Here is a 53,787-nt window from a genome sequence, read left to right on the forward strand (position 1 = left end):
ACGCGCATGCGGCCACCCTAGGGAGCGGCGGGCCGGTGGAGCGAACAGTTTTGCGGGCAGGGGTGCCGGCACACGCGGAACCGGGGGCGCGGTTCCCCGCGCCCCCGGTTCCGCCTGCTCACACGGTCAGACCCCGGGCGATGAGGTCGATCAGGGCGAAGGCGAAGAGGGAGATGCCCACGAAGCCGTTGGTGGAGAAGAAGGCCCGGTTGAGGCGGGACAGGTCGTTCGGCTTGACGATGGTGTGCTCGTAGACGAAGGCGCCGGCGACGACGGCGAGGCCGCACCAGAAGAAGGCGCCCGCGTCGGTGAGGACGGCGTACCAGACGAGCAGGGCGGTGGTGAGGGCGTGGCAGACCCGGGCGCCGGTGATCGCGGCGGGGACGCCGAAGCGCGCGGGGACGGAGCGGACGCCCATGCCGCGGTCGGCGGCGACGTCCTGGCAGGCGTAGATCAGGTCGAAGCCGCCGATCCAGATGCCGACGGCGAGGCCGAGGACGACCGCGTCCCAGGACCAGGTGCCGGTGACGGCGAGCCAGGCGCCGATCGGGCCGATCGCCTGGGCGAGGCCGAGGATGGCCTGCGGGAAGTCGGTGAAGCGCTTGCCGTACGGGTAGACCACCATCGGGATCACGGCGACCGGGGCCAGCACCAGGCAGAGGGTGTTGAGCAGCGCGGCGGAGCCGAGGAAGACCACCAGGGCGATGGCGGAGCCGATGTACGCGGTGCGCAGCGAGACGGCGCCGGTGACGAGTTCGCGGCCCGCGGTGCGCGGGTTCCGGGCGTCGATCTCGCGGTCGATGATCCGGTTGGCGGCCATCGCGAAGGTGCGCAGGCCGACCATGCAGACGGTGACCAGCAGCAGCTGGCCCCAGTGCACGGACTTGTCGGCGAGGAACATCGCGGTGAGGGCGGCGATGTAGGCGAACGGCAGGGCGAAGATCGAGTGCTCGATCATGACCAGGCGCAGGAACGCCCGGGTCCTGCTCCGCGGCGCCTCGAACGCGGCAGCGGCGGTCACAGCCCGTACTCCTTCCAGCGGCGGGTGACCCGGGCGGCGGTCGCCGGGTCGGAGGCGACCATCTCGGGCCAGCCGCCGTCGCGGGTGTAGCCCTCCTCCGGGAGCTTGCGGGTGGCGTCGATGCCGGCCTTGCCGCCCCAGAACTGCTGGTAGGAGGCGTGGTCGAGGTGGTCGACGGGGCCTTCGACGACGGACAGGTCGCGGCTGTAGTCGACGTTGCCGAGGGCCCGCCAGGCGACTTCCTGGTAGTCGTGGACGTCGCAGTCGGCGTCCACCACGATGATCAGCTTGGTCAGCGACATCATGTGGGCGCCCCAGATGGCGTGCATGACCTTCTGGGCGTGCTTCGGGTACTTCTTGTCGATCGAGACGATCACGCAGTTGTGGAAGCCGCCGGCCTCGGGCAGGTCGTAGTCGACGATGTCCGGGATGATCACCTTGAGCAGCGGCAGGAAGAAGCGCTCGGTGAACTTGCCGAGCGGCCCGTCCTCGGTGGGCGGGCGGCCGACCACGATGGACTGCAGGATCGGGCGGCGGCGCATCGTCACGCAGTCGATGGTGAGCGCGGGGAACGGCTCCTGCGGCGTGTAGAAGCCGGTGTGGTCGCCGAACGGGCCCTCGGGGAGCATCTCGCCGGGCTCCAGCCAGCCTTCGAGGACGACCTCGGCGTCCGCCGGGACCTGCAACGGCACGGTCTTGCAGTCGACCATGCGGACCCGCTCGCCCGCGACGAAGCCGGCGAACAGGTACTCGTCGATGTCGCCGGGCAGCGGGGCGGTGGCGGCGTAGGTGACGGCGGGCGGGCAGCCGAAGGCGATCGCGACGGGGAGCTTCTCGCCGCGCTTGGCGGCGACCGCGGCGTGGTTGCGGCTGTCCTTGTGGATCTGCCAGTGCATGCCGATGGTGCGCTTGTCGTGCCGCTGGAGCCGGTACAGGCCGAGGTTGCGGACGCCCGAGTCCGGGTCCTTGGTGTGGGTGAGGCCGAGGTTGAAGAAGGAGCCGCCGTCCTCGGGCCAGGTGAACAGCGCGGGCAGCTGCTCCAGGTCGACGTCCTCGCCGGTGAGGACGACCTCCTGCACCGGCGCGTCCTTGACGTTCTTCGGCGGGACGTGCGCCATCGAGGCGAGCTTGCCGAAGGCCTCGCGGAAGCCGGTGAAGCCGTGCGGCAGTTCGGGCTTGAGCAGGCCGCCGATCTTCTCGGCGATGTCGTCGGGGGACTTCAGGCCGAGGGCCTTGGAGAGCCGGCGCTCGGTGCCGAAGACGTTCATGGCCAGCGGCATCGCCGAGCCCTTGACGTTCTCGAAGAGCAGCGCGGGGCCCTTGGCCTTCTGCACCCGGTCGACGATCTCGCCGACCTCCAGATAGGGGTCGACCTCCACCTTGATCCGCTTCAGGTCGCCCTCCCGTTCCAGGGCCCGGAGGAAGGAACGGAGATCGTCGTATGCCATACCTGTCAGTATCCGATACGGGCTAACCTGACCCCGCCAAGGGTCCCTCGAACGTATTTCGGAGTTCTGCGCCGTGCTTCTGCGAGTCGTTCCCACCGTGGCCCTGCTGGCCCTGTGGGTGTGGGCGTTCATCGACTGCCTGACCACCCCGGAGGACGAGATCCGCCACCTGCCGAAGGTGGTGTGGGTGATCATCGTGCTGCTGTTCCCGCTGGTCGGTTCGATCGCCTGGCTGGTGGCCGGGAAGGACCGGGCCCGTGCGCGGGGCCGCCGGGCGCCGTGGCCGTCCGGTCCGACGGCCGGGTTCCCGGAGTACGAGCGGCCGCGGCAGCTCGCGCCGGACGACGACCCGGAGTTCCTGGCCTCGTTGAAGCGCGGCAACCAGCAGCACGAGGAGATGCTCAAGAAGTGGGAGGCGGACCTGCGCCGCCGCGAGGAGGATCTGCGCCGTGAGCGCCCCGAGGACGGCGACGGCTCCGGGGCCTGATCCCGCCTTTTGGCGCATCCCTACGATCCTGGCGTTCTCCAGCGCCGTTCCCGTCGGCCGCCGGCCTTCGCGCGCCCCTTTCGGAGGGCGCCGTTCCGGCGGCCTTCGCATACCCGCCATCTTGCCGCTGACCTGCCAATTCACCGGTCCCGACCATCCCGGTGGGGGGTATCCCCCGACCCCTGCCCGGAGCGACCCGGGAGTAGCCCCGTGCGCCCCCTTCTGTGAGGGCTCTACAGCGATCGGCTTCCGACCTTGTACGGAATCGACGCCGAAACGCGGGTGCCCCGACTCGTACTGTCGTAGCAGAAGAGGTGTTCGCTGGCCCACGTGACCTTGGAGTGGTTCGAGATGACGGTCCTGCACGATGCGCCGGTCGGCGGCGAGGCTCCGGCCGATGCCCGTAGCCGGGTCGCCGAACTGCACGAGCTGCGGGAGCAGGTCCGCCGGGGCCCCAGCGAGAAGGCCACCGAGGCGCAGCACGCGAAGGGCAAGCTGACGGCGCGCGAGCGGATCGAGCTGCTGCTGGACGAGGGCTCGTTCCACGAGGTGGAGCCGCTGCGGCGGCACCGTGCGCAGGGTTTCGGCCTGGAGGCGAAGAAGCCGCACACCGACGGTGTGGTGGTGGGCTGGGGGACGGTGCACGGGCGGACGGTGTTCACCTACGCGCACGACTTCCGGATCTTCGGCGGTGCGCTGGGTGAGGCGCACGCGCAGAAGATCCACAAGATCATGGACATGGCCATTGCGGCGGGTGCGCCGCTGGTGTCGCTGAACGACGGCGCGGGCGCCCGCATCCAGGAGGGTGTGACGGCGCTGGCCGGCTACGGCGGGATCTTCCAGCGCAACACGCGGGCGTCGGGGGTGATCCCGCAGATCTCGGTGATGCTGGGCCCGTGCGCGGGCGGTGCGGCGTACTCGCCGGCGCTGACGGACTTCGTGTTCATGGTCCGTGAGACCTCGCAGATGTTCATCACCGGTCCGGACGTGGTGCAGGCGGTGACGGGCGAGAAGATCACCCAGAACGGTCTGGGCGGCGCGGACGTGCACTCCTCGGTGTCGGGCGTGTCGCACTTCGTGTACGACGACGAGCAGTCGTGCATCGAGGAGGTCCGCTACCTGCTGTCGCTGCTGCCGCAGAACAACCGCGAGATGCCGCCGGTGGTGGCGAGCGACGACCCGGTGGAGCGCCGCAACGACTCGCTGCTGGACCTGGTCCCGGCGGACGGCAACCGGCCGTACGACATGCGCAAGGTGATCGAGGAGATCGTCGACCACGGCGAGTACCTGGAGGTCCACGAGCGCTGGGCGACCAACGTGATCTGCGCGCTGGCGCGGGTGGACGGGCACGTGGTGGGCATCATCGCCAACCAGCCGCAGTCGCTGGCGGGCGTGCTGGACATCAACGCCTCGGAGAAGTCGGCGCGGTTCGTGCAGATGTGCGACGCGTTCAACATTCCGCTGGTCACCATGCTCGACGTGCCCGGGTTCCTGCCGGGCGTGGACCAGGAGCACGACGGCATCATCCGGCACGGCGCGAAGCTGCTGTACGCGTACTGCAACGCCACCGTGCCGCGGATCCAGCTGATCCTGCGCAAGGCCTACGGCGGCGCGTACATCGTGATGGACTCCCGCTCGATCGGCGCGGACCTGTCGTTCGCGTGGCCGACCAACGAGATCGCGGTGATGGGCGCCGAGGGCGCCGCCAACGTGATCTTCCGCCGCGACATCAACGGCGCCGACGACCCCGAGGCGATGCGCGCGCAGAAGATCAAGGAGTACAAGAGCGAGCTGATGCACCCGTACTACGCGGCCGAACGCGGCCTCGTCGACGACGTCATCGACCCCGCCGAGACCCGCGCCGTCCTCGCCTCCTCCCTCGCCATGCTCCGCACCAAGCACGCCGACCTGCCCAGCCGCAAGCACGGCAACCCGCCGATGTAAGCGGTGCGCCGCACCCGCCGCCACCGTCCAGCTGCCAGCCCGGGGGAGAAACCGGAATCATGAACGAACCTCTCGTCCGCATCGTCCGCGGCTCGCTCTCCACCGAGGAGCTCGCCGCCCTGACCGCGGTGCTGACCGCCCGTGCCGCGCAGGCGGCGGCGGTCGCCGCCGCGCAGCAGGCCGTCGAGCCGATCGCCACCTGGTCCCGGCTGGAGCGCCGCCCGGCGTACTTCTCGCCGGTCAGCTGGCAGCAGGCCGCCTGAGGTTCCGCGCGAACGACAGGGGCTCCGGAGGCAGTGCCTCCGGAGCCCCTGTCGGTTCTCTGCTGCTACGCCGCGGCCAGTGCCGCAGGGCGGCCGGCGTGCATGGTGGTGAGGTTGGCGGCCAGCCGCAGCGGGTCCTGGGCCAGCCAGAGCCGCACCGCGGCCCCGAGCATGATGCAGGACGAGCCGAGGCGGACGCCCGTGGACTGGGCGACCCGCGCGGTGGCGATGGTGAGCAGGTCGGCGAGCTCGGTCGGCAGCCACACCGTGAGCGCGCAGGGCGCCGGGGTGGCGAGCGCGGCGAGCAGCCGGTGGGCGTCCGCCGGGCAGTGCAGCGTGGGCAGGACGTCCAGCAGGCCGTCGGCGACGACCTCCGAGACGTCGCTGTGGTGGCCCTGGGCGAGCCGTCGCAGCAGCGCACGTTCCGCTGCGGTGATTCGGACGGTCATGATGACCTCGTCGCACTCCATGGTGCGGCCCTCCTCGCGGCTTGTGGTTCTCGGGGGTGAGTCGGGAGTCGACTCGGGTGGGGTCGGTGGTGCGGGGTGACGGGGCGTCAGACGCCGGCGTAGGAGTGCTTGCCGGTGATGAAGATGTTGACGCCGTAGAAGTTGAACAGCCAGCAGGCGAAGGCGAGCAGCGCCAGGTAGGCGGCCTTGCGGCCGCGCCAGCCGGCGGTGGCCCGGGCGTGCAGGTAGGCGGCGTAGGCGACCCAGGTGATGAACGACCAGGTCTCCTTCGGGTCCCACTCCCAGTACTTGCCCCAGGCGGCCTCGGCCCAGATCGCGCCCGCGATGATGGTGAACGTCCACAGCGGGAAGACCAGGGCGTTGATCCGGTAGGAGAGCTTGTCCAGGGTGCTCGCGGCGGGCAGGCGCTCCATCAGGTTGGCGGCCCGGACCGTCAGGCCGGCCGCGACGCGGTGCTCGTAGCGGTCCTTGAGCAGGTAGGTGCCGGTGGCGACGAACGCCGCGAAGAAGGCGCCGCCGCAGATCGTCGCGGTCGAGACGTGGATGCCCAGCCAGTACGAGTGCAGCGCCGGGACGAGCTGCTCGGACTCGGTGTACAGCACGCTGACGGCGATGCCGAGGATCAGCAGGACGACCAGGACCACGGGCAGGCCGAGCCAGCGCACGTTCTTCTTGGTGGCCAGCAGGACCACGTACGAGCCGACCATCATCAGCGCGAAGGCGACCGAGAACTCGTACATGTTGCCCCACGGCCAGCGCATCACCGACAGGCCGCGGGTGACCACGCTGCCGGCGTGCAGCAGCAGGCCGAGGACGGTCAGCGAGATCGCGATCCGGCCGGCCATGTCGGCCTTCTCGCTGCCGCCGGCCGGGCCGACGCCGTCCGCCGGGCCGTCGTCGCCGCGGCCGCTGGTGACGGTGGTGGCGCCGGCGTCGGCCAGCGCGGTGCGGGTCAGGGTGGTGGTGCCGCCACCCTGCGAGGCCACCGTGACGCTGACCTTGCGCACGCCCTTGGCCGCGTTCGCGGAGTCGCTGACCGACTCGGCGAGGGTGGCCTGCTGCCGGGAGCGGACGGCGACGCCGCCCTTGGCGCCGAAGGTCCACTCGAACATCTGGGCGAACATGGCCAGGGTGTAGACGGCCATCGCCGAGTAGATCAGCTTGTTGGAGATGTCGGCCAACTGGGGGTCGACCTGCGCGAGCAGCACCGTCTACTCCTTGGTTTCCGGGGCGGTGGGGGTGGCTGCGGCCGGGGAGTCGGCAGCGGCGGGTACGGCGTCGTCGGTATCGGTGCCGGCGGTGTCGCTGCCGGGCGGGTCCTCACTGGCCGGGGCGTCGTCCTGCAGCTCGACGGCGAGATCGGCGAGTTCCTCGGCGGTCCGGGCGGACTCGCTGCGGCCCAGGCCGGCCACCTCGACCAGGGTCCGGCCGTCGGAGGCGGTGGTGGCCCGGACCCAGATCCGGCGGCGCTGGACGAACAGCGAGCCGATCAGGCCGAGGATCGCGGCGACCGCGCCGACCAGCGCGACGGAGTTGCCGGGGTGGTGCGAGACGGTGAACGTCGCCCACTGCTGGTAGCCGTCGAAGGTGATGGTGCCGTAACCGTTCGGCAGCTCCCAGCCCTGGCCGACCTTGAGCCGGGCGCGGGCGATGTCGTCGCCGACCTTCAGCTGGGTCATCGCCTTGTCGTCCAGCTGGTACACGTTCTGCGGCAGGCCGCTGTCGGTGCGCAGGTCGCCGGCGTAGGCGGTGAGCACCAGCATCGGGTCCGCCGCGGCCGGGAACATCGAGATCGGGCCGGTCTTCTCGAAGTTCTCCGGCGCGGTCGGCAGGAAGAAGCCCTGGAAGGCCAGCTGGGTCTTGTTGCCGTTGGCGTCGGCGCCGTAGTCGTTGACCTTGATCACGCCGGGCGAGGTCATGTTGGCGTCGCGCGGCAGGAACGGCGTCGGGCCGCGGTAGACGATCTCGTTCTTGGCGTTCTTGACCGTCACCACCGGCGCGTAGCCGTGGCCGATCAGGTAGACCTTGGAGTCGCCCACCTCCAGCGGGTGGTTGACCTCGATCGTGGACTTCTTCAGCTTGGTCGAGTCGTCGCCGACCCAGTACCGGACGTTCGCGGTGAACTGCCGGGCGGTGCCGATCTGCGGGCCGCTCTCCTGGTACCGGGCGGTGAAGCCGTCCAGCTTGAAGCCGAAGGCGTCCAGGTCGTTCACGCCGTAGTAGTACGAGCCGTAGAAGTCGTCGATCTGGGTGGTGGTGTTGGAGTAGCCCTGGCCCTCCAGCACCAGCTTGCTGGCGGTGCCGGAGGCCACGCCGGCCCAGGCGACGCCGACCAGCAGCGCGAACAGCGAGAAGTGGAACAGCAGGTTGCCGACCTCGCGCAGGTAGCCCTTCTCGGCCGCCACCGAGCCCTGGCCGGCGGCGGTCCGGAAGCCGCGCTTCTTCAGCAGGCGGTACGCGGCGTCGTTCACCGCCTCCGGGTCGGCGGCGGTGTGCCAGGCCGCGTAGACCGGCATCCGGGTCAGGTTGCGCGGGGCCGCCGGGGGCTTCGAGCGCAGCACGCCGACGAACTGCCAGGTGCGCGGCAGGATGCAGCCGGCCAGCGAGATGAACAGCAGGATGTAGATCGCCGAGAACCACTTGGAGCTGTAGACGTTGAACAGCTCAAGCCGCTCGAACAGCGGGGTGACGCCCTGGTGGGCCTCCTTCCACGCCACGACCTTCATCGTGTCCGGCCCCTCCTGCGGGACCAGCGAGCCCGGGATGGCGGCCAGCGAGAGCAGGAACAGCAGCAGCAGCGCGACCCGCATCGAGGTGAGCTGCCGCCAGAACCAGCGCAGCCAGCCGAGCACGCCCATGCCGGCCTGGGTGTCGGCCTCCTCCACGGGTGCGGTGCTGAGCCGCTCCGCGGCGTCGGCGTCCACCAGGAAGGGGTTGGCCTTCGCGCCGGAGTCGTCCGCGGCGTCGGCCGGCTGGGGGCTGGTCTTCGTGTCGCTCACGGGTCAGATTCCGATCGAGAAGTTCTGGGTGAGGTACTGGAGCTGGTTCACCAACGCGTCCCACGCCCCCGTCACCAGGGCCAGGCCGACCGCGACGAGCATGCCGCCCCCGATCCGCAGCACCCACTGGTAGTGCCGCTTGACCCAGCCGAAGGCACCCAGCGCCTTCCGGAAGGCCAGCGCGGCCACGACGAACGGTACGCCGAGGCCGAGGCAGTACACGGCCATCAGCAGTGCGCCGCGCCCGGCGCTGGCCTGGCTGAACGCCAGCGACTGGATGGCGCCCAGCGTCGGGCCCATGCACGGCGTCCAGCCGAGCCCGAACACCACGCCGAGCAGCGGCGCGCCGGCCAGGCCGACCGCCGGCCGGCGGTGGCTGCGCAGCTCGCGCATGGTGAAGCCGGGCAGCAGGCCCATGAAGGCCAGGCCCATCAGCACGGTCAGGCAGCCCATCACGATCGAGATGACCCGCTGGTGCTCCTGCAGGGTCTGGCCGAACGAGCCGAACAGCGCCCCGCCCGAGACGAACACCGCCGCGAACCCGAGGACGAACAGCAGCGAGCCGGCCAGCATCCGCCCCCGTCGCGCGCCGCGCGCGTCGGACAGGTCGGCGGCGGAGAAGCCGGTGACGTAGCTGAGGTAGCCGGGCACCAGCGGCAGCACGCACGGCGAGAAGAACGAGACCAGTCCGGCGGCCAGCGCGATCGGCAGGGCGAGCATCAGCGCGCCGCTGCCCACGGTCTCGTTGTAACCGACCCCGGCCGCGGCCAGGACGGTGCTCACTTCGACTCCGCGAGGACCGGCTCGATCATCTTGTCGAGGTCCTCACCGGACAGCGCGTGCATGGCGCGGGCGGCCAGCTTGCCGTCCTTGTCGATCACGATGGTGGTCGGGATGGACTGCGGGTTGAGGCTGCCCTTGGGGAACTTGAGGATCTGGGTGCCGTCCGGGTCGTAGATGCTCGGGTAGGTGACCCCGAAGTTCTTCTCGAACGCGACGGCGTTGGCGGGGTCGGTGTCCCGGGTGTTGATGCCGAGGAACTGGACCTTGTCGCCGAACTTCTCGGAGCTGGCCTGCAGGCCCTTGGCCTCGGCCCGGCAGGGGCTGCACCAGGAGCCCCAGATGTTGAGGACGACCACCTTGCCTCGGTAGTCGGCGAGCCGGAGGGTGCCGGTGCCGTCCAGGCCGGTGCCGCTGATGTCCGGGGCGTCGGTGCGGTGGCCGACGGCGGCGGTGTCGATGCCGCCCTTGCCGGTGATGAAGCCGACCGAGCCGTCCCCGCCCGCGGAGCCGGAGCTGGCGCAACCGGTGAGGGCCAGTGCGGTGGCTGCGCCGAGGGCGGCGGTGAGGCTGATGCGGCGGCTGGACGTCCGTGACATGTGAAAAGTTTCGCATGGCTCGTCGGCCCGTTTTAGGGGGGTCCGGCGTTGTCGCCCGGACCCCCCTTGACCTGCGAATACTCCGCTTATGATCGTCTTAATTCGGGCATTTCGCCGCCCGCAGGGCTTACCCCGCGGGCCGCCGGTGTGAGCAAGCTCCCGAACCGGCGCGGGCTACGCCCCGAAGCTCTTCCCGACCGGCTTGTCGCCCTTCTTGCCCTTGCCCACCAGGTGGGCCGGCAGCAGGTCGCGGGCCGGCTCGCGGTAGCCGATCGAGACGATCCGGTCGCCCTCGTAGGTGAAGCTGGTCAGCGAGGCCAGCGAGCACTGCCGGCGGCGCGGGTCGTGCCACAGCCGGCGGCGCTCGGCGAACGAGCGCAGGATCCAGATCGGCAGCTGGTGGCTGACGCACACCGCCTCGTGCCCGCGCGCCGCGTCCCGGGCGCCGGCGATCGCGCCCATCATCCGCACCACTTGGTCGATGTACGGCTCGCCCCAGGACGGCTTGAACGGGTTGGTCAGGTACTTCCAGTACGAGGGGTTGCGCAGCGAGCCGTCGCCGACGCCGAAGGTCTTGCCCTCGAAGATGTTCTCCGCCTCGATCAGCCGCGGGTCGGCCGCGACCGTCAGGCCGTGCGCCTTGGCGATCGGCTCGGCGGTCTCCTGCGCCCGCTCCAGCGGGGAGGCCACCACGTAGGTGATGTCCCGGTCCTTCAGGTGGTCGGCCACCCGCTCGGCCATCTGCCGCCCCAGATCGGAGAGGTGATAGCCCGGCAGCCGGCCGTACAGCACGCCCTCCGGGTTGTGCACCTCGCCGTGCCGCATCACGTGGACGACGGTGATGTCCTTCTTGCCGTCGGTCTGCTGGTCCGTCACTTGGACTCCTCGGTGGCCTCGGCGGCGGCGCGGGCGGCGGCGGGCAGGGCGGCGGCGATCCGCTCGATGGCGCGCTCGTCGTGCGCGGACGAGACGAACCAGGACTCGAACGCCGACGGCGGCAGGTAGACGCCCTGGCTGAGCATCGAGTGGAAGAAGCCGTTGAAGCGGAACGCCTGCTGGCGGCGGGCCTCGTCGTAGTTCGTGACCTGCTGGTCGGTGAAGAAGACCGAGAACATGTTGCCCGCGGTCTGCAGGCGGTGCGCCACGCCCTCCTTCGAGAGCGCCTCGGTGACCAGGCCGGACACCTCGGCGGCCACCCGGTCGACGGTGGCGTACACCTCGTCGGTGCAGTGCCGCAGCTGGGCCAGGCCGGCGGCGGTGGCGATCGGGTTACCGGACAGCGTGCCCGCCTGGTACACCGGGCCGGCCGGGGCGAGGTGCGCCATCACGTCGGCGCGGCCGCCGAAGGCCGCGGCGGGGAAGCCGCCGCCCATCACCTTGCCGAAGGTCAGCAGGTCCGGCGCCCAGCCCTCGTGGGCGGCCTCCAGGCCGTACCAGCCGGCCTTGGAGACGCGGAAGCCGGTCATCACCTCGTCGGAGATGAACAGCGCGCCGCTCTCCCGGCACAGGTCGGCCAGGCCCCGGTTGAAGCCGGGCAGCGGCGGGACGACGCCCATGTTGCCGGGCGAGGCCTCGGTGATCACACAGGCGATCTCGCCGGGGTGCGCGGCGAACGCGGCGCGCACCGCGTCCAGGTCGTTGTACGGCAGCACGATGGTGTCGCCGGCCTGCGCGCCGGTGACGCCCGGGGTGTCCGGCAGGCCGAAGGTGGCGACGCCGGAGCCGGCGGCGGCCAGCAGCGCGTCCACGTGGCCGTGGTAGCAGCCGGCGAACTTGACCACCTTCGCGCGGCCGGTGAAGCCGCGGGCCAGCCGGATCGCCGACATGGTCGCCTCGGTGCCGCTGGAGACCAGGCGGACCTGCTCGACCGGGGCGATCCGGGCGACGATCTCCTCACCGAGCTCGACCTCGCCCTGGCCGGGCGTGCCGAACGAGGTGCCGCGGGACACCGCCTGCTGCACCGCCTCGATCACCGCCGGGTGCGAGTGGCCGAGCAGCATCGGGCCCCAGGAACACACCAGGTCCACGTACTCGCGGCCGTCGGCGTCCGTCAGGTACGGGCCCTTGCCGGACACCATGAAACGGGGCGTGCCGCCGACCGCGCGGAAGGCCCGCACCGGCGAGTTGACGCCGCCGGGGGTGACCGCCAAGGCGCGCTCGAACAGCGACTGGGACTGGGGTGCTTCGTACGGGTAGCTCATCTGCTCGCTCATCCGTTGGGTCCGCGGGGTGGCCTGGAGCCTCTCTTACCCGCACATGGTCTCAAATCGTGTCCTGGCGTTCTGCATGTCGGGCCCGATCATCTGGAACGATGATCCGTGTGCTGCTCCCCTCACTGGCTGTGGCGAAGGTAAGGTCGAGTAGCGCGCGCTCGTGTAGCACGCCAGCAGACGGGTAAGGGGCATGTCCGGAGGGAAAGCCGGACATGCGGGGGTCTGTCGATTCCGGCGAGTTCCGGTGAGGATGGTCCGAGTGTCCGAGAGGCAGGACGGTTTCGACGAGGCCGCGGAGCGCACCCGCAGGCCTGCCGAGACCGGCGGGGGCAGGGAAGCGGGCAGGGGAAGGAGGGGCGAGGGCAGAGTGGGGGTCACTTACAAGTACTTCGGCGCACCGGACCGCGCCACCGCCGCCAGAGTCCCCACCGCGCTCGGCCCCGGAGGCCTCGGACTCGACGCCGGCGAACTCGGAGCCCTCGGCCGGCTCGGCGACCTGATGGAGACCAGCGGCTCCGGGAACGGGCACCTCTCCACCAAGATCAAGCCGGAGACCATGAGCGCGATGGTCCTCACCGGCATCCAGGGCGTCCCCCTGCACCACGTGCCGCCGCTCGAACTGGTGGTCCTGCACCCCGACTACGCGGTGGTCCAACTCCCGCACACCGTCGTCGAACCGCTCCGGAAGGCCGACGAGACCGAGCTGGGCGCCGCCGCGTTCATCTGGTCCACCGTCCCCGACCGCCGCGGCCCGCGGGACGCCTTCGTCATCTACCAGATGCTGCACGAGTGGCAGGACTTCGCCAACCGCCTCCACGACGCCGGCCACCAGCTGTACTGCCTGGTCTGGCCCTGACCCGCCTTCCTTTCTGACGGCCGGCCGGAAACGGGTGGACCAGTGCCGTCGGGGGCACCGGCGGATCCTCCGGTGATGTCGCCCGCGAACTCGCCTGCGGCGGCGCAGGGCAGTCAAGTTGACGACCTGTCACCTCTGCGCTGCCGCAGGGTCTGCCGGCGCGCGTCGGCACTCGGGTTCGCGGCCGCCGAGACCCCACGGGCAGCCGCAGGGACCTGACCGCGACCGGCCACCGTAGGCTCACCGCCATGGAACTCCCCGACTGCGGCTGCCTGCTCTGCGACGACACCGGCGACGAATCCGCGTGGGACGCACGCGACACCCGCATCGCGGCGAACATCCGCGACCACGACTGGAACGTCAACGGGGTCGCCGGCGGCGGACTGCCCGGCGACTGGTCCTACTCGATCGGACTGTGGCACACCCTGCGCAGCCCCGAGGTCAGCATCTTCGGCATCCCCTCGCAGACCGGTATGCGGATCGTCAACGTCCTCGCCCGCGAGATCCGGGCCGGGCATCCGCTCGAACCGGACCAGCGCCGCGACGACGTCCTGGGCGGCGGGTTCTCGGTGGCGATCCGGCCGGTCCACCCCAGCTGGTACCTCTGCTTCTTCGGTGCCGGGGTCGACTTCTACCAGCGACCTCCGCTGCCCATCACCCAGATGTTCTGGCCGGACAAGCAGGGCCGCTTCCCCTGGGACGAAGGTGTCGAAGCGACCTGCCGCGCCGCCCAGCCGCTCCTGTGGGTACCCCGCGAGGAGTCCACCGGCCCGTGGGCGGACTCCGAGCCCGTCCAGTACCGACCGCACGGGTGACCGAAGCGAACAGGCCCCGCCCGGAGTGCCAGTCCGCGTCCGGATGGTCGGACTCGATGAGGTGGACCACGAGATCCCAGAACCGGGCGGTGCGGAAGCGGTCGCCCCTGGGCGGCGTCCTTCGGCCGGGAGACGACACCGCCACCGGCGCTGCCCGCTGCCGCCCTGACGCGGCGTCCGTCCGGGCGGCCGTTCAGGGGTGTGGTCGGCGTGGGGCGGTGAGGTTCCACTCCGCCGGGAGGGGGCTGTCGCAGGCGGCGCAGGTCAGGTCGTCGTCCTTGACCAGGTTGACCTGGCCGCAGGTCGGGCAGCGGCGGAAGAGGAAGGCGTGGGTGAACGCGTCGGGTCGGGGCAGCTGGGCGTGGTCGAGGGCGGTGGCGGTGGCGGACCAGGAGTCGAGGCCGGGGCAGTAGCCGGTGGAGAGGTTGCTGATCTCGGAGACCGCCCAGTGGCCGGTGCTCTCATCGGCGAAGCAGATCTCCCCCGCTGCCAGGACGTCCGCGCCGCCGGCGCAGGCGACGTGCTCGCTGCGGCGCGGGGCCAGCCGCAGGACACCGGTGAGGTCGACCACGTAGGTGAACGGGGCGGTGCGTTCGTCGGGCGGGGATTCGGCCAGCCAGGCGGTGAGTTCGGCCGGGGTGCGGACGGCGCGGCCCAGGGTGTGGCGGCCGGCGCGGGCGAGCAGGTCGGGTGGGCCGACGTAGGCGAAGGCGCGAGGAAATCCGGTCATGCGGCGACAGTAAAGCGCTGCGGCCGAGGGGTTGACTCGGCGTCAGTACGGCGGCCCGGCGGCTGCCGCGCGGAGGTGCGGCAGGAAGGCGGTGACGGCCGGGGTGGGGCGGTGGCCGCGGCGGGTGGCGGTGTGGACGTGGCGGACCGGGGTGTCGTCCGGGTGCAGTGGGACGAGGGCGAGGTCGGGGCGGGCCGCGCGGGCGGCCAGGGACGGGATCAGGGTGATGCCGAACCCCGCCGCGACCAGGCCGAGCTTGGCCGTCCAACCGGCCACCTCGTACGCGACGCGCGGCCGGAACCCGCTGCGGGCGCAGGAGGCGAGCAGGGTCGATTCGAGGCGGCGGCTGGCGGCGATCCAGGGCTCCTCGGCGAGTTCGGCCAGCCGCAGCCGACGACGGCGGGCCAGCCGGTGGCTGCGCGGGAGAGCCACCAGCACCGGGTCGTCGGCGATCCGGTGCAGCTCGAACCGGTCGGTGTCGTACGGGTGTTCCGGGTACGCGGTGACCAGTGCGAGGTCGATCGCGCCGTCCGCGAGCAGGTCGAGCAACTGCGCCGAGAGGCCCTCGGTGAGGGTCGGCGCGATGCCGGGGTGCGCGGCGCGGAACGCGGCCAGCGCGGCCGGGACGAGCGCCGCGTTGGCGCTGTCGAACGCGCCGAGCCGCAGGTGGCCAGTGGTGAGGCGGGTCAGTGCGGTGAGGTCGTGGCGGGCGGCGTCCAGCCGGTCGAGCACGGCTTCGGCGTGCGGCAGCAGGGCCCGCCCGTGCTCGGTGAGGCGTACGCCGCGGGCCAGCCGGTCGAACAGCGGCGCCCCGAACTCGTCCTCCAGGGTGGAGATCTGACGGGACACCGCGGACTGGGTGAACCCCAACTCCTCCCCCGCCGCCGTGAAGGAGCCGAGCCGGGCGGCGATGCGGAAGACGTCGAGCCAAGCCATGTCCATCGGGCATGGCTACCATGCGAGACATTCGTTTGTCGCCTGCCTAAGGCGCCTCTAGCGTGGCGGGCATGGAGATCACGGAGCGCACAGCCTTCCTCGGACTCGGGCGGATGGGCCTGCCGATGGCCCGCCGACTCGCGGGCGTCACCAGCGAGTTGACCGTCTGGAACCGGACACCCGGCCGCGCCGGCGACCTCACTGAGGCCGCCACCCCCGCGGAGGCGGTGCGCGGGGCCCGGATCGTCGTCACCATGCTGTCCGACCCGGCGGCGGTCGACGAGGTCGCGGCCCGCTTCGTCCCCGCGCTGGAGCCCGGCACGCTGTGGATCGAGATGTCCTCGATCGGCCCCGCGGCGGTGGTCGGCCTTCGCGCGCAACTCCCCTCCGGGGTGGGGATGGTGGACGCGCCGGTGCTGGGCAGCGTCGGCCCCGCCGCGAGCGGTGACCTGGTGGTGTACGCGGGCGGCGAGAACGCCGAGCTGGACCGGGCACAGCCCGTCCTGGAACGCCTCGGCCGGGTCGTCCGGTGCGGCGGACCCGGCCTGGGCGCCGCACTCAAGGTGGTGGTGATCGGCGCTGTCGTCGCCTCCGTCACCGCGACGGGAGAGGCACTCGCCGTCGCCGAACGGCTGGGCGTCCCCGAGGAGTTGGCCCGCGGCGCGCTGGCGGCCGGGCCGCTGGCGGGCATCATGGGGCGGATCACGACCACGGAGGCCGACTTCCCGATCCGCCTCGCCGCAAAGGACTTGGCCCTGGCCGACGGCGGGCCCGTCTTCGCAGCGGCCCGCGCCACGCTCCTGGCCGACCCCGCTCTCGCCGAGAAGGACCTCTCCGAGATCACCACGGCACAGCGGGAGCGGCTCGCCCGGGCGGGAGGAAACTGAGCGGCCTTCGCGGCACCAGGGAACGCCGCTCCGGGCCTGCGGAGCCCACCGGCCGACGGTACGGCGGCTCTGTCACCGGCGGCCAGTAGGGCAAGGGCTGCAAACAGGGGGCCGCGGGAGGGTGAACGTGGCGACGCAGGCAGCGAGTTGGGCGGCGCTGCATGCGCTGCTGGTGTGGCCTTCGCGGCCGACGGGGCGGTGGCCGAGGGACAAGGACGACGGCGGCGGACAGGCCGGCGGCGAGGCCGTCCGGGCAGCATCCGGCGGCGAGTTGCCAGGTGGAGGTGCTGGCGGCGGAGACCAGCAGGGTGAGAACCGTGAGCACCACACCGCCGAGGAGAGGGAACAGGACGACGCCGTTCAGGTCTGCGGCGGCGGTCGGCAGGGTGGGCACGACGGCCGGGGCGGCGAAGCCGGTGAGGCAGGCGCTGACGGCCCGGTGCACCTGGGCGAAGATCCCGTCCACGGCGCGCGCTCCCCGGGCGTCGACGGCAGACAGCGGTCCCCGAAAGCCAGCCGCACCTGACAGGCGATCAGCAAAGCGTCCGCAAAGGGATCTTGGCGCGCGGCCCGGCACTGACTAAGGTCGCCGGGCACCCATCGACGCACACCCACGGGGAGACACTCATGACCGCTGCCGCCCGGCCGCCGCTGCCGGACACGTTCCTGCGGCCCGTCCCGACGTTCACGCTGACCAGTGCGGAGGTGGCCGACGGGGGCCGGCTGGGCGAGGAGCAGGTCTACCAGGGCGGGAACCGGTCGCCGCAGCTCAGCTGGTCGGGCTTCCCGGCGGAGACCCGGAGCTTCGCGGTGACCTGCTTCGACCCGGACGCGCCGACCGGCTGCGGCTGGTGGCACTGGCTGCTGTTCGACCTCCCGGCGACCGTCACCGAGTTGGCGTCCGGCGCGGGCACCGGCGAGTTCCCCGGCCTGCCGGCGGGCGCGGTGCACGGTCGCAACGACTACGGCACCCGGGACTTCGGCGGCGCCGCCCCGCCGCCCGGCCACGGCCCGCACCGGTACGTGTTCACCGTGCACGCGCTGGGGGTGGACTCGCTGGGCCTGGACGCGGACACCTCGGCGGCGGCGATCAGCGGCACGCTCGGCTTCCACGCGCTGGCCCGCGCCACGGTGGTCGCGGAGTACGAGAGCTGATCCCCGGCGGCGGAGCCGGACGCTCGTCCACAGGCCTGTGGACAACTGCCCGCCACCGGCCCGGCCGTCCACAGCCTGTGCGCAACGGGCCGGCGGTCGGACCGGTCGGCGGTCGGGCTCAGGCAGGCCCAGGCGGACTCGGGAGACCTCAGGAGGCCTCAGGCGTCGAAGTCGTACTCGAGGATGTACGAGGACGAGTCGAGCACCATGGCGTTGAACTCCACCGCCTGACCGTCCTCGGCGAACGCGGTGCGGTGGACCAGGAAGACCGGCGTGCCGGGGGCCAGGGCGAGGCGTTCGGCCTCGTCGCCCGCGGGCATCCGGGAGCGGATGTGCTCCTGGAAGTGCACCGGCTTGTGGCCGAGTTCGGCGAGCCGGGCGTAGGTGCCGCCGGGGCCGGTGTCCGGGTCGGTGATCCGGCTGCCGGCGACCAGGGCGGCGGGCAGGTAGGACTCGGAGAGCAGCACCGGCTTGCCGTCCAGCACGAAGCGGCGGCTGCGCACGCAGGCCGGCTCGCCGGGCTTCAGGCCGAGCACGGCGGCGATCTGCTCGGGCGCCTCCCGTTCGTCGACGGTCAGCTGGTCGACCGTCAGGTCCCGGGCCGCTATGTCGGCGGACCAGACCGAGGTGCCGCTGCCCCAGGTCCGGCCGGAGAGCCGCTGGATGCCGCGGCGCCTTATCGGCCGGAACTCCCGCACGAAGACGCCCACGCCCTTGCGGGCCTCCGCGATCCCCTCGGTCTGCAGCACGCCGAGCGCCTGGCGGGCCGTCATGCGGGCCACGCCGTACGTCACCATCAGGTCGTTCTCGCCCGGGAGTCGGTCACCGGGTCGGTAGCGGCCGGAGTCGATGTCGCGCTTGAGGTCCTCGGCGATCCGCTGGTACTTGGGCTGGGTGGCGCGGGGGTGACTGGTCATGGCGGCGGGTTTCCTTCCCCTCTCTAGACATCCTACGCACGGTCCACCCCCTGATGCATTGACATCTCTAGAGATTTCAGCTTGTCTAGAGATGATTGCATCTGACATACCCTCATATCGGCTGCCGAGTCTCCCGTCATCGAGCGTTCATCGAGCGAATCCGCGTGAGGAGTCCGCCATGTCCGTGCACCGTCGATGGTTCTCCCTGCCCCGCGAGCCCGCCACCGTCGCCGCCGGACGCCGCCGGGTCCGCGCACTCATCACCGCCTGGGGCGGCGCCCCGCTGGACGAGGACACCCAGTTGACGGTCGACCTGGTCACCTCCGAACTCCTCGGCAACGCCGTCCGCCACGCGACCGGCCGGGCCGTCACGGTCGGCGTGCACGCCGATCCGCTGCACCACCGGGCGGTCATCGAGGTCTACGACAGTTCTCCCGCGCTCCCGGTGGCCGGCCGGCCCGACCAGGACTCCGAGTCCGGCCGGGGCGTCCTGCTGATCGCCGAACTCGCGCTCGCGCACGGGGTGATCCGCAAGCGCTCGGGGAAGTGGGTGTGGGCGGAGATCGCCCTGCCGGGCGGCCGGATCGCCCGGCAGGGGTGGTGGCCGAGCCAGGGCCCGCCGGACGGCACCCGCCAGAAGACCCCGGCCGACCGGCTCGCGCCCGGGGCCGTGACCTGCCGCTGAGCGCCGACCGCCAGGCGGCCGGCGGCAGGCCCGAAGGCCGTCAGGCCCTCGGACGCCCAGGTCCTCGGACGCTCAGGACCTCACGCCGCAGACCCGAAGGCCCGAAGGCCCTCAAACGCTCAGGCGCTCAGGCCGTCAGGCGGCGGTGGAGCTCCTCCGTCCCCCGGCCCAGGGTCCGGGCGGCGAGCCAGGCCGCGGCGCCGGCGCCGTTCCGGGCCGTGGAGACCTCGGCGTCCGGCCAGCGGTCGGCCAGCCTGGGGCGCAGGTGTGCGGCGAGCGCGGTGTCGGAGGCCAGCAGGCCGCCGGCCAGCACCAGCGGCAGCGGGGACGCGGGTTCGCGGATCAGGGCGAGGGTGTCGATCAGGTGGTCGGCGGCGCGCTCGACCAGGGCGACGGCCACCGGGTCGCCGGCCGCGGCGCGGTCCAGGACGATCGGCGCGAGCCGGGCCAGCCGGGCGGGCGCCTCCGCATGGGCGGCGGCGATCAGCGCGGAGCGGGGCTCGCTGCCCGGGCCGTCCGGTCCGACCAGGGCCTCGGCGATCGCACCGGCCAGACCGGGCAGCCGAAGTGACGGTTCGTCGAACGGCATCGCGCGGTCCACGGCGGTGAGCGCAGCGGAGACCGCCTCCCGGCCGAGCCACAGCCCGGAGCCGCGGTCGCCGAGCAGCCAGCCGTGGCCGTCGGCGGTGCGGCGCAGGGCGTGGCCGCGGATCTCGGCGGCGATCGCGCCGGTGCCGCTGAGCAGCAGGGTGCCGTCGGCGGCGGCCGTCCCGGCGGCGTGCGCGAGTTCGGCGTCGCCGACCAGCCGCGGGGTGACGGTCAGGCCGACAGTGGGCCAGAGCGCCAGGACCTCCGGCGGGGCGAGCGAGCCGCCGGCCAGGCCGATCACGCCCGCCGCGACCCGGCCCGGGTCGAGCGGGCCGAGTGCGGCGCGGACGGCGCCGCCGATCTCCCGGACGGCGGTCTCCGCCCCGTGCGCGACCGGGTTGCCGCCGGCGCCGTGCGCGGTGCCGAGGATCCGGCCGTCCAGGGTGGCGACCAGGGCACGGGTGCTGGTGCCGCCCACGTCGAGGCCGAGCACCAGCGCTTCCGCCGGGTCGTGCTGACGGGTCGTCATGCGGTGCGGCGGATGCGGCCGGCGTACAGCGCTTCGAGCTTGTTGTTGTGCTCGTCGCCGCCGGGGATGTTCGCCGAGAGGTAGACGGGCGGGACGCCGCCGGACTCCTCGACCCGGCGGATCACCTCGGCGACGATCTGCTGGCCGAGCAGCGCGGCGGTGATGGAGGAGATGCCGCAGGCCCGGCCGCCGCCCGCCATCGGCAGCACGGCGTCGCCGAACGGCGCGCCGTTGTCCAGCACCACGTCCGCGTAGTCGCGCAGCCGCAGGCCGGAGGGGTGCTTGGGCTGGACGCCGGCGGTGTGCTCGGCAGAGGTGACGACGATCAGCGGGTGGCCGTTCTCCTTGGCCAGCCGGGCGAGTTCGACGACGCAGCCGTTGACGCCGGAGTTGGAGGCGAGCACGAACACGTCCGCCGGGTGAGGTGCGGTCAGCTCCCAGAGCAGCGCGGCGGATTCGGTGCCGCGCTCCAGCTCGGAGCCGGCCAGGATCTCCACCGGGCGTCCGCCGAACAGCACCACGTCGCGCAGCGCGATCCGGTTGCTGGGCACCAGTCCGCCGGCCCGGCCGGCGATCTCCATGGCGAACGCCTCGGAGTGCCCGGTGCCGAACGCCTGGACGATGCCGTCCGCGGCCAGCGCGTCGGCGATCAGCTCGGCGGCCCGGGCGACGCCCTCGGCCTGGGTGCTGCTGACCTTGTCGATGGCGGCGTGGGCGGCGGCGACGAAGTCGGCCGCAGAGGGGCTGGGCACGGGAACCTCCAGGCAGGGCACTGTGGGACGGCTCACATGGTCGGGCCGCGCCACCACCGCTGTCAACGACTGGACTAGACCAGTGGAGGAGTCAGCACGGTTCGAAGCCCGCGCACTCGAACGGATCGTCCGCCGGATCCAGCCCCGGCAGCCCGGGCACGTCCAGCTCGCCCCGCAGCCACCGGGTGAGCACCGTCACCAGCCCGCCGGCCAGCGGCACTTCCTCGCGGCTGTGCCGGGGCCGGATCACCAGCGGCCAGGCATCCGGGTCGGGCCCGGCGGCCAGCCAGCCCAATCGGTCGGCGTCGATGCTGGTCCCGATCTCCAGGAACCCGTCCGCGGGGGCGGCCGAGCGCTGCGGTGCGGGCAGCCGCAGCCACTGCGACCAGCAGCCGCCGCCGTACAGCGCTGCCAACTCCCGGTGGTCGGACGGGAGCCGGGCGCCCGGGAGGGACTCCCGCGGCCCGGCCGGGGGCGGCACCAGGAGCCGCAGCGCGGGCAGCCCGGCGGGGCCGTGCAGGGCGAACTCGAGCTGTTCGGCCGCGAGTTCGGGGCGCGTCGGCGGGAGCCCCGGGGTGGCCTCCCCGTACGGCGCCACGGTGGCGGGCAGCGGGCCGAGGTGGCCGACCCGGTCGAGGATCGCCGCCTCCAGGAACGCCGTCAGGGGCAGCCCGGTGTCGAGCAGCGGCTCGGGCCGGGTCGGGTCGCAGAGCACCACCGTCCAGCGGTCCGGTTCCGGGTCCGCCGTGTTCCACAGCAGCGTCGTCCGGCCGTTCAGGGTGTGCCCCCAGGGCAGCAGTCCGCCGGGCGCGGGGTGCAGGCGCGGAACGGCCCCGGCCTCACGGAGTTCGACCCGCAGGTCGTGCTTGGTCCACGGCAGCATCGCGAGGTACTCCCGGCTCGGCGCCTGGAGCACCACCGCCCCGCCGATCAGCAGTGGCCCGTACCGCGCCGACGCCCGGTAGTCGCCGGGCAGTCGCAGCCCCAGCCGGGATTCGACCGCCGGCCAGTGCACCGCGAACGGGGTGAGCGGGCGGCCGGGTTCGAGCTGGGCGAGCAGGTCCATGGCCGCGATGGTGCGGCCGGGCGGCCGGGGCGGGCAAGCGGAAATTCGCGGGCGCGGGGTGCGGGGCCGGGACAGGATGGGGGGATGGAAGAGGTGCCGAAGCGGCAGGTCAGGGCCCGTTACGACGAGCGGACGGTGACGGTCTATCAGGCGTTCCGGCCGGAGATCGGTGATCCGGCGGTGGCCGAGGGGCGGTTCCCGGAGGCGTTCGGCCTCGACCGGATGACGTGGATCAAGCCGTCGTTCCGGTGGCTGATGCACCGCAGCGACTGGGCGCGGAGCCCCGGACAGGAGCGCATCCTCGGCGTGGTGATCACCCGTCAGGGGTTCGACGCCGCGTTGGAGTCGGCGGTGCTGAGCGGCTACACGTCGGGCCTGCACGCCTCGAAGGCCGAGTGGCAGCGGGCGTTGCGACGCAGTCCGGCCCGGGTGCAGTGGGATCCGGAGCGGGACGTGCGGCTGCAGCCGCTGCCGCACCGCTCCCTGCAACTCGGCCTGGGCGGGGAGCTGGTGCGGCGCTACGCCGAGGAGTGGCTGGTGCGGATCGAGGACCTCACGCCGCTGGCCCGGGAGCTGCACGCCACCGGGGACGCCGGACTGCTGCCGCCGGAGCGGCCGTACCCGGTGCCGCCGGGCGCGGCCGCCCGGCTGGGCGTGACGGGCTGACGGAGGCCGCCCGGTTCGCGGGTGACCCTCCGTCAGCCGGTGGGATCAGCCGTGCAGGTAGACGATGCCGAGCTTGGTCAGCTGCCAGTGCTGCGCGGCGGAGCCGTTGTCGGCGGCCAGCTGGACCAGCGGGTTGCCCTGGGCGTCGGTCTTCGCGGTGGCGGTGGCCAGCTTGGTCGGGTCCTGCGAGTCGGCGAGCTTGTAGGTGCCGTCGCCGACCGGCTGGAGGATCCAGTGCTGGTTGCCGCCGCCGTTGCAGCGCCACTGCTGGAGCTGGGTGCCGGCGGCGGTGGAGGCTCCGGCGGCGTCCAGGCACATGTCCCGGTTGCCGCTGAAGTCGAGTTCGAAGGAGCCGCCGGCCTTGACCTCGAACACGAAGGACTGGTTCAGGCCGCCGGTCGCCGGGTACGTGATCGCGGTCCGGCCGTTGGTGGAGTCGCCGTAGGTGCCGCCGCCGGCCAGGTCGAGCACCTTGCCGTTGGCCTGGTTGGTGAGCTGGTACCAGGCGCCGTCCTCCGGGGTGTCCGGGAACGGCTTGCCCGGGGTGAGCGGGGTGATCGAGGTCCAGTTCTGCTGGTTGAGCGAGCAGAACGCCTGGGAGAGCCCGGGCTGCTGGTAGAACTGCCGCAGGCAGGTCGCCTCGGCGGCGTAGCCGGCGACCCGCAGGTGGTACGACTGGCGGACGTTGTTCATGCACAGGCCCGGGATGGAGATCGGGGTGTCGCAGCCGTTGCGGGTGCTCTCCGACAGGTCGATGACGTCGCCGTTGGTGAACTCGTACGGCGAGCTGGTCCACTCCGCGCAGACCTCGTGGCCGAAGGCGACCCGGCGCTGGTCGAGGTAGCGCACGCCCGGGACGCCGGAGGCGGCCTCGCGCAGCGCGTCGCTCAGCGTGGGGACGACCCAGTTGTGGCCCCAGGCGAGGTCCTCGGGGAAGGCCGGGCAGCCGTCCGCGACCTTGCCGGCGTAGTCGTTGCGCCGGATGTCGGGGGTGATCGGGTTGAAGTACGACTGGTAGACCAGCTGGTAGGAGTCGTCCGAGTAGCCGGCCTTCCGCATGGTGTTGCGGATGTTGGTCAGCGCGGCCGTCACCTTGGGCTTGACCCCGGCGGCGCGGCGGGCGATCTCGGCGCTGCCGATGGTGTCCCGGCAGCCCTGGGACTGCGGGATCGGGAAGTACTGGGCGAGGCAGGACATCATGATGCCGGCGAACTCGAAGTCGTCGTTGGCGCCGATCGTGACGACGACCATCTTCACGTCGTAGTCGGCGGCGGTGGCCGCGAGTTGGACGTCCTGCTTGGCCTCGCCGAAGTCGCCGCTGCCCGGCCCGGTGATCTTCGCCAGCTCGGGGTCGCTGACCAGGTCGCCGGTCTGCGCGCCGGAGCAGGCCAGGTCGATCGGGGTGACGCCGGGGAGCTGGGTCACGAAGATCTCGGACTTGGTGGAGCGGTGGCAGTAGTTGGTGGGGCTGTCGGTACCGGGGACGTAGTCGTCGTTGGTGTCGGTGCCGGCGCCTTCGCCGGAGATCGCGCTGTCGCCGAGCGCGACGATCGCGGCCGGCTTGCCGGCGCTGGGCGAGGCGGCCCGGGCGGTGTCCGCGGCGCCGAGACCGGAGCCGAGGCCGAGGGCGGCCAGCAGCGCGGCGGTGGCGAGCAGGGCGGGTGACCTGCGACGGACCGTTGGTGTCCTGGACACTCATGACTCCTTGCGAGGGTGGGGGAACGCCCGGCGGGTACCGGGCGGCGCGGAGCATGGGGGAACCGGGCCGGAGCCCGGCGAACATGAGGCAGGCTCACATGCTAGGTACTGACAGGTAACACAACAAGACTCGTGACACGCCCGGGCCGGGTTTGTCGCGGGTCGTCAGGAACCCGGCCGGAAAACGCGGTCGAGCCGCCGACCGCACCCCGCCAGGAGGTGTGGACGGCGGCTCGACCGGACCGCGACGGACGTCAGCCGACGTTGGCGCACTCGTTGCCGAAGGCCGGGTTGAGCAGGCCGATGATGTCGATCGAGTTGCCGCACAGGTTGACCGGGATGTGGATCGGCACCTGGATGTTGTTGCCGGAGGCCACGCCGGGCGAGTTGGCGGCCACGCCCTCGGCGGTGCTGCTCGCCATGGCGGAGCCCGCGCCGACCGCAACGATGCCCACGACAGCGGCGCCGACCGCGGCAGCCTTCTTGATGCTCATAGGAGTCTCCTCGATAAATCTGATCTTCCAATTGCCGCGCCGGGGCTACCGGAAGGAAGCACACGGGACGTGCACTCAGCCAACGAAGCCGCCCCGGATCAGTTGCGAGGACCCCTCGGCTATCACCCGTCCGGAGTAGCCGAAGCATTCGGGTGAACGATTCCGGCGATCGGCGAACTCGCCCGTTTCCCCCGCCGCGCTGGTTCGTTCTTCCTGGCGAACCCTGATCCACCGCAAGAAATGAGGCTTCATCATGCGCAAGCTCGCCTACGGCGTGTTCGGCACCGCGGCTGCCGCGTCCATGCTGCTCGGTGCCGCCGGCCTGGCCAACGCCTCGGCCACCGCCGAGGGTGTCGCCGCCAACTCCCCCGGCGTGCTCTCCGGCAACCTGATCCAGGTGCCGGTGCACGTCCCGATCAACCTGTGCGGCAACACGATCGACGTCATCGGCGTCCTCAACCCGGCGTTCGGCAACAAGTGCGCCAACGTCGGCTGACACCGGCGTAGCTGCGGGTGTGCCGGGTGCTCCGGGTGACGCGCACCGCCCCGGCGAAGGGCGACACGCGGGTCTTGAGCCGCGTGAGTGACATTCACGGGGCATCCGGAAAACAGCGGGCGATGATGCGATCGCCCGACACCCGACCATCCTCGTCGGGCAGAACGTGAGGAAGAAAGCCATGCGCAACTTCAAGAAGGCCGCGGTCCTGTCCTTCGCCGCCGCCGGCCTGGTCCTCGGCTCCGCCGGTCTGGCCAACGCCGACGCCGTCGCCGAGGGCGCCGCCATCGGTTCCCCGGGTGTGCTCTCCGGCAACGTGATCCAGGTGCCGGTGCACGTCCCGGTGAACATCTGCGGCAACTCGATCAACGTCATCGGCCTGCTCAACCCGGCGTTCGGCAACGTCTGCATCAACAAGTAGCCGTCTGCCCGAAGTACCGCGTCGCACCGCGCACCCGTGCGGTGCGACGCACCAACTCCCTGTTGTGATCTAGGAGATCAACCCCCATGCAGAACCTGAAGAAGGTCGCCGTCCTGTCCGCCGCCGCCGCCGGCCTGGTCCTCGGCTCCGCCGGTCTGGCCAACGCCTCGGCCGAGGCCGAGGGTGTCGCCGCCAACTCCCCCGGTGTGCTCTCCGGCAACCTGATCCAGGTGCCGGTGCACGTCCCGGTGAACGCCTGCGGCAACTCGATCAACGTCATCGGCCTGCTCAACCCGGCGTTCGGCAACGAGTGCGCCAACATCGACGCGCCGGTGGAAGACGACTGCTGAGCGGTCCCGGCTGATCGGCGAACCCACGTACTGACTGCCCCTCGGCCCTCCGGCCGGGGGCAGTGCTCGTCCCCGCTCCCCTCACCCCGAAGGAATGGCCGATGTCCCGGACGACCACCGGCGCGCTGGCCGCGCTCGGCGCCGCGATGCTGCTCGGCGGCGTCACCGCCCAGACCGCGCACGCCGAGACCGAACAGCTCGGCGGGCTCTCCCTGCCCACCACCCAACTGCAGAACACCGACGCCCAGCAGGCCCTCGGCGGCACCACCGGCGCGCTCGGCTACGCGGTCGCCCCGATCAAGGCGCTGCGGCTCGACCCGTGGGCCAACTCCTCCGCGGACGTGTTCAACAACGGCGTCGCGGTCGTCCCCGACAACGGGCTCGCCCCGGTCGGCACCGCCCCGCTCACCGCGCCGCTGTCCGCCGGGGGCGGAGCGAAGGACCTGCCACTGGCCGGCCCGTTGCTCGGCGCGCTGCCGGTCTGAGCCGCGCCCGCCCGGCACGCGTACGGCCCGGCCGCTCCTCACGGAGGCCGGGCCGTACGCGTTCCCATGACGCCCAGTCAGACCTTCGACTGGTCCAGCGCGCCGGTGAGGGTGCCCACCGGGTTCGCCTGGTTCAGCATCATGCCGCTCATCGAGGTGGTGGTGGCGGCCAGCGTCTTCACCGAGTCGGTGACCGAGATCTGGTCCTGCGCGCCGCCGAGTTCGGCCTTGGCGCCCGGCACCGCCTGCACCGGGGCGGTCACCAGGTGCGGGTCCACCTTGTCCAGGGTCAGTGCGGCGTCCGTCAGTCGGCCGCCCTCGCCCTCGACGAAGGTGACCGGGCGGCCCAGGCCGACCGCCGGGCCGCCGAGGTTCAGCGGGGCGGCGGGCGCGTCCAGGCCGACGGTGCCGAGGGCCGCGCCGCTGTCCGCCTCGGGCAGCGGCAGGGTGGCGCCCAGCGAGGGGCCGAGCTTGCCGCCGTTGAGCGCGGGCAGCACGTGGTCCGGGATCGGCTGCGCCGGGTCCTCGCTGGTCTCGGTCGGCGGCAGCAGCGGCGAGGTCGGGATGCCGCCGTGGACCTCGGCGCCGTCCGCGAGCAGCGGCAGCGCCGAGGAGGCGGTGGAGAGCGGGATGCTGAACGGCACCTCCTGGGTGGCCAGGCCGTTCTCGATCGCGGCCACCTCGGCCGGGGTCGTCGGGGCCGCCTGGGCCACGCCCTGGGCCGCCGCCACGCCGGCGCCGACCGCCAGCAGCAGGGCGCCCGTGGCCCGCTTGGGAAGCTTCATCGTGTTCGCCGTTCGTTCGGGGGGTTTCCGGTTTATCCGGTACGCCAGTAGGTCGGTACGTCGTTAATTCTGTACGACTTATTCGCGCCGCGAGCGACCGCAAAGGCACTTCGGACGCGCCGCGCGCACCCTGGCGAACGACTCAGCTCCCTTGCAGATAGCGGCAGTTAACCGGAACGGCTGAATAGTCGGACCGGCGTGGAGCGAAAGCGATGATCCTCGACGAATTTCCCCCGGAACCCCGTAACTTTCCCGTTCGCCATTCTTTGATCCCGACGACGACGGGGCAGCACCCCTCGAACGGCATTTCAGAGAGGTATCTCCATCATGCTCAAGAAGTCTCTGGCGACCATCGGCCTCGCCGCCGCCTCGCTGGCCGCGGTGTCCACCCCCGCCGTCGCGATCGGCAACGCGGACGGTTCCTCCGGCTCCATCCAGGGCAACGGCGGCACCAACGCCACCGGCACCTGGGGCGACCACAGCCCCAACTACCACATGCTGGACAACCCCAACATCTGCCTGCCGGAGATCCACAACATCGGCGTCGCGGTGCTGGGTGTGGCCGTTCCGGTGGAGGTCGCCGCGCTCAACAACCAGCCCCAGCAGACCTGTGTGATCGGCCAGAGCACCCAGGGCAGCGGCGACGGTGGCGTCTCCCACCTGATCGGCTGACGTGCCGTCATCTCCCCGCGCGGAGCCCCGCTCCGCGCCGCCCCACCCGTCCGTCCGTTCCCCCGGCCGGACGGCCGCCCCGGCGCGAGCCATGCGCGGGGGCACCGCTCCACTCCATCAGATCCGAAAAGGAATGACCCCATGATCAAGAAGGCTCTCGCCGCCGCCGGCGTCTTCGCCGCCGGTCTCGCCATGACCGCCTCCCCCGCGATGGCGATCGGCGACGCGGACGGCTCCGCCGCCTCGCTGCAGGGCAACGGCGGCACCAACGCCACCGGCACCCAGGGCGACAACAGCCCGAACAACCACGTGCTGGACAACCCGAACATCTGCCTGCCGGAGATCGACAACATCGGTGTCGGCGCCCTCATCGGCATCGTCATCCCGGTCAAGGCCGACGTTCTGGACAACCACCCGACCCAGACCTGCGACGTGGGCCAGACCACCCAGGGCAGCGGCGACGGTGGCGTCAGCCACCTGATCGGCTGATCTCCCAGCCGCAGCCGACCGCCGGGTCCGGGGCCAACCCCACGGGCCCGGCGGTTCCCTGTCTCCGGCCGCACCCGGCCCGGTCGTCCGCGGCGCGATCGGGTGATCGGGGAGCCGGTGGGCGCGTGCAGCACCCCTTCAGCCGCACCCCTGTGCTGACGTAGAGCCAGCATTCGACGCAGAGAGGAACTCTCATGAAGAGCAAGCTGGGCAAGGCCGCCGTCACCACCGCCGCCGCGCTCGCCCTGGCCGGCGTCGCCGCCCCCGCCTACGCGTCCGTCGCCGTCGGCGGCGGCGGGAAGGGCGTCATCACCGCCGACGAGCCCTTCGTCGCCGGCGGCGGTGGCGGCTTCGCCGCGACCACCAACATCCTCGCCGCGGGCGGCGGCGGTGGCTGGGCCACCTCCACCGCGGTCGGCGGCGGCGGTGGCGGCATCATCGCCATGAACTGACCGCGCGTCAGCAGCGAGAAGGGCGCGGGCACCGTTCTCCGGTGCCCGCGCCCTTCGGCGTCCACGACCCTCGGTCAGCGGATCAGGCGGGCGGCCTCGGTGGCCCAGTAGGTGAGGATCTGCTCGGCGCCGGCCCGGCGGATCGAGGTCAGCGTCTCCAGGATGATCCGCTCGCGGTCGACCCAGCCGTTGGCCGCGGCGGCCTCCACCATCGCGTACTCGCCGGACACCTGGTACGCGGAGACCGGCACCGGGGAGAGGTCGGCGACCTGGCGCAGGATGTCCAGGTAGGCCATCGCGGGCTTGACCATCACCATGTCGGCGCCCTCGGCGAGGTCCTGCTCCAGCTCGCGGAGCGACTCGCGGGCGTTCGCCGGGTCCTGCTGGTAGGACTTGCGGTCGCCCTTCAGCGAGGAGCCGACGGCCTCCCGGAACGGGCCGAAGAACGCGGAGGCGTACTTCGCGGTGTAAGCGAGGATGCCGACGTCCTGGTGGCCCGCCCCGTCCAGCGCCCGGCGGATCACCGCGACCTGACCGTCCATCATCCCGGACGGGCCGACCAGGTGGACGCCCGCGTCGGCCTGCACCACGGCCATCTCGGCGTAGCGCTCCAGGGTGGCGTCGTTGTCGACCGAGCCGTCCTCCGCGAGGACGCCGCAGTGGCCGTGGTCGGTGTACTCGTCCAGGCACAGGTCGGACATCACCACCAGGGCGTCGCCGACCTCGGAGACCACGTCGCGGATGGCGAGCTGCAGGATGCCCTCGGGGTTGGTGCCCTCGGAGCCGATCGCGTCCTGCACCTCGGGGACGCCGAACAGCATGATGCCGCCCACGCCCGCCTCGGCGGCCTCGACGGCGGCCCGGCGCAGGGTGTCGCGGGTGTGCTGGACGACCCCCGGCATCGAGGTGATCGGCTTCGGCTCGGCGATGCCCTCGCGGACGAACGCCGGCAGGATCAGCTCGGCCGGGTGCAGCCGGGTCTCTGCGACCAGGCGGCGCATCGCGGGGGTGGAGCGCAGGCGGCGCGGGCGGACGGACGGGAATTCGGCGGACACTTCGAAGGCTCCCTGAGTCACGGAAAAGACGTCAGGGGGAGGCGTCAGGCCTCCCCCTGACGGAGGGTCAGCGCGCCTTGCGGCGCGAACCGGGGCGGCGTTCGCTCGGCCGGTAGACCGGCTCGCCCGCCGCGGTGGCGGCGTCCCGGCGGGTGGCCCCGAAGTCGGCCAGCGCCTGGGCGAGCGCGGACGCGGACGGGGCCGGGGCCATCACGTCGACCCGCAGGCCGTGCTCCTCCGCCGTCTTGGCGGTGGCCGGGCCGATGCAGGCGATGACGGTCACGTTGTGCGGCTTGCCGGCGATGCCGACCAGGTTCCGGACGGTCGAGGACGAGGTGAACAGCACCGCGTCGAAACCGCCGCCCTTGATCGCCTCGCGGGTCTCGGCCGGCGGCGGCGAGGCGCGCACCGTCCGGTACGCCGTCACGTCGTCGACCTCCCAGCCGAGTTCGACCAGGCCGGCCACCAGGGTCTCGGTGGCGATGTCGGCGCGCGGCAGCAGCACCCGGTCGATCGGGTCGAACACCGGGTCGTACGGCGGCCAGTCCTCCAGCAGGCCGGCGGCGGACTGCTCGCCGGACGGCACCAGGTCGGGCTTCACGCCGAAGTCGACCAGCGCCTGCGCGGTGGTCTCGCCGACCGCCGCGACCTTGATGCCGGCGAACGCCCGGGCGTCCAGGCCGTACTCCTCGAACTTCTCCCGGACGGCCTTGACGGCGTTCACCGAGGTGAAGGCGATCCACTCGTAGCGTCCGGTGACCAGGCCCTTGATGGCCCGCTCCATCTGCTGCGGGGTGCGCGGCGGCTCGACCGCGATGGTCGGCACCTCCTGCGGCACCGCGCCGTACGAGCGCAGCTGCTCGGACAGGCCGTGGGCCTGCTCCTTGGTGCGCGGCACCAGTACGTTCCAGCCGAACAGCGGCTTGGTCTCGAACCAGGAGTGCGAGGCGCGGTGGGCGACCTGCTCGCCCACCACGGCTATCACCGAGGTCGCCGGGTCCACCGGGGCGGACACCGGCGAGGGCAGCACCCGGGCGGCCTTCAGGTCGGCGGCGATCGCCGCCAGCGTGGAGGTGAAGGTGCGCTGCCGGGTGGTGGTGCCGGACAGCGTCGCGGACAGCGCCGCATCGGGCTTGCGGCCGTGCGCCACCAGGGCGTTGGCGGTCGCCGGCAGCTGGCCCAGCGTGGTGCGCACCACCAGCGTGGTCTCGGGCGCGCCCAGGTCGACCAGCTGGCCGCCGAGCAGCGCCTCGCCGTCCACGAAGCGGACGTCCGCGCCCTGGTCGCCGCGGAGCGGCACGCCCGCGTAGGCGGGCACGCCCACCGACTGGGCGACGCCGGGGACGACCTCGAACGGCACGCCGGCCTTGGCGCAGCGCAGCATCTCCTGGGCGGCGCAGCCGTCCAGGCCGGGGTCGCCGTCGACGGTGCGGACCAGGTGGCGGCCGGCCTTGACCGCGTCGGCGGCCAGGTCGGACAGCTCCTTGCCGGCCTCGGCCGGGTCGAGCACCTGGACGCCGCTGGGGCAGTGGGTGCGCACCGCGGCGGCGGTCAGCGGGTCGGCGATCAGCACGTCTGCGGTGCTGAGCACGTCGACGGCGCGCAGGGTGAGCAGTCCGGGGTCGCCGGGGCCGGCGCCGAGGAAGGTGCAGCGCCCTGCGGGCGGGTGGAAACCGGCGGCGGTCATCGGGCGCGCTCCCCCATCAGGTTGGCCGCTCCGGAGTCGAGCAGCCGGCTGGCCAGGGCGCGGCCCAGGGCCGCGGCCTGCTCCTCGGCGGTCTCGTCGGGGACGAGCGGGCCGTTGGCGGACATCTTGAGCAGTTCGGCGCCATCGGTGGTGCCGACCACGCCGTCCAGGCGCAGTTCGGTGCCGGCCCAGACGGCCAGCGCGGCGACCGGCGCGGAGCAGCCGGCCTCCAGGGTGGCCAGCAGGGCGCGCTCGGCGACCACGGCGGCCCGGGTGGGGGCGTGGTCGAGCCGGGCCAGCACGGCGGCCAGGGTCGGGTCGACGCACTCGACGGCCAGTGCGCCCTGCCCGGGGGCGGGCAGCATCAGCGCGGTGTCGAGGTGCTCGGTGATCTCGGCGTGGCGGCCGAGCCGGTTCAGTCCGGCGGTGGCCAGCACCACGGCGTCGAGTTCGCCGGAGGTGACGTAGTTGATGCGGGTGTCGACGTTGCCGCGGATGGCGACGGTCTCCAGGTCCGCTTCGTGGGCCCGGGCCCAGGCGTTGAGCTGGGCCATCCGGCGCGGGGAGCCGGTGCCGACCCGGACGGTGCGGCCGCCGGCCTTGCCGACCAGTTCGGCCAGGGTGAGGCCGTCGCGGGCGACCAGGGCGTCCCGGACGTCCTCGCGCTCGGGGACGGCGGCCAGCAGCAGCCCGGCGGGGGCGGCGGTGGGCAGGTCCTTGAGCGAGTGGACGGCCAGGTCGATGCGGCCCTCCAGCAGGGCGTCGCGCAGCGCGGAGACGAACACACCGGTGCCGCCGATCTGCGCCAGCGACTCCCGGGAGACGTCCCCGTAGGTGGTGATCTCGACCAGCTCCACCCGGCGGCCGGTGATCTTGGCCACCTCCTCGGCGACCATGCCCGACTGGGCCATGGCGAGGGCGCTGCGGCGGGTGCCGAGGCGCAGCGGCGTCACTGTCTCTGGACCATTCATGAGGTGATCGTCCTGGTCGTGCTGGGGGGCTGACGGGGTGTTCATCTGGGTGCTCCGGCGGGCGGGGCGACGGCGGCCTGGGCGGCTGGGATGCCGCCCGCCGGGATCGAGGATCCGTTCTGGGCGCCGATCGGGGTGCCGGAGACAGCGTGCACTGCCGCGGGGTCCAAGTCGAACAGCTCGCGCAGGGCTTCCGCGTAGGAGGCTCCGCCGGGTTCGGCGGCGAGCTGCTTGACCTTGACGGTCGGGGCGTGCAGCAGTTTGTCGACCACCCGGCGCACGGCCTGCGAGATCTCCGCGCTGGAGCGCTCGTCCAGGTCGGGCAACCGGGAGGTGAGCCGGGCGAGTTCGCTGCGGACCACCTCGGAGGCCATGGCGCGCAGGGCGACCACGGTGGGGGCGATCCGGGCGGCGCGCTGCGCCTGGCCGAAGGCGGTGACCTCGTCGCCGACGATGGTGGTCACGGCGTCCACGTCGCCGGCGCCGGGGGTGGCGGCGTGCGCGTGGGAGAGGCTCTCCAGGTCGACCAGCAGCGCACCGTCGAGTTCGCGGACGGCGTGGTCGATGTCCCGGGGCATGGCGAGGTCGAGGAAGGCGAGCGGCTGCCCGGCGTCCCGCGCGGCGAGTGCGGCGGCGACCGCGGGGGCGTCGATGACGGTGCCGGCCGCGCCGGTGCAGGAGATCACCAGGTCGACGTCGGCGAGCGCCTTCGGGACGTCGGCGAGGTCCAGGGTGCGGGTGGCGCCGCCGAGGATCTCGACCAGGCGTTCGGCGCGGGCCGGGGTGCGGTTGGCGATCCGCAGGTCGGCGACGCCGGCCCGGACCAGGGTGGCGGCGGCCAGCGAGCTCATCGAGCCCGCGCCGACCACCAGGGCGCGCTTGCCGGCGATCGGGCCGGCGCCGGCGGCGACCTGCTCCAGGCCGAAGGTGACCAGCGACTGGCCGGCCCGGTCGATGCCGGTCTCGCTGTGCGCGCGCTTGCCGACCCGGAGGGCCTGCTGGAACAGCTCGTTGAGGCCGCGGCCGGCGGTGTGCTCGTCCTGGGCCTTGGCCAGGGCGTCGCGCAGCTGGCCGAGGATCTGGCCCTCGCCGACGACCATCGAGTCCAGGCCGCAGGCCACCGAGAACAGGTGGTGGACGGCGCGGTCCTCGTAGTGCACGTACAGGTGCGGGGTGAGTTCGTCGAGGTCGACGCCGCTGTGCCCGGCGAGCAGCTGGGACAGCTCGGCGACGCCGGCGTGGAACTTGTCCACGTCGGCGTACAGCTCGATCCGGTTGCAGGTGTTGACCAGCGCGGCCTCGGCGACGGTCGCCGAGGCGGCGGCGTCGTGCAGCAGCCGGGTCGGGGACTCGCCGGTGAGCGCGGCGCGCTCCAGCACGCCGACCGGAGCGGTCCGGTGGCTCAGACCGACTACCAGAAGACTCATGCCCCCACCTCGTCGTGACGGATGTTCGTGCTCACGCCGGCATCACCGCGGACAGGTCGTCGTCCGGGCCCTTGGCGCCCTTGGCGGCCGGGGTGCTCTTCGCCTGGTCGGCGGCCTTGCCGCCGCCGGCCGCGCGGCGCAGCTTGGCGGCGGCGGCGCGGACCGGCCCGGGGGCGCGGTCGAGCACCGAGTCGCCGGCGGACGGCTCGTCGCCGGCCTTGCGCTGCTCGTGGAAGGCGAGGATCTGCAGCTCGATCGACAGGTCGACCTTGCGCACGTCCACGCCGTCCGGAACGGTCAGCACGGTCGGGGCGAAGTTCAGGATGCTGGTGACGCCGGCCTCGACGAGGCGGTCGCAGACCTGCTGGGCGGCGCCCGGCGGGGTGGTGATGACGCCGATGGAGACGTGCTGGGTGACGACGATGTCCTCCAGCTCGTCCATGTGCCGGACCGGCAGGCCGGCCGCGGTGCTGCCGACCACGTTGGGGTCGGCGTCCAGCAGGGCGGCTACCCGGAACCCGCGGGAGGCGAAACCGCCGTAGTTGGCGAGCGCGTGGCCGAGGTTGCCGATGCCGACGATGACGACCGGCCAGTCCTGGGTGAGGCCGAGCTCGCGGGAGATCTGGTAGACGAGGTACTCCACGTCGTAGCCGACGCCGCGGGTGCCGTAGGACCCCAGGTAGGAGAAGTCCTTGCGGAGCTTGGCGGAGTTCACGCCGGCGGCGGCGGCCAGCTCCTCGGAGGAGACGGTCGGCACGGAACGCTCGGACAGCGCGGTCAGCGCCCGCAGGTAGAGCGGGAGGCGGGCCACGGTCGCCTCCGGGATGCCCCGCGCGCGCGAGGTCCGGCGCGCGGCGCCCGGGTCGGGCGTCTGCGAACTGCTGGGTGAGGGTCGGCCGATTGCCACGTTGCTCCTGTGGGTGAAGCTGGGCTTGGACCGCCAGGCTATGCGTTTGTGAACGTGTGCACAAAGATGGTGTCCGATTTGTCCCCGAACAGTGACACGCATCACTCGTAACCCGCCGCGCCGATCAGCGGACGCGGCCCTTCCACTCCGGCCGGCCACGGACCCAGCGGGGCCCACCGGCGCAGCAGCGACACCTGCCCCCGCGAACGGGCCGGGCCCATCCGCGGCCACGGCACCGCGGCGGCCGCCGGCACCGGCTCCTCCGCCGGGGCGCCGGTGCGCAGGCAGTGCCGCAGCAGTTCGACGGTGGCCTGCGCGTCGCCGAGCGCGGTGTGCGCGGGGAACCAGCCGAGCCCGGCCGCCTCCACGCACGCGGACAGCCCGAAGCCGCCCGCCTGCGGCAGCAGCCGCCGGGCCAGCCGCATCGTGCACAGCGCCGGCACCGGCGGCAGCACCACGCCGATCCGCGCGAACTCCCGCTCCAGGAACGCCCGGTCGCAGGTCACGTGGTGTCCGACCAGCACCCGGCCGGCCAGCAGCTCCAGCAGCGCCGGCGCGATCTGCCGGAACCGGGGCGCGCCGACCACGTCCTCCTGCGCTATCCGGTGCACGTGCGTCGGCCCGACCGGCCCGACCGGGTCGAGCAGCGTGGCGAACTCCCGCTCGGTGCGCAGCGCGGCGTCCAGCTGCACCACGGCGACCTCGACCACCCGGTGGCGCCAGGGGCTACGACCGGTGGCCTCGACGTCGACGACGGCATAGCCGCTCATCGAGCCCTCCTCCTGCACGGCCCCCGGCGGACACGGAAAACCGTTCGATGGTAAGCCGGGCCCCGGGCGAACTCCTAGGACGATCTCCGTCGAGCGCCTACGAAGGACCGCCCGGGCAGGCCGGTGCGAGGAGGGTCACACCGGCCGCGCGGTCAGGCCAGCGCCTTGCGCAGCCGCTGCTCGTCGACCCGCCAGAAGTCGTGCTGGCGCCCGTCGATCAGGGCCACCGGGATCTGCTCGGCGTACTGCTCGTACAGCGCCGGGTCCTGCAGGATGTCCTTCTCCTCGAAGCCGACGCCGAGCTCGCCGGTCACCTTGAGGATCACCGCGCGGGCGTCCTCGCACAGGTGGCAGCCGGGCTTGCCGATCAGCGTCACGGTGATCTCGGCCGGGTTCTTCTTCGCACGTCGCAGCAGGCTCACGGAGTCATTGTGCCGCCGCACACGCGCCGGGCAGGACGCCCCCCGTTCACCGGTGCGGCACTCCGCGGACACGGGGCCGGACGTCCCGGCTGACTATGCTCGTCGCATGGCAGCGCTGCGAAGGCTCACCAGGTCAAGGCGTTCCACCGACGAACGGACCGCCCTGGCGGGCGAGGCCGCGGCCGACGCCGCCCAGGAGCAGCTCGCCCCGGACGGCGCGGAGCCCGCCCGGCCCAAGGCCCCGGAGGGCGACCACACCCCGGTGCCCGGCGACGTCCGGGCCGCCGCGTTCTTCGACTGCGACAACACCATCCTGCGCGGCGCCGCGATCTTCTACCTCGGCGTCGGCCTGTACCGGCGGCGCTTCTTCACCCGCCGCGACCTGGTCCGGTTCGCCTGGCAGCAGGCCGCGTTCCGGCTGCGCGGCGCGGAGAACCCCGAGCACATCGCCGACGCCCGGGACAGCGCGCTCGGCCTGGTCGCCGGCAAGCGCACCGCCGACCTGGAGCGGATCTGCGAGGAGATCTTCGAACCGGTGCTGGCCGAGAAGGTCTGGCCCGGCACCCGCGCCCTGGTGCAGATGCACCTGGACGCCGGCCAGCGGGTCTGGCTGGTCACCGCCGCCCCGCAGGAGGTGGCCCGGCTGATCGCCCGCCGGCTCGGCATGACCGGCGCGCTCGGCACCGTCGCCGAGACCCGCGACGGCGAGTACACCGGCCGGCTGGTCGGCGGCATGCTGCACGGGCCCGCCAAGGCCGCCGCCGTGCAGGCGCTGGCCCGCCGCGAGCACCTCGACCTGTCCCGCTGCGCCGCGTTCAGCGACTCCGCCAACGACATCCCGATGCTCAGCCTGGTCGGCCACCCGTACGTGATCAACCCGGACGCGGCGCTGCGCCGGCACGCCCGGGCGATGGGCTGGCGGGTGCGGGACTTCCGCACCGGGCGCAAGGCCGCCCGGATCGGCGTTCCCGCCGCGGCCGCGCTCGGCGTGGCGGCCGGGGCGACCGCCGCCGCGGTGGCGATCCGCCGCCGGCAGCGCGCCTGACCCGGCGTCAACTCGCGTTCCCCGCGCACGTCAACCGGCTGCCGCCGACACGCCGCGCACGGGTGGACCCGGCCCGCCGCGCGGCCCGGCCGGACCCCCTCCCGGGTGACGGCCCCGGAGGCCCCCGGCCGGTGACCGGAACTGATCGTTCGACAGACCGGCAAAGTCGTGGGTTGGAACCGCCGCGACCGGGGAAACCCCGGCCTTCCGGCACCGTTCGGTCACCGGACGCGCACAACTGGTCACATTGAGCCCCGGGGTCGGCGTCAACTCCGGTCATCGACAGGTGATTATGCGCAAGAAGTGGACCTCATCCGACCACTTCGACCACGCGGTGTAGCTGTCATTGCACAAAGCGTTATTCTCTCCTGGTGCACGCCACCCCAAGCGTCCCCGTGACGGGTGGTCAGTGCGGCGTGCTCTCCGCACAGGCGGAGGTGATCCGTCCACAGTTCTGCCTCTGGGAGTCCCGTGTACCCACCCGTCCGGAACGACGCGCCAGCCAACTCCCGCCCGTCGACCGCCAGTCTGCGCCGCGGTGTGCGCCTGGAGCGACTGTGGGCCGCGATCCGCGAGTTCGAACTGATGGTCCCCCGGCCCGCGTTGGCCGGCGCCTCGGCAGCCCCCGCCGCGTTCGCCGGGCCGCTGCTGCGCTCCACCGCGCCGGGCTCCACCGCCGCGGGCAGCCCGGCCGCCGACCGGCGCGGCCGCACCGTCCCCTCCCCGGGACGCGCGGCCGCTCCCGCACCGCCCCCGCCGGCCCCGGCTACGACACCGAGCACAACCCCGTCGTCGACCTGGTCGAGCGCGCCCAGAACGGCGAGAGCGAGGCCTTCGGCCGGCTCTACGACCACTACGCCGACACCGTGTACCGGTACATCTACTACCGGGTCGGCAGCCGGGCCACCGCCGAGGACCTCACCAGCGAGACCTTCCTGCGCGCGCTGCGCCGGATCGGCACCTTCACCTGGCAGGGCCGCGACTTCGGCGCCTGGCTGGTCACCATCGCCCGCAACCTGGTGGCGGACCACTTCAAGTCCAGCCGGTTCCGGCTGGAGGTCACCACCGGCGAGATGCTCGACTCCAACGAGTGCGAGCGCAGCCCCGAGGAGTCGGTGCTGGAGTCGCTCTCCAACGCCGCCCTGCTGGACGCGGTGCGCCGGCTCAACCCGCAGCAGCAGGAGTGCGTCACGCTGCGCTTCCTGCAGGGGCTGTCGGTCGCCGAGACGGCCCGGATCATGGGCAAGAACGAGGGCGCCATCAAGACGCTCCAGTACCGGGCGGTGCGCACGCTGGCCCGCCTGCTGCCGCCCGACGCCCGCTGACCCGCCGTGGACGACACGCCCGACAGACCCCCGCCCGCCCGCACCGCGCCGGACGCGCCGTCAACCCGCCCCGCGCGCCTGCCCGTCCGGGTGAGGGAGCGGTCATCTGCTCTGCTTAATACGCCAGGGGGGTCGTGCGTAACCGACTCCCGACACCGCTCGTTGGCCAGCGTGCAATCCGCCACCGGGCCCGCAGTCAAGTGGGATCTCGAACTGTCACCCGATGGTGTGGTTTCGGCCTGTCGGGACAACCAACCGACGGGCCACGGTGTCGAAAACGACGAAGGGAGGTGTGGCCCGTGACGGCAAACGTGCTGGAGCACCGGCGGGCGAAGTCCTTCGCCGAGGCGCTGGAGGCCCACCAGAGTGACCACCGGAGCAGCGGCGCGCACCGGGCCGGCTCCGCCGCCATGACCGAGCTGCTCGCCACGGCCGACGCCCTCGGTGCGCTGCCCGCCCCCGAGCTCTCCGCCGAGACGCGGACGGTCCAACGCGCCCGGCTGATGGCCGCGTTCGAGCAGCAGTGGGCCGACGGCACCCCCACCGCGGTCATCCCCCTCCAGCGCGGCAGGCGCTCCCGGCGCACCCGCTGGGGCCGCCGCCTCGCCATCGGCGGGCTGGTCGCCGGCGTCGCCGTCGGCTCCCTCGCCGGGGCCGCCGCCGCGTCCACCAGCGCCATGCCGGGGGACGCCCTCTACGGCATGAAGCGCGGCCTCGAAGGGCTCCGCCTCGACCTGGCCGACAACGACTCCGAGCGCGGCGCCCTGCTCCTCCAGCAGGCCTCCACCCGGCTGGACGAGGCGCAGACCCTGCTCGGCCGCACCGACCCCGGCAGCGGCCTCAGCCCCGCCACCGTCGACCAGGTCCGCCGCGCCCTCGACGACATGCACGCCGAGGCCCTGCGCGGCCGCGACCTGCTGCGCGCCGTCTACCGCTCCAACGGCTCGCTCGCCCCGATGCGGGAACTCGCCGGCTTCGCCGGGCAGGACGAACGCTGGACGGCCCTGCAGTCCCGGCTGCCGTCCGGCCTCACCACCCAGGCCGACAAGGTCGACCGCCTGTTCAGCGAGATGAGCGAGGACGTCGCCCCGCTCCGGCTGATCCAGCCGACCGCCCAGACCGGCGACGGCGGCGCCACCGGCGGCAGCAGCACCGGCACCGGCCCGCAGCAGCCCGGCAGCGGCTCCACGGGCACCGGGAGCGGCACCGGCCGCGCGCCGGGCGGCACGCCCAGCTCGCACGCCAGCCCGGCGGCCACCCCGCCCGCCCAGCCCGGCCTGGGCGACCTGCTGGGCAGCCTCACCGGCGCCACGCCCGCACCGGCCACCACGCCGGCCCCGGGCAGCACCCCGCGCCGTCGGGCTCCCCCACCGCGCCCGCGGACGGCCTCCAGGGGCTCAACCTGCCGCCGCTCATCCCGGGCCTGCTGCCGGGGCTCACCCTCGGCTGACCCGGCCCGGTCCCCCGCGCCCGCACCGGGGCGCGGGGGGACCGCCGGCCCGCGGTGACGGCCCGTCAGCCGAAGACGGACCGCCGCTGCACCAGCAGCTTGTACAGCGTGTGCTGGATGGTCTCCCGGACCTGGTCGGTCAGGTTGAACACCAGCATCGGATCGTCGGCCGCTTCCTTCGGGTAGCTGTCCGTCGGGATCGGCTCGCCGAACTGGATGGTCCACTTGGTCGGCAGCGGGATCGCGCCGAGCGGGCCCAGCCACGGGAACGTCGGCGTGATCGGCACGTACGGCAGGCCGAGCAGCCGGGCCAGCGTCCTGAAGTTGCCGATCATCGGGTAGGTCTCCTCCGCCCCGACGATCGAGCACGGCACGATCGGCACCCCGGCCCGCAGCGCGGACGCCACGAACCCGCCGCGGCCGAAGCGCTGCAGCTTGTACCGGTCCGCGAAGGGCTTGCCGATGCCCTTGAAGCCCTCCGGCCAGACCCCGACCACCTCGCCGCGCTCCAGCAGCGTCTGCGCGTCCTCGTTGCAGGCCAGCGTGTGCCCGGCCTTCCGGGCCAGCTCGTTGACCACCGGCAGCACGAACACCAGGTCCGCGGCCAGCATCCGCAGGTGCCGGTCCGCGTGGTCGTGCACCGCGACCTGCGTCATCAGCGCGTCCAGCGGAATCGTGCCGGAGTGGTTGGCGACGATCAGCACCCCGCCCTCGGCCGGGATGTGCTCGGTGCCGCGGACCTCGATCCGGAAGTACTTCTCGGCCAGCGGTCGGAGCAGCGCGAGGAACACCTCCTCGGTCAGCTCCCGGTCGAAGCCGAAGTCGTCGACCTCGTAGTCGCCCGTCAGGCGGCGGCGCAGGAAGCCGAGTCCGGAGGCGGCGCGCTGCTCCCAGCCCTTGCCGAGCAGCTTGGTCGCGGTCGCGCCGAGCTGGCCGGAGAGCGCCGCGCCGACGCCGTCGGCCAGCCGGTCGGCGAGCGCCGGGCGCGGCTCCGGGCCGGACCAGCTCGGCGCGGACTCGATCGGGATGACCTTGGCCGCCGGGTCGGCGGGCTCCCGGGCGGCTGTCATCGCGGCCTCAACTCCTCGGGGTCGGTGGGGCGGTGGTCGGCGAGCAGGGCGGTGAGCCGGTCGGTGACGGCGGTCAGCCGGGCCGGCGGCAGCGGGCCGGGCGTGACGTGAGCGGCGAAGTCGGCGAACGCCTCGGGGGTGGTCCAGCGCGGCGTGAAGCCGAACGTCCCGCGCAGCTGCGCGGTGTCCACCACCCGTCCGTGGGTGAGCAGTTGGAGCTGTTCCTGGGAGAACGCGCGGTCCGCCGGGGCGGTCAGCTGCCGGGCCAGCTGGGCGACCACGCCGAGCGCGGGCCGCAGCAGCGGCACGGTCGGCCGGCCCAGCCGGCGGGCGCACTGGGAGAGCAGCAGCACGCCGTCGCCCGCCACGTTGTAGGTGCCGGTCGGCGCGTCCAGCGCGGCCAGCCGCAGCACCTCCACGGCGTCGTCCTCGTGGACGAACTGCAGGCGCGGGTCGTGGCCGAGCGCGGTCGGCAGCAGCGGCAGCCGGAAGTACGCGGTCAGCGGGGTGTCGCCGTCCCGGCCGAGGATGTTGGCGAACCGCAGCACCGTCACCGCGACGTCGGGGCGGCGGCGGGCGAACCCCCGGACGTAGCCCTCGACCTCGACGGCGTCCCGGGCGAAGCCGCCGGCCGGCACCGCCTTCGGCTGCATCCGCTCGCCGAACACCGCCGGGTCGCGCGGGGCCGAGCCGTAGACGGCGGTGGTGGACTTGACCACCAGCCGGCGCACCCCCGGGGCCTTCTGGCAGGCGCCGAGCAGCTGCATGGTGCCGATGACGTTGGTCTCCTTCACCAGCGCCCGGCCGCCGTGGCCGAGCGAGGTGACGTTCAGGTGCACCACGGTGTCGACGTCGTACTCGGCGATCACCCGGGCGATCGCCGGGCGCCGCAGGTCGACCTGCGCGTACCGGACCCCGAGCGGCAGCGCCGCCGGCGGCGGGCCCGCGTCCACCCCCACCACCACGTCCACGCCGGGCTGTTCGGCGATCTGCCCGGCGAAGCGCGCACCCAGCCGGTGCGCGACGCCGGTGACGAGCACGACCTTGCCCACGTTGCCGCGACCTCCCTGGCTGCCGATGCTGCCTTCCCCCTGGCCTGCACCGTACCGCGCCGCGGTCACGGGAGCGGAAACGCCACTGCCCGCCCCCGGAAATCATCCGGGGGCGGGCAGTGGTGCACAGTCGGCGCCAGTTCTTCCTGCGTCGCTGAACGCGCCTGCGGGGCTGACCCCCGCGTGAGCGAGGATGACGCCGAGCAGTGCTACTTCTTGTTGCGACGCTGAACGCGGGTCCTCTTCAGAAGCTTGCGGTGCTTCTTCTTGGCCATACGCTTGCGACGCTTCTTGATGACAGAGCCCACGGAACATTCCTCGCTCACTCGGACCCGCGCCCGTGAGGAACGGGAGTCCATACGACTGACGGAGGGCCTAGCCTACCGTCCACCTCGCGTTTGCCGTAATCGGTGTCCCGTGGCGGTTGTCCGCGGCTGCGGAGCTACGCGCTCTGCAGCCGCACGTAGGACTCCTGGAGGTATTCGTGCACCTTCTGCTCGGGCACCCGGAACGAGCGTCCGACCCTGATGGCCGGAAGTTCGCCGCTGTGCACCAGGCGGTAGACCGTCATCTTCGAGACCCGCATCACCGAGGCGACCTCGGCGACGGTCAGGAAGACCACATCCTGCAGGGGACGCTCGCTCATGACCCTCACCCGACCCTTACCCGTGTGCAAGGCACCGGCTTCCCCTCCGGTGACTCCACCGGCACACGTGTATCCCCAGAGTAGTTATGGGTGGTACGGGTGGGAAGAGGGGGGCCGTCAACTGTTGTACGGTGCGAGGTCCGCCCGTTGCAGTACGTAGTCACTCAGCGGTCTGTAGCAGGACGGGCCCGAACCGTCCTCCAGCGGGACCACCACGCTCACCAGGCCGTCGGCCTCGGCGGCGAACGGGGCGACGTCGTTGCAGTCCGCGATGCCCCCGGCCGGGATGCCGAGGCGGCCGGCCCCGCAGAGCCAGCCGTGGTCGCCCAGGACCAGGTCGGGCGGGGGTGGCCGGCGTCGGCGAGGGCGGTCAGGGCGAGCCGGACCGGCAGCGGGGAGTGGGTGTGCGCGAGGTCGCCGGGGCCCGGGCGGCCGGGGCGTTCCGGGCCGTCCAGGGCGCGCATCACCAGCACCCGGTCGACCGTGTCGAGGTAGCGGGGGCGGTCACCGTCAGGAGTGGGCTCACGGAAGCGCACGCCCCGCGCAGGGGTGCGCACGGGGCAGCCGGCCGCTTCGAGCGCCCTGACGAGCGCCGCGTGGAAGCGGGTCAGCCGGGTCGGGTGCCCGGTGCCGGCCAGCACGCTGCCGCGCCGGTCGGCGGTGCGGCGCAGCAGCAGGGCGAGCCGGTCCAGGGCGGCGACGGTGAGGTCCGGGTCGATCGAGTCGGGGCCCTCGGTGTACCGGGGGTCCGGGTTCACGCCGACGCGTTCGGCCATCAGCCGCAGCACCGCGTCCTGGTCGCGGCGGGGCTCCGGGGCGAGGCCCATCAGCGCCTTGGGGTCGCCCTGGGCGAACAGCCGGTAGTGCCGCAGGTTGTTCTGCCGGGGCGTCGGCACGTCGTGGCCGGCCAGGCGGTGCTTCAGCAGGTGGGCGCGGAGCTCGTCGCGGGCCGTCACGGGATCAGTCCGTGGTGCGGGAGGACGGCCCGGCGGGTGGCCAGGATCGCCTGGTCGAGCCGGTCGGCGGGGTCGTAGCCGCCGTCGTGGAAGTCCGTCCAGTGCGGGGTGACGCCGTCGGTCATCCGCAGCGGGGCGGGGCGGCGGGTCAGCCGGTAGACCTCGGCCCGCCAGTCGGCCGGGGTCTCGGTGGCCGGGTCGAGCGGCTGCCCGGCGGCGGTCGCCACCAGGTGGGTCCAGGTGCGGGGCACCACGTCGACCACCGCGTACCCGCCACCGCCGGTGGCCACCCAGCGGCCGTCGGCGTGCTCGTGGGCCAGCCGGTGCACCGCTTCGGCGATCAGGCGCTGGGCGTCCACGGTGACCGCGAGGTGCGCGAGCGGGTCCTCGACGTGGGTGTCCGCGCCGTGCTGGCTGACGATCACCTGCGGGCGGAACGCGGCCAGCAGCTCCGGCACGAGGGCGTGGAAGGCGCGCAGCCAGCCGGCGTCGCCGGTGCCGGCCGGCAGGGCCAGGTTGGCGGCGGTGCCCTCGGCGTGCGGGCCGCCGGTCTCGGTGGCCCAACCCGTCTGCGGGAACAGCGTGCTGGGGCTCTCGTGCAGGGAGACGGTGAGCACCCGGGGGTCGTTCCAGAACGCCTGCTGGACGCCGTCGCCGTGGTGGACGTCCACATCGACGTAGGCGACCCGCTCCGCGCCCAGCTCCAGCAGGCGGGCGATCGCCAGCGCGGGGTCGTTGTAGATGCAGAACCCGGACGCCTGGCCGGGCATCGCGTGGTGCAGGCCCCCGGCGAAGTTGACGGCGTGCGGGGTCCGGCCCTGCCAGACCGCCTCGGCGGCGGCCACCGACTGGCCGGCGATCAGCGCCGAGGCGGTGTGCAGGGCCGGGAACGACCAGTTGTCGTCGGTGCCGAGTCCGTGCGCGGGGTCGGTGGCGGCGGGGTCGGCGGCGGCGCGCTTCACGGCGTCCACGTAGTCGGCGGTGTGCACCAGGCGGAGCGTGGAGTCGCCGGCGGCGGGGGCGGAGCGGAGCTCGACGGCGGGGTGCCGGGTCAGGCCGAGGGACTCGATCAGACGCATCGTCAGGGCGAGACGGGTCGGGTCCATGGGGTGGCCCGGGCCGAAGTCGTAGCCGGTTTCGGCTTCGTCCCAGAAGAGGTGCAGTCCGCAAGTTTCCGCCATGCGCACACGGTATCCGGCGGGGGCGCGGCCCGGCCGACGGCGGGGCGGTCGCGGCCGCCCGCGCAGGGCGCGCTCTCGTGCGGGTCGTCGACGGGGCGCGGTCTTTCCCCGGGTCAGCTTCCGCTCCGCGCGGTTCCTCGCGCCCCTGGTGTCGCACTCGCCTGCGCCTCCGGGTTCGCGCTCGCCCGCGTCGGGGCGAAGTGCCGGGCCAGCGGAATGATGGCGAGGATCATCAGCATGGGGGCGCAGAAGGCCCAGCGGTAGGTGGAGAGTTCGGCGAGGGTGCCGACCAGGGGGGAGCCGATGAGGAAGCCGACGTAGTTGAAGAGGTTGAGGCGGGCGACGGCGGCGTCGCTCGCGTGCGGGAGGAGGCGGCCGCCGGCGGCGAAGACCTGGGGGATGATCGCGCAGATGCCGAAGCCGAGGACGGTGAAGCCGAGGATGCCGGCCCAGCCGGCGGGGGCGAGGGCGGCGATCAGGAAGCCGGCGCCGGCCAGGCTCGCGCCGGTGCGGACGACGGGTATCGCGCCGAAGCGCTGGACGGCCCGGTCGCCGACGGCGCGGCCGAGCAGCATGGCGACCATGTAGCCGAGGTAGGAGAGCTTGGCGAGGTCCTCGCGGCTGCCGAGGCCGTCGGTGAGGTACTTGACGCTGTAGTTGGAGACCGAGGCGTCGGCGATGTAGGCGAAGGCCATCGCGGCGCACAGCGGGAGCAGGGGCCGCCAGGGGATGCGGCGGGCGGCGAGTTCGGCGGCTTCCCGGACGGCGTCGCCGAGTTCGGCGGGCCCGGCGAACCGGCGCCCGACGACGAGGGCGGCGGGGACGAGGACGATGGCGGCGCCGCCGAACAGCACGGGCAGTCCGGCGTCCCAGTGCGCGCCGAGGCCGGCGAGGGTGGCGCCGAGGATGCCGCCGAGGCTGAACGCGGCGTGGAAGCCGATCATGATGCTGCGGCCGTAGCAGTGCTGGAGGCCGACGCCGAGCATGTTCATGGAGGCGTCGAGGGCGCCGACCAGGAGGCCGAACAGGCCGAGGGCGATGGCGAGTTGCCAGAGTTGGCTGCCGAGGCCGGTGAGCGCGAGGGTGAGGCAGAGGGCGGGTTGGACGACGCGCAGGACGCCGCGGGCGGTGGTGCGCTTGACCAGGGTCTCGGAGCCGATGGAGCCGACGCCGGCCAGGATCGGGACGGCGGCGAGGAAGACCGGCAGCAGGGAGTCGCTGAGGCCGTAGCGGTCCTGGAGTTCGGGGATGCAGGTGACCAGCAGGGCGAAGGTGGTGCCCTGGAGGAGGAAGGAGAGGGCGAGTGCGGCGCGTGCCTGCCGGAGTCGCGGGGTGGGGTCGGCCGTGGCCGTGACCTGCATCGGGACCTCGCTCACCACCGACGCTACCGGCCGGTACGAAGGACGTTGGCCAGAGCGTAGGGGGTGGGCGGCGTCGGCGGGAGGGGTCGGACGCGATCAGTTCAGCAGGTCGGTCGCCCGTTCCAGGTCGGTGTAGAGGCCGGTGGCCCCGGCGGCGGTGAGCGTGGCGGGGTCGGTGAGCGCGGCGTAGCCGTAGACGTCCATGCCGGCGGCGCGGGCGGCCAGGACGCCGTTGCGGGTGTCCTCCAGGACGAGGCAGCGGGCCGGGTCGGCGCCCATGGTGCGGGCGGCGTGCAGGAACAGGTCGGGCGCGGGCTTGCCGATGCCGACGTCCTGGGCGGAGAAGAGCAGCTCGTCGGTGAAGTAGCCGGACAGGCCGGTGAGCCGGTGCGCGGTGCGGATCCAGGAGTGGTGGGCGGAGGAGGCGACGCAGTAGCGGATGCCGTGCTCCTGGACGCTCGTCAGGAACTTCTCGGCGCCGGCCACCGGCCGGAGTTCGGTCGCGAAGGCGGCGAACACCCGGTCGTGGAAGAGGTCGTCGAAGCCCTCGGGGAGGGTGGCGCCGAAGCGTGCGGCGACCACGTCGTGGACGTGGTGCGCGGCGGTGCCCATGAAGTCGCGGTAGGAGTCCTCGACGGTGCAGGGGAAGCCGAGTTCGGTGAGGTACTCGGCGAGCACCCGGTTGGCGATCGGCTCGCTGTCCACCAGCACGCCGTCGTTGTCGAGGATCAGCAGGTCGTAGCTCACGTCGTCCCAGACTACTTTCCGCCGGTGGCGAGTTCCCGGGAGCGGTCCCGGGCCGCTTCGAGGGCGCCGAGCAGCGCGGCCCGGACGCCGTGGTTCTCCAGTTCGCGGATGGCGGCGATGGTGGTGCCGGCCGGGGAGGTGACGGCCTCGCGGAGCTTGACGGGGTGTTCGCCGGAGTCGCGGAGCATCACCGAGGCGCCGATCGCGGACTGCACGATCAGCTCGTGGGCGACCTGGCGGGGCAGGCCGAGCAGGATGCCGGCGTCGATCATCGCCTCGACCAGGAAGTAGAAGTAGGCGGGGCCGGAGCCGGACAGCGCGGTGGCGGCGTCCTGCTGGTTCTCGGGGACGCGCAGCGCCTTGCCGACCGAGCGGAAGATCGCCTCGGTGCGGGCCAGGTGGGCCTCGGTGGCGTGCGAGCCGCCGGAGATGACGCTCATGCCCTCGTCGACCAGGACGGGGGTGTTGGGCATGACGCGGACCACGGGGGTGCCGGGGGCGAGGCGTTCCTCGAACCAGGCGGTGGGGATGCCGGCGGCGGCGGAGACGATCAGCTTGTCGGCGGCGACGTGTTCGGCGAGTTCGTCGAGCAGGGTGCCCATGTCCTGCGGCTTGACGGCGAGGATCAGGGTGTCGGCGAGCTTGGCGGCCTCGGCGTTGGTGGCGGTGGTGACGCCGTAGCGGTCGGCGAGTTCGGTGGCGCGCTCGGGGCGGCGGGCGGTGATCAGGACGTCGGCCGGGTCGGCTCCGGCCCGCAGCAGGCCGGAGAGCAGCGCTTCGCCGATCTTGCCGGTGCCGAGGAAGGCGATCTTCTGGCCGGCGGTGGTGGTGTTGCTCATGGAGGCCCTCCGTGCGCTGCGGTTCCTGGCCGCCATCTTGCCCCGGAACGCCTCCGCTCCGGCGGAGGCGTCCATCCTGCGGGCGGTCAGTCGGCGTCCTCGTCGGGGACGACGCCGAGGACGAACTCGGCGTCGCGGACGGTCTCCTCGGTGATCCGGACGCCGGTGAGCCGTTCGGCGAGCGCGTAGAACGCCGAGTGCGGGCCGGCCACGGGCTCGGTGTACCAGCCGACCTCGCGCAGCAGTTGGTCGAGGGCGCGGGGAGTGCTGCCGTGGGCCCACTCGGGGTGTTCGAAGGAGGTGAGCAGTTCGCCGTCGCGGTAGTGGTGGAACTGGTGGATGGGCTTGCCGCCGTTGCTGTCGCAGGTGACGGTGGCGCCGCCCGCGGAGAGGGCCGGCAGGTGGCGGCCGACGCCGACGCCGGAGTCGAGGGCGAGCAGCAGCGTCCAGTCGCCGCCGTGGCCGGGGACGGTGACGGCGGCGGCCGTGAAGGAGGCGTCCTGGTAGTCGTCGACCCATTCGAGCAGTTCCTGCTGGCAGTCGAGGAAGTCGTCGAAGCCGTCGCCGGCGCCCTGCGGGACGGCGCCGATGGTGTCCAGCACCTGCTGCGGGGTGCGGCCGCGCACCAGGGTGAGGGAGTAGCCGTCCCGGTGGCACTGGCCGAACCACGGGGAGTCGTGGAGCCAGGCGTAGTCCTGCGCGGTCGGAGTCATCGGGCCAGTGTGCCGGGCGGGGCCGACAGGGCGTCACCCGCCGGACGGGGGGCGTTGGCCCGTAGGGGGAATCTCAGGGGCCCGGACACTGGATTCCGGGGCGGGCGAGGAGCACCGTTGAGGCATGGGACACGGAGAGTTGTCAGGACGTGAGAGCCGCCAGGTCGCCGTCGCCGCGGCGACGCTCGGGCCGTGGCGGACGGCGACGGCGGTGGGTGCGGTGGTCGGTGGCGCCGCGCTCGCGGTGGATGTGGTGACCGGTCACTGGTCGATGGACATCCTGGCGGGGCCGGTGGGCCTGGCGCTGTTCTTCTTCTTCCTGGTCGGCACGGTCGGCGGCCGGCTGCGGCGACCGGCGACCGGCGGCTGCGCCGTTGGGCGGACGAGCACCCGTGGCAGTCGGCGCTGCCGGCGGCCGGGGCGCTGCTGGTGCTGAACACCTTCGCGCTGTGGCTGCTGGGCAGTTGGGGCCTGTTCGGGGCGCTGTTCACGTCCTTGCTGCCGGCCGGCGTGCTGCTGGTGGTGGCGGGCGTGGTGGGCTCGGTGAAGGCAGCCCGCCGCACGTAGTCGGCGCGGCCCCGGAAGCCACCCCCGGAAGCCGACCCCCGGTGTCGGGCGTGTCGGCGGTGGTCGGCATACTTCCGGCCGTGCCGACCATTGACGAGCCGGGGCCGGAGCACGGCGATCCCGGACAACAGGGGGACCCCTTCGAGGGGTTGGTGCTGGACGAGGAGTTCGTCCGCGCCGCGAAGGTGAAGGAGGCGTCCGGGCGGGCCCGGATGCTGACGGAGCGTTGGAAGCACAACCCGCCGCAGCCGGAGGAGGTCTGGCGGCCCGTCACCGAGCCGCGCGGGCCCCGCCGCCGGGTGAGCAAGGTGCTGCTGGTGGTGGCGGTGCCGCTGGCGCTGGTGGGGGTCTGCTGGCGTTCGGCGGCGGGTCGGAGCGGGCGCCGAAGTCCTCGGCGCTGCCTTCGCTGGGGGCGGCGACGGCCGCGCCGAGCGGTCCGCCGCCGACCGTCGCGCCGGAGAAGGCGACGCCGGAGCGGCCGTGGGCGGGTTCGCCGGCCGACGCCTGGCCGGCCGGGCCGGACGGGCTGGCGCTGCCGCCGGCGACCGCGGTCGGCGTGTTCGGCCAGGAGCAGGTGGCGGCGGACCTGGCGCTGGTGAAGTCGTTCCTGGTGGCGACCAACATGGATCCGAAGGTGCTGGCGGGCGGGCGTCCGCAGGCGGCGCTGGACCTGTTGGACCCGGCGACGGGCGACGACCTGGCGCAGGAGCTGGCCCGGCCGAGCGCCGAGCACGACCCGGCGAACTGGGTGAGCCGCTTCGATCCGGCGTGGGCGGTGCCGGTGACCGATCAGGTCAAGGTGCAGGGCCTGGTGTCGTTCGAGGGGGACGGCGACCAGGGGCTGCTGGTGCACGCCGACGTGACCTTCGTGTACGCGGTGCGGCCCGGCCCGGAGGTGGGGAAGGCCGTGACGCCGTCCGCGCAGCCGTCGCGGCCCGCGCAGCCGGCTCCGGACGGCGGGGCGGGTGCGGCGAAGCCGGTGGCCTGGGTGCAGGACGACCCGGCGCCGGTGGACGTGGAGCGGGAGATCGTCCGCCGGGCGATCGACTTCCGGTTCGCCGATCCGTCGCGGTTCCAGGTCAAGCGCGGCAAGTTGACGCCGACCCGGTGGTACAGCGACCTGGGCAACAACGAGTGCGGGTACAACGGCGGCTTCCTGCGGCCGTCCTTCCTCGCGGCCCGCGCCACCGGCAGCGCCCGCCCGTCCGACGGGCCGACCACGGACCCGTACGACTGGCACCGCCCGCTGGACGAGAGCGGCAAGTGCGGGGCGGTCAGCCGCAGTTGAGGCAGGGTCAGCCGGTCCGCCGCCGGGCCGTCCGGCGGGCGTCGCGCTCCGCCCGGGCGGAGCGGCGGCGCTGCCAGGTGGCGGTCTGCTGGTCGTGGACGGCCCGTTTGAGGCCTTCGCCGGGGGCTTCCACCAGGCTGCGCAGGAAGTAGGCGGCGAGGGCGCCGACGGAGCCGATCAGCCAGACGCCGGCCAGCGACTTGTCCTCGGCCATCCAGCCGGTGAGGGAGGTGCGGCCCTCGGTGAGGATCTTCCAGTTCCGCAGGCCGGCGAGGGCGGTGCAGACGCCGATGGCGAGCATCAGCAGCAGGGAGAGCGGGGCGGCGTCGGAGAGCCGGACCCCGGAGACGCCCAGGCGCAGCAGCAGCGCCCCGGCGGCGGTGGCCGCCAGGGCGCCGAGCGACACCAGGACGCGGCGCAGCCAGTAGGCGGCGCCGCGGTCGACCCAGGTGGTGCCGAAGAAGCGGATCGGCTCGGGGGCGGGTGCGCCGTCGCCGGTGGTCGTCGTACTCACGGTCCGATTATCACCGCGACGGGGCGCCCGCCCGGGGCGGCGCGCCTCAGCCGAGCTTGGAGACGTCCCGGACGGCGCCCTTGTCGGCGGAGGTGGCCATCGCCGCGTACGCCTTGAGGGCGGCCGAGACCTGGCGGTCGCGGTTCTTCGGGCGGTAGCCGCCGGCGGCCTCCAGCTCGATCCGGCGCTCGTGCAGTTCCTCGAAGGAGATGTCGAGGCTGATGCTGCGGGCCGGGATGTCGATGGTGATCGGGTCGCCGTCGCGGACCAGCGCGATGGCGCCGCCGGACGCGGCCTCGGGCGAGATGTGGCCGATGGACAGGCCGGAGGTGCCGCCGGAGAACCGGCCGTCGGTGATCAGCGCGCAGGCCTTGCCCAGGCCGCGGCCCTTCAGGAAGGACGTCGGGTACAGCATCTCCTGCATGCCCGGGCCGCCCTTGGGGCCCTCGTAGCGGATGACCACCACGTCGCCCTCGGCGACCTGCTTGGCGAGGATCTTCTCGACCGCCTCGTCCTGGGACTCGCAGACCACGGCCTTGCCGCGGAAGCGCCAGATCGACTCGTCCACGCCGGCGGTCTTCACCACGCAGCCGTCCTCGGCGATGTTGCCGTACAGCACGGCGAGGCCGCCCTCGACCGAGTAGGCGTGCTCGACGCTGCGGATGCAGCCGCCGGCGGCGTCGGTGTCCAGGGTGTCCCAGCGCTCGGACTGGCTGAACGCCTCGGCGGAGCGCACGCAGCCGGGGGCGGCGTGCCACAGCTCGACGGCCTGCTCGGACGGCGAACCGCCGCGCACGTCCCAGGTCTTGAGCCACTCGGCGAGCGAGTCGGAGTGCACGGTGTGCACCTCCTCGTTGAGCAGCCCGCCGCGGTACAGCTCGCCGAGGATGGCGGGGATGCCGCCGGCCCGGTGCACGTCCTCCATGTAGTACTTGCCGTTCGGGGCGACCTTGGACAGGCACGGCACCTTGCGCGAGATCGCGTCGATGGCCCGCATGTCGAAGTCGACCCCGGCCTCCTGGGCGGCGGCCAGCAGGTGCAGGATCGTGTTGGTGGAGCCGCCCATCGCGATGTCCAGCGCCATCGCGTTCTCGAACGCGGCGCGGGTGGCGATGTTGCGCGGCAGGACGGACTCGTCGTCGCCGCCGTAGTAGCGGTTGGTGATCTCGACGACCGTCCGGCCGGCCTCCTCGTACAGGGCGCGGCGGGCGGTGTGGGTGGCCAGCACCGAGCCGTTGCCGGGCAGCGACAGGCCGATCGCCTCGGTCAGGCAGTTCATCGAGTTGGCGGTGAACATGCCGGAGCAGGAGCCGCAGGTCGGGCAGGCGTTCTCCTCGATGATCGAGATGTCCGCGTCGGAGACGTTCTCGTTCACCGCCTGGGAGATGGCGTCGACCAGGTCGAGCTTGCGGACGGTGCCGTCGACCAGGGTGGCCTGGCCGGCCTCCATCGGGCCGCCGGAGACGAAGACCGTCGGGATGTCGAGGCGCAGCGCGGCCATCAGCATGCCCGGGGTGATCTTGTCGCAGTTGGAGATGCAGATCAGGGCGTCGGCGCAGTGCGCGTTGACCATGTACTCGACCGAGTCGGCGATCAGGTCGCGCGAGGGCAGCGAGTAGAGCATGCCGTTGTGGCCCATGGCGATGCCGTCGTCGACCGCGATGGTGTTGAACTCGCGCGGGATGCCGCCCGCCTGCTTGATCGCCTCGGAGACGATCCGGCCGACCGGCTGCAGGTGGGTGTGGCCGGGGACGAACTCGGTGAAGGAGTTGGCGACCGCGATGATCGGCTTGCCGAAGTCCTCGCGGGCTACGCCCGCGGCGCGGAGGAGGGCGCGCGCGCCCGCCATGTTGCGACCTTGGGTGACCGTGTTGGACCTCAGCTGGGGCATCGGAGCCGCTCCTTCGGGAACTTTCGGGGTTCGTCGAGCCTACGCCCGCGCCGACCGGTTCCGGACCAGGTGTCCGCGATGCGGTCAGCGGGGGCGGCTCGCGCCCCTCAGGGCCTGGGTGCGACGAACAGCTCCAGCCGGTACGGCTCGATCACCTGCCCGTCCGGGAACTCGGCGAGCAGCGCCTCGCGTTCGGCGGCGAGGATCGGGGCCCGCCGCTCCGGCTCCAGCACGGCCATGTACGAGCGGGAGGTGAGGTCGGTGAGCAGCTGGTCGACGGTCAGCCGGCGCTCCCAGCGCAGGGCGGCCTCCCGGACCTCCAGGCCGGCCCCGGTCAACTTCTCGTGCCCGGCGATCACTCCGCCGTAGTAGTGGTAGGTGGACAGCGCGGCGGCCATCCGCTCCTGGTGGGCGGCGAGCCACGGCTCCTGGTAGTCCTTCACGTTCCACCAGACGGCCAGCGCCCCGCCGGGGCGGAGCACCCGCAGGGCCTCCGGGATCGACCGGTCGGGGTCGGTCCAGTGGAACGCCTGCGCGTAGGTGACGAGGTCCACCGAGGCGTCGTGGAACGGCAGTTCGTCGCCGCCGGCCTTCACCACGGGCAGGCCCGGGCTGACCTCGCGGAGCACCGCGGCCATGCCGTCGCTGGGCTCGACGGCCACCACGCGGGCGCCGCGGCCGGCCAGCAGCCGGGTGGCGATGCCGGTGCCGGCGCCGACGTCGAGCACGTCGGCGCCGGTCAGCGGGCGGCCGGA

Annotated in this window: 60 protein-coding genes and 2 pseudogenes (2 of these 62 cut by a window edge); 22 read left to right on the plus strand and 40 right to left on the minus strand. The window is 73.0% G+C overall.

Annotated features, from left to right (window positions below; all coding sequences use genetic code 11):
* The 3 genes from KCH_RS15980 to KCH_RS15990 form a co-directional block, all read right to left on the minus strand.
* A protein-coding gene (locus KCH_RS15980; RefSeq protein WP_035863643.1) for an RNA ligase family protein crosses the window boundary here: on the minus strand, positions 1-8 show its 5' end (the start). The gene continues 1,696 nt to the left of window position 1, outside the view; only the first 8 of its 1,704 coding nucleotides appear in the window; it begins with the start codon at positions 6-8; its stop codon lies beyond the left edge, outside the window.
* A 110-nt stretch (positions 9-118) separates the two neighbouring features.
* A complete protein-coding gene (gene mqnP, locus KCH_RS15985) occupies positions 119-1,021 on the minus strand; it encodes a menaquinone biosynthesis prenyltransferase MqnP (RefSeq protein ID WP_035863645.1) in 903 nt (300 codons plus the stop codon).
* Complete coding sequence (locus tag KCH_RS15990) at positions 1,018-2,469, minus strand: menaquinone biosynthesis decarboxylase (protein ID WP_035863647.1); 1,452 nt, start codon at positions 2,467-2,469, stop codon at positions 1,018-1,020. Before KCH_RS15990 ends, mqnP begins: the two co-directional genes overlap by 4 nt.
* Before the next feature lie 73 nt (positions 2,470-2,542).
* On the opposite strand from KCH_RS15990, the gene KCH_RS15995 reads away from it, so the two are divergent.
* The 3 genes from KCH_RS15995 to KCH_RS16005 all read left to right on the plus strand — a co-directional run bounded on the left by KCH_RS15995 (position 2,543) and on the right by KCH_RS16005 (position 5,163).
* Positions 2,543-2,956, plus strand: coding sequence for a PLD nuclease N-terminal domain-containing protein (locus KCH_RS15995; protein WP_035863649.1), 414 nt, complete (start codon positions 2,543-2,545; stop codon positions 2,954-2,956).
* A 351-nt stretch (positions 2,957-3,307) separates the two neighbouring features.
* Positions 3,308-4,900 (plus strand): acyl-CoA carboxylase subunit beta, encoded by a 1,593-nt coding sequence (locus KCH_RS16000; protein ID WP_035872278.1) that lies wholly within the window; start codon positions 3,308-3,310, stop codon positions 4,898-4,900.
* Positions 4,901-4,959: 59 nt separating this feature from the next.
* Positions 4,960-5,163, plus strand: a complete 204-nt coding sequence (locus tag KCH_RS16005) for an acyl-CoA carboxylase subunit epsilon (RefSeq protein ID WP_035863651.1) — start codon at positions 4,960-4,962, stop codon at positions 5,161-5,163.
* A 65-nt stretch (positions 5,164-5,228) separates the two neighbouring features.
* Here the strand turns inward: KCH_RS16005 and KCH_RS16010 are convergent, their stop codons facing one another.
* The 7 genes from KCH_RS16010 to hemL all read right to left on the minus strand — a co-directional run bounded on the left by KCH_RS16010 (position 5,229) and on the right by hemL (position 12,224).
* Positions 5,229-5,633, minus strand: a complete 405-nt coding sequence (locus KCH_RS16010) for a hypothetical protein (RefSeq protein ID WP_035863652.1) — start codon at positions 5,631-5,633, stop codon at positions 5,229-5,231.
* 86 nt (positions 5,634-5,719) lie between these two features.
* Positions 5,720-6,841 carry a c-type cytochrome biogenesis protein CcsB gene (gene ccsB, locus KCH_RS16015; protein ID WP_035863654.1) on the minus strand — a complete coding sequence of 374 codons (1,122 nt, stop codon included), beginning with the start codon at positions 6,839-6,841 and terminating at the stop codon, positions 5,720-5,722.
* A gap of 3 nt (positions 6,842-6,844) precedes the next feature.
* Positions 6,845-8,632, minus strand: a complete 1,788-nt coding sequence (resB, locus tag KCH_RS16020; RefSeq protein ID WP_051653118.1) for a cytochrome c biogenesis protein ResB — start codon at positions 8,630-8,632, stop codon at positions 6,845-6,847.
* Between the two features lie 3 nt (positions 8,633-8,635).
* Positions 8,636-9,352, minus strand: coding sequence for a cytochrome c biogenesis CcdA family protein (locus tag KCH_RS16025; protein ID WP_425268905.1), 717 nt, complete (start codon positions 9,350-9,352; stop codon positions 8,636-8,638).
* A 59-nt stretch (positions 9,353-9,411) separates the two neighbouring features.
* The gene (locus tag KCH_RS16030) at positions 9,412-10,011 is read right to left on the minus strand and encodes a TlpA family protein disulfide reductase (protein WP_035863658.1); all 600 of its coding nucleotides are present in this window, start codon (positions 10,009-10,011) and stop codon (positions 9,412-9,414) included.
* A 174-nt stretch (positions 10,012-10,185) separates the two neighbouring features.
* Positions 10,186-10,836, minus strand: a complete 651-nt coding sequence (locus KCH_RS16035; RefSeq protein WP_051653962.1) for a histidine phosphatase family protein — start codon at positions 10,834-10,836, stop codon at positions 10,186-10,188.
* Between the two features lie 47 nt (positions 10,837-10,883).
* A complete protein-coding gene (hemL, locus tag KCH_RS16040; RefSeq protein WP_035863660.1) occupies positions 10,884-12,224 on the minus strand; it encodes a glutamate-1-semialdehyde 2,1-aminomutase in 1,341 nt (446 codons plus the stop codon).
* A gap of 367 nt (positions 12,225-12,591) precedes the next feature.
* On the opposite strand from hemL, the gene KCH_RS16045 reads away from it, so the two are divergent.
* A complete protein-coding gene (locus KCH_RS16045) occupies positions 12,592-13,080 on the plus strand; it encodes a hypothetical protein (RefSeq protein WP_035863661.1) in 489 nt (162 codons plus the stop codon).
* A gap of 248 nt (positions 13,081-13,328) precedes the next feature.
* Entirely contained in the window at positions 13,329-13,895 is a 567-nt protein-coding gene (locus KCH_RS37335) for a DUF4262 domain-containing protein (RefSeq protein ID WP_051653119.1), read from the plus strand.
* A 193-nt stretch (positions 13,896-14,088) separates the two neighbouring features.
* On the opposite strand, the gene KCH_RS16055 is transcribed toward KCH_RS37335, so the two are convergent.
* Complete coding sequence (locus tag KCH_RS16055; protein ID WP_035863663.1) at positions 14,089-14,625, minus strand: hypothetical protein; 537 nt, start codon at positions 14,623-14,625, stop codon at positions 14,089-14,091.
* 42 nt (positions 14,626-14,667) lie between these two features.
* Positions 14,668-15,567 (minus strand): LysR family transcriptional regulator, encoded by a 900-nt coding sequence (locus tag KCH_RS16060; protein ID WP_035863666.1) that lies wholly within the window; start codon positions 15,565-15,567, stop codon positions 14,668-14,670.
* Between the two features lie 65 nt (positions 15,568-15,632).
* Between KCH_RS16060 and KCH_RS16065 the strand changes: the two genes are divergently transcribed.
* The gene (locus KCH_RS16065; protein ID WP_051653120.1) at positions 15,633-16,448 is read left to right on the plus strand and encodes an NAD(P)-dependent oxidoreductase; all 816 of its coding nucleotides are present in this window, start codon (positions 15,633-15,635) and stop codon (positions 16,446-16,448) included.
* 214 nt (positions 16,449-16,662) lie between these two features.
* Here the strand turns inward: KCH_RS16065 and KCH_RS44520 are convergent.
* Positions 16,663-16,914 (minus strand): annotated as a pseudogene (locus tag KCH_RS44520) (MFS transporter); the annotation flags it as partial.
* A 161-nt stretch (positions 16,915-17,075) separates the two neighbouring features.
* On the opposite strand from KCH_RS44520, the gene KCH_RS16070 reads away from it, so the two are divergent.
* A complete protein-coding gene (locus tag KCH_RS16070; protein WP_035863668.1) occupies positions 17,076-17,603 on the plus strand; it encodes a YbhB/YbcL family Raf kinase inhibitor-like protein in 528 nt (175 codons plus the stop codon).
* Positions 17,604-17,761: 158 nt separating this feature from the next.
* Here KCH_RS16070 and KCH_RS16075 read toward each other — a convergent pair whose 3' ends face one another.
* The gene (locus KCH_RS16075; protein ID WP_035863670.1) at positions 17,762-18,520 is read right to left on the minus strand and encodes a GntR family transcriptional regulator; all 759 of its coding nucleotides are present in this window, start codon (positions 18,518-18,520) and stop codon (positions 17,762-17,764) included.
* Between the two features lie 178 nt (positions 18,521-18,698).
* On the opposite strand from KCH_RS16075, the gene KCH_RS16080 reads away from it, so the two are divergent.
* On the plus strand, positions 18,699-19,205 hold the full coding sequence (locus tag KCH_RS16080; protein ID WP_051653121.1) for an ATP-binding protein: 507 nt from the start codon (positions 18,699-18,701) through the stop codon (positions 19,203-19,205).
* A gap of 127 nt (positions 19,206-19,332) precedes the next feature.
* Here the strand turns inward: KCH_RS16080 and KCH_RS16085 are convergent, their stop codons facing one another.
* The 3 genes from KCH_RS16085 to KCH_RS41360 all read right to left on the minus strand — a co-directional run bounded on the left by KCH_RS16085 (position 19,333) and on the right by KCH_RS41360 (position 22,140).
* On the minus strand, positions 19,333-20,322 hold the full coding sequence (locus KCH_RS16085) for an N-acetylglucosamine kinase (protein WP_035863672.1): 990 nt from the start codon (positions 20,320-20,322) through the stop codon (positions 19,333-19,335).
* A complete protein-coding gene (locus KCH_RS16090; RefSeq protein ID WP_035863673.1) occupies positions 20,319-21,074 on the minus strand; it encodes a sugar isomerase domain-containing protein in 756 nt (251 codons plus the stop codon). The genes KCH_RS16085 and KCH_RS16090 overlap by 4 nt, the downstream gene beginning before the upstream one ends.
* A gap of 91 nt (positions 21,075-21,165) precedes the next feature.
* Complete coding sequence (locus tag KCH_RS41360; protein ID WP_035863676.1) at positions 21,166-22,140, minus strand: hypothetical protein; 975 nt, start codon at positions 22,138-22,140, stop codon at positions 21,166-21,168.
* Positions 22,141-22,224: 84 nt separating this feature from the next.
* On the opposite strand from KCH_RS41360, the gene KCH_RS16100 reads away from it, so the two are divergent.
* Positions 22,225-22,806, plus strand: a complete 582-nt coding sequence (locus tag KCH_RS16100) for a DUF4291 domain-containing protein (protein WP_035863677.1) — start codon at positions 22,225-22,227, stop codon at positions 22,804-22,806.
* Positions 22,807-22,851: 45 nt separating this feature from the next.
* Here the strand turns inward: KCH_RS16100 and KCH_RS16105 are convergent, their stop codons facing one another.
* Positions 22,852-24,501, minus strand: coding sequence for an RICIN domain-containing protein (locus KCH_RS16105; protein ID WP_244305338.1), 1,650 nt, complete (start codon positions 24,499-24,501; stop codon positions 22,852-22,854).
* A 257-nt stretch (positions 24,502-24,758) separates the two neighbouring features.
* The gene (locus KCH_RS16110) at positions 24,759-24,998 is read right to left on the minus strand and encodes a chaplin (protein WP_035863678.1); all 240 of its coding nucleotides are present in this window, start codon (positions 24,996-24,998) and stop codon (positions 24,759-24,761) included.
* A gap of 253 nt (positions 24,999-25,251) precedes the next feature.
* On the opposite strand from KCH_RS16110, the gene KCH_RS16115 reads away from it, so the two are divergent.
* From KCH_RS16115 to KCH_RS37340, 4 genes are all read left to right on the plus strand, one after another.
* Positions 25,252-25,494 (plus strand): chaplin, encoded by a 243-nt coding sequence (locus tag KCH_RS16115; RefSeq protein WP_035863680.1) that lies wholly within the window; start codon positions 25,252-25,254, stop codon positions 25,492-25,494.
* Positions 25,495-25,675: 181 nt separating this feature from the next.
* On the plus strand, positions 25,676-25,915 hold the full coding sequence (locus KCH_RS16120; RefSeq protein ID WP_035863682.1) for a chaplin: 240 nt from the start codon (positions 25,676-25,678) through the stop codon (positions 25,913-25,915).
* Between the two features lie 86 nt (positions 25,916-26,001).
* Entirely contained in the window at positions 26,002-26,265 is a 264-nt protein-coding gene (locus KCH_RS16125) for a chaplin (protein ID WP_035863684.1), read from the plus strand.
* A 101-nt stretch (positions 26,266-26,366) separates the two neighbouring features.
* Positions 26,367-26,750, plus strand: a complete 384-nt coding sequence (locus tag KCH_RS37340; RefSeq protein WP_051653122.1) for a hypothetical protein — start codon at positions 26,367-26,369, stop codon at positions 26,748-26,750.
* A 77-nt stretch (positions 26,751-26,827) separates the two neighbouring features.
* On the opposite strand, the gene KCH_RS16135 is transcribed toward KCH_RS37340, so the two are convergent.
* Entirely contained in the window at positions 26,828-27,535 is a 708-nt protein-coding gene (locus tag KCH_RS16135) for a hypothetical protein (RefSeq protein WP_035863687.1), read from the minus strand.
* Positions 27,536-27,862: 327 nt separating this feature from the next.
* Here KCH_RS16135 and KCH_RS16140 point away from each other — a divergent pair, with 327 nt between their 5' ends.
* The 3 genes from KCH_RS16140 (at position 27,863) to KCH_RS16150 (ending at position 29,148) form a co-directional block, all read left to right on the plus strand.
* Positions 27,863-28,207: a hypothetical protein gene (locus KCH_RS16140; protein ID WP_035863689.1), complete on the plus strand. Its 345-nt coding sequence runs from the start codon at positions 27,863-27,865 to the stop codon at positions 28,205-28,207.
* 141 nt (positions 28,208-28,348) lie between these two features.
* Complete coding sequence (locus tag KCH_RS16145) at positions 28,349-28,696, plus strand: hypothetical protein (protein WP_051653123.1); 348 nt, start codon at positions 28,349-28,351, stop codon at positions 28,694-28,696.
* Positions 28,697-28,890: 194 nt separating this feature from the next.
* Entirely contained in the window at positions 28,891-29,148 is a 258-nt protein-coding gene (locus tag KCH_RS16150; protein WP_035863691.1) for a hypothetical protein, read from the plus strand.
* 74 nt (positions 29,149-29,222) lie between these two features.
* Here the strand turns inward: KCH_RS16150 and hemB are convergent, their stop codons facing one another.
* The 7 genes from hemB to KCH_RS16185 all read right to left on the minus strand — a co-directional run bounded on the left by hemB (position 29,223) and on the right by KCH_RS16185 (position 36,387).
* Positions 29,223-30,203, minus strand: a complete 981-nt coding sequence (gene hemB, locus KCH_RS16155; RefSeq protein WP_035863693.1) for a porphobilinogen synthase — start codon at positions 30,201-30,203, stop codon at positions 29,223-29,225.
* 67 nt (positions 30,204-30,270) lie between these two features.
* A complete protein-coding gene (locus KCH_RS16160) occupies positions 30,271-31,890 on the minus strand; it encodes a bifunctional uroporphyrinogen-III C-methyltransferase/uroporphyrinogen-III synthase (RefSeq protein WP_035863695.1) in 1,620 nt (539 codons plus the stop codon).
* Entirely contained in the window at positions 31,887-32,861 is a 975-nt protein-coding gene (gene hemC / locus KCH_RS16165; protein ID WP_035872296.1) for a hydroxymethylbilane synthase, read from the minus strand. The genes KCH_RS16160 and hemC overlap by 4 nt, the downstream gene beginning before the upstream one ends.
* A gap of 41 nt (positions 32,862-32,902) precedes the next feature.
* The gene (locus KCH_RS16170) at positions 32,903-34,288 is read right to left on the minus strand and encodes a glutamyl-tRNA reductase (RefSeq protein WP_035863697.1); all 1,386 of its coding nucleotides are present in this window, start codon (positions 34,286-34,288) and stop codon (positions 32,903-32,905) included.
* Between the two features lie 31 nt (positions 34,289-34,319).
* The gene (locus KCH_RS16175) at positions 34,320-35,195 is read right to left on the minus strand and encodes a redox-sensing transcriptional repressor Rex (RefSeq protein ID WP_035863699.1); all 876 of its coding nucleotides are present in this window, start codon (positions 35,193-35,195) and stop codon (positions 34,320-34,322) included.
* Between the two features lie 101 nt (positions 35,196-35,296).
* Complete coding sequence (locus KCH_RS16180; protein ID WP_035863702.1) at positions 35,297-35,965, minus strand: 3'-5' exonuclease; 669 nt, start codon at positions 35,963-35,965, stop codon at positions 35,297-35,299.
* 152 nt (positions 35,966-36,117) lie between these two features.
* Positions 36,118-36,387 carry a glutaredoxin family protein gene (locus KCH_RS16185; RefSeq protein WP_244305339.1) on the minus strand — a complete coding sequence of 90 codons (270 nt, stop codon included), beginning with the start codon at positions 36,385-36,387 and terminating at the stop codon, positions 36,118-36,120.
* A gap of 106 nt (positions 36,388-36,493) precedes the next feature.
* Between KCH_RS16185 and KCH_RS16190 the strand changes: the two genes are divergently transcribed.
* From KCH_RS16190 to KCH_RS16200, 3 genes are all read left to right on the plus strand, one after another.
* Entirely contained in the window at positions 36,494-37,432 is a 939-nt protein-coding gene (locus KCH_RS16190; RefSeq protein ID WP_035863704.1) for an HAD family hydrolase, read from the plus strand.
* A 557-nt stretch (positions 37,433-37,989) separates the two neighbouring features.
* Positions 37,990-38,757 carry an ECF subfamily RNA polymerase sigma factor, BldN family gene (locus KCH_RS16195; RefSeq protein WP_084223662.1) on the plus strand — a complete coding sequence of 256 codons (768 nt, stop codon included), beginning with the start codon at positions 37,990-37,992 and terminating at the stop codon, positions 38,755-38,757.
* 299 nt (positions 38,758-39,056) lie between these two features.
* The gene (locus KCH_RS16200) at positions 39,057-40,265 is read left to right on the plus strand and encodes a DUF5667 domain-containing protein (RefSeq protein ID WP_157032069.1); all 1,209 of its coding nucleotides are present in this window, start codon (positions 39,057-39,059) and stop codon (positions 40,263-40,265) included.
* A 7-nt stretch (positions 40,266-40,272) separates the two neighbouring features.
* Here KCH_RS16200 and KCH_RS16205 read toward each other — a convergent pair whose 3' ends face one another.
* The 10 genes and pseudogenes from KCH_RS16205 to KCH_RS16245 all read right to left on the minus strand — a co-directional run bounded on the left by KCH_RS16205 (position 40,273) and on the right by KCH_RS16245 (position 48,772).
* A complete protein-coding gene (locus KCH_RS16205; RefSeq protein ID WP_035863706.1) occupies positions 40,273-41,277 on the minus strand; it encodes a lysophospholipid acyltransferase family protein in 1,005 nt (334 codons plus the stop codon).
* On the minus strand, positions 41,274-42,329 hold the full coding sequence (locus KCH_RS16210) for an NAD-dependent epimerase/dehydratase family protein (RefSeq protein ID WP_035863708.1): 1,056 nt from the start codon (positions 42,327-42,329) through the stop codon (positions 41,274-41,276). The genes KCH_RS16205 and KCH_RS16210 overlap by 4 nt, the downstream gene beginning before the upstream one ends.
* A 209-nt stretch (positions 42,330-42,538) precedes the next feature.
* Positions 42,539-42,688: a 30S ribosomal protein bS22 gene (locus KCH_RS39670; RefSeq protein ID WP_425268772.1), complete on the minus strand. Its 150-nt coding sequence runs from the start codon at positions 42,686-42,688 to the stop codon at positions 42,539-42,541.
* Positions 42,689-42,771: 83 nt separating this feature from the next.
* Entirely contained in the window at positions 42,772-42,975 is a 204-nt protein-coding gene (locus KCH_RS16215; protein ID WP_035863710.1) for a helix-turn-helix domain-containing protein, read from the minus strand.
* 117 nt (positions 42,976-43,092) lie between these two features.
* A pseudogene (locus KCH_RS16220) lies at positions 43,093-43,931 on the minus strand (phosphatase).
* Positions 43,928-45,112, minus strand: coding sequence for an acetoin utilization protein AcuC (locus KCH_RS16225; RefSeq protein ID WP_035863713.1), 1,185 nt, complete (start codon positions 45,110-45,112; stop codon positions 43,928-43,930). Before KCH_RS16225 ends, KCH_RS16220 begins: the two are co-directional and overlap by 4 nt.
* Before the next feature lie 113 nt (positions 45,113-45,225).
* The gene (locus tag KCH_RS16230) at positions 45,226-46,473 is read right to left on the minus strand and encodes an MFS transporter (RefSeq protein ID WP_063750286.1); all 1,248 of its coding nucleotides are present in this window, start codon (positions 46,471-46,473) and stop codon (positions 45,226-45,228) included.
* 96 nt (positions 46,474-46,569) lie between these two features.
* On the minus strand, positions 46,570-47,220 hold the full coding sequence (locus KCH_RS16235; RefSeq protein WP_035863715.1) for an HAD family hydrolase: 651 nt from the start codon (positions 47,218-47,220) through the stop codon (positions 46,570-46,572).
* A gap of 11 nt (positions 47,221-47,231) precedes the next feature.
* Positions 47,232-48,059, minus strand: a complete 828-nt coding sequence (gene proC, locus KCH_RS16240; RefSeq protein ID WP_035872308.1) for a pyrroline-5-carboxylate reductase — start codon at positions 48,057-48,059, stop codon at positions 47,232-47,234.
* Positions 48,060-48,145: 86 nt separating this feature from the next.
* Positions 48,146-48,772, minus strand: a complete 627-nt coding sequence (locus KCH_RS16245) for a DUF6461 domain-containing protein (RefSeq protein WP_035863717.1) — start codon at positions 48,770-48,772, stop codon at positions 48,146-48,148.
* A 124-nt stretch (positions 48,773-48,896) separates the two neighbouring features.
* Here KCH_RS16245 and KCH_RS16250 point away from each other — a divergent pair, with 124 nt between their 5' ends.
* From KCH_RS16250 to KCH_RS16255, 3 genes are all read left to right on the plus strand, one after another.
* Complete coding sequence (locus KCH_RS16250; protein WP_035863719.1) at positions 48,897-49,208, plus strand: hypothetical protein; 312 nt, start codon at positions 48,897-48,899, stop codon at positions 49,206-49,208.
* Positions 49,202-49,339 carry a hypothetical protein gene (locus KCH_RS41365; protein ID WP_157032070.1) on the plus strand — a complete coding sequence of 46 codons (138 nt, stop codon included), beginning with the start codon at positions 49,202-49,204 and terminating at the stop codon, positions 49,337-49,339. Before KCH_RS16250 ends, KCH_RS41365 begins: the two co-directional genes overlap by 7 nt.
* 226 nt (positions 49,340-49,565) lie before the next feature.
* Positions 49,566-50,627, plus strand: a complete 1,062-nt coding sequence (locus KCH_RS16255) for a hypothetical protein (protein WP_157032071.1) — start codon at positions 49,566-49,568, stop codon at positions 50,625-50,627.
* Between the two features lie 7 nt (positions 50,628-50,634).
* On the opposite strand, the gene KCH_RS16260 is transcribed toward KCH_RS16255, so the two are convergent.
* The 3 genes from KCH_RS16260 to KCH_RS16270 all read right to left on the minus strand — a co-directional run.
* Entirely contained in the window at positions 50,635-51,141 is a 507-nt protein-coding gene (locus tag KCH_RS16260; protein ID WP_035863721.1) for a hypothetical protein, read from the minus strand.
* 46 nt (positions 51,142-51,187) lie between these two features.
* Complete coding sequence (gene ilvD, locus KCH_RS16265; RefSeq protein ID WP_035863722.1) at positions 51,188-53,032, minus strand: dihydroxy-acid dehydratase; 1,845 nt, start codon at positions 53,030-53,032, stop codon at positions 51,188-51,190.
* Positions 53,033-53,139: 107 nt separating this feature from the next.
* A protein-coding gene (locus tag KCH_RS16270) for a class I SAM-dependent methyltransferase (protein ID WP_035863730.1) crosses the window boundary here: on the minus strand, positions 53,140-53,787 show its 3' portion. It continues 108 nt past the right edge of the window; only the last 648 of its 756 coding nucleotides appear in the window; the start codon falls outside the window, past its right edge; it ends in the stop codon at positions 53,140-53,142.

Source organism: Kitasatospora cheerisanensis KCTC 2395 (assembly GCF_000696185.1).
Taxonomy (GTDB): Bacteria; Actinomycetota; Actinomycetes; order Streptomycetales; family Streptomycetaceae; genus Kitasatospora; species Kitasatospora cheerisanensis.

Excerpts from the sequence above, each read along its gene's own strand:
- KCH_RS15990 (WP_035863647.1), bottom strand. The coding sequence starts at position 2,469 with ATGGCATACGACGATCTCCGTTCCTTCCTCCGGGCCCTGGAACGGGAG.
- KCH_RS16000 (WP_035872278.1), top strand. The coding sequence starts at position 3,308 with ATGACGGTCCTGCACGATGCGCCGGTCGGCGGCGAGGCTCCGGCCGAT.
- KCH_RS16005 (WP_035863651.1), top strand. The coding sequence starts at position 4,960 with ATGAACGAACCTCTCGTCCGCATCGTCCGCGGCTCGCTCTCCACCGAG.
- KCH_RS16010 (WP_035863652.1), bottom strand. The coding sequence starts at position 5,633 with ATGGAGTGCGACGAGGTCATCATGACCGTCCGAATCACCGCAGCGGAA.
- KCH_RS16025 (WP_425268905.1), bottom strand. The coding sequence starts at position 9,352 with ATGCTCGCCCTGCCGATCGCGCTGGCCGCCGGACTGGTCTCGTTCTTC.
- KCH_RS16030 (WP_035863658.1), bottom strand. The coding sequence starts at position 10,011 with ATGTCACGGACGTCCAGCCGCCGCATCAGCCTCACCGCCGCCCTCGGC.
- KCH_RS16035 (WP_051653962.1), bottom strand. The coding sequence starts at position 10,836 with ATGCGGCACGGCGAGGTGCACAACCCGGAGGGCGTGCTGTACGGCCGG.
- hemL (WP_035863660.1), bottom strand. The coding sequence starts at position 12,224 with ATGAGCGAGCAGATGAGCTACCCGTACGAAGCACCCCAGTCCCAGTCG.
- KCH_RS37335 (WP_051653119.1), top strand. The coding sequence starts at position 13,329 with ATGGAACTCCCCGACTGCGGCTGCCTGCTCTGCGACGACACCGGCGAC.
- KCH_RS16055 (WP_035863663.1), bottom strand. The coding sequence starts at position 14,625 with ATGACCGGATTTCCTCGCGCCTTCGCCTACGTCGGCCCACCCGACCTG.
- KCH_RS16060 (WP_035863666.1), bottom strand. The coding sequence starts at position 15,567 with ATGGACATGGCTTGGCTCGACGTCTTCCGCATCGCCGCCCGGCTCGGC.
- KCH_RS16065 (WP_051653120.1), top strand. The coding sequence starts at position 15,633 with ATGGAGATCACGGAGCGCACAGCCTTCCTCGGACTCGGGCGGATGGGC.
- KCH_RS16070 (WP_035863668.1), top strand. The coding sequence starts at position 17,076 with ATGACCGCTGCCGCCCGGCCGCCGCTGCCGGACACGTTCCTGCGGCCC.
- KCH_RS16075 (WP_035863670.1), bottom strand. The coding sequence starts at position 18,520 with ATGACCAGTCACCCCCGCGCCACCCAGCCCAAGTACCAGCGGATCGCC.
- KCH_RS16080 (WP_051653121.1), top strand. The coding sequence starts at position 18,699 with ATGTCCGTGCACCGTCGATGGTTCTCCCTGCCCCGCGAGCCCGCCACC.
- KCH_RS16085 (WP_035863672.1), bottom strand. The coding sequence starts at position 20,322 with ATGACGACCCGTCAGCACGACCCGGCGGAAGCGCTGGTGCTCGGCCTC.
- KCH_RS41360 (WP_035863676.1), bottom strand. The coding sequence starts at position 22,140 with ATGGACCTGCTCGCCCAGCTCGAACCCGGCCGCCCGCTCACCCCGTTC.
- KCH_RS16100 (WP_035863677.1), top strand. The coding sequence starts at position 22,225 with ATGGAAGAGGTGCCGAAGCGGCAGGTCAGGGCCCGTTACGACGAGCGG.
- KCH_RS16110 (WP_035863678.1), bottom strand. The coding sequence starts at position 24,998 with ATGAGCATCAAGAAGGCTGCCGCGGTCGGCGCCGCTGTCGTGGGCATC.
- KCH_RS16115 (WP_035863680.1), top strand. The coding sequence starts at position 25,252 with ATGCGCAAGCTCGCCTACGGCGTGTTCGGCACCGCGGCTGCCGCGTCC.
- KCH_RS16120 (WP_035863682.1), top strand. The coding sequence starts at position 25,676 with ATGCGCAACTTCAAGAAGGCCGCGGTCCTGTCCTTCGCCGCCGCCGGC.
- KCH_RS16125 (WP_035863684.1), top strand. The coding sequence starts at position 26,002 with ATGCAGAACCTGAAGAAGGTCGCCGTCCTGTCCGCCGCCGCCGCCGGC.
- KCH_RS37340 (WP_051653122.1), top strand. The coding sequence starts at position 26,367 with ATGTCCCGGACGACCACCGGCGCGCTGGCCGCGCTCGGCGCCGCGATG.
- KCH_RS16135 (WP_035863687.1), bottom strand. The coding sequence starts at position 27,535 with ATGAAGCTTCCCAAGCGGGCCACGGGCGCCCTGCTGCTGGCGGTCGGC.
- KCH_RS16140 (WP_035863689.1), top strand. The coding sequence starts at position 27,863 with ATGCTCAAGAAGTCTCTGGCGACCATCGGCCTCGCCGCCGCCTCGCTG.
- KCH_RS16145 (WP_051653123.1), top strand. The coding sequence starts at position 28,349 with ATGATCAAGAAGGCTCTCGCCGCCGCCGGCGTCTTCGCCGCCGGTCTC.
- KCH_RS16150 (WP_035863691.1), top strand. The coding sequence starts at position 28,891 with ATGAAGAGCAAGCTGGGCAAGGCCGCCGTCACCACCGCCGCCGCGCTC.
- KCH_RS16160 (WP_035863695.1), bottom strand. The coding sequence starts at position 31,890 with ATGACCGCCGCCGGTTTCCACCCGCCCGCAGGGCGCTGCACCTTCCTC.
- hemC (WP_035872296.1), bottom strand. The coding sequence starts at position 32,861 with ATGAATGGTCCAGAGACAGTGACGCCGCTGCGCCTCGGCACCCGCCGC.
- KCH_RS16170 (WP_035863697.1), bottom strand. The coding sequence starts at position 34,288 with ATGAGTCTTCTGGTAGTCGGTCTGAGCCACCGGACCGCTCCGGTCGGC.
- KCH_RS16180 (WP_035863702.1), bottom strand. The coding sequence starts at position 35,965 with ATGAGCGGCTATGCCGTCGTCGACGTCGAGGCCACCGGTCGTAGCCCC.
- KCH_RS16190 (WP_035863704.1), top strand. The coding sequence starts at position 36,494 with ATGGCAGCGCTGCGAAGGCTCACCAGGTCAAGGCGTTCCACCGACGAA.
- KCH_RS16205 (WP_035863706.1), bottom strand. The coding sequence starts at position 41,277 with ATGACAGCCGCCCGGGAGCCCGCCGACCCGGCGGCCAAGGTCATCCCG.
- KCH_RS39670 (WP_425268772.1), bottom strand. The coding sequence starts at position 42,688 with ATGGACTCCCGTTCCTCACGGGCGCGGGTCCGAGTGAGCGAGGAATGT.
- KCH_RS16215 (WP_035863710.1), bottom strand. The coding sequence starts at position 42,975 with ATGAGCGAGCGTCCCCTGCAGGATGTGGTCTTCCTGACCGTCGCCGAG.
- KCH_RS16225 (WP_035863713.1), bottom strand. The coding sequence starts at position 45,112 with ATGGCGGAAACTTGCGGACTGCACCTCTTCTGGGACGAAGCCGAAACC.
- KCH_RS16230 (WP_063750286.1), bottom strand. The coding sequence starts at position 46,473 with ATGCAGGTCACGGCCACGGCCGACCCCACCCCGCGACTCCGGCAGGCA.
- proC (WP_035872308.1), bottom strand. The coding sequence starts at position 48,059 with ATGAGCAACACCACCACCGCCGGCCAGAAGATCGCCTTCCTCGGCACC.
- KCH_RS16245 (WP_035863717.1), bottom strand. The coding sequence starts at position 48,772 with ATGACTCCGACCGCGCAGGACTACGCCTGGCTCCACGACTCCCCGTGG.
- KCH_RS16250 (WP_035863719.1), top strand. The coding sequence starts at position 48,897 with ATGGGACACGGAGAGTTGTCAGGACGTGAGAGCCGCCAGGTCGCCGTC.
- ilvD (WP_035863722.1), bottom strand. The coding sequence starts at position 53,032 with ATGCCCCAGCTGAGGTCCAACACGGTCACCCAAGGTCGCAACATGGCG.